General features: G+C 35.0%; 55 protein-coding genes (2 of these 55 running past the window's edge). 28 read left to right on the top strand and 27 right to left on the bottom strand.

Annotated elements, in window-relative coordinates:
- A protein-coding gene (locus NF27_RS06100; protein ID WP_039457067.1) for a hypothetical protein crosses the window boundary here: on the top strand, window positions 1-216 show its 3' portion. It extends 123 nt beyond the left edge of the window; the window shows 216 of its 339 coding nt (coding positions 124-339); its start codon lies off the left edge, out of view; its stop codon occupies window positions 214-216.
- A 47-nt stretch (window positions 217-263) separates the two neighbouring features.
- On the opposite strand, the gene NF27_RS06105 is transcribed toward NF27_RS06100, so the two are convergent.
- Entirely contained in the window at window positions 264-926 is a 663-nt protein-coding gene (locus NF27_RS06105) for a queuosine precursor transporter (RefSeq protein WP_053332634.1), read from the bottom strand.
- A gap of 141 nt (window positions 927-1067) precedes the next feature.
- Here NF27_RS06105 and NF27_RS06110 point away from each other — a divergent pair, with 141 nt between their 5' ends.
- Window positions 1068-2885, top strand: coding sequence for an ABC-F family ATP-binding cassette domain-containing protein (locus tag NF27_RS06110; RefSeq protein ID WP_039457069.1), 1818 nt, complete (start codon window positions 1068-1070; stop codon window positions 2883-2885).
- A 67-nt stretch (window positions 2886-2952) separates the two neighbouring features.
- Here NF27_RS06110 and NF27_RS06115 read toward each other — a convergent pair whose 3' ends face one another.
- The 5 genes from NF27_RS06115 to NF27_RS06135 all read right to left on the bottom strand — a co-directional run bounded on the left by NF27_RS06115 (window position 2953) and on the right by NF27_RS06135 (window position 6342).
- Entirely contained in the window at window positions 2953-3702 is a 750-nt protein-coding gene (locus NF27_RS06115; protein ID WP_039457071.1) for an SIMPL domain-containing protein, read from the bottom strand.
- Between the two features lie 2 nt (window positions 3703-3704).
- A complete protein-coding gene (locus tag NF27_RS06120) occupies window positions 3705-4439 on the bottom strand; it encodes a pseudouridine synthase (protein ID WP_053332635.1) in 735 nt (244 codons plus the stop codon).
- Window positions 4432-5145, bottom strand: coding sequence for a gamma-glutamyl-gamma-aminobutyrate hydrolase family protein (locus tag NF27_RS06125; RefSeq protein WP_039457073.1), 714 nt, complete (start codon window positions 5143-5145; stop codon window positions 4432-4434). The genes NF27_RS06120 and NF27_RS06125 overlap by 8 nt, the downstream gene beginning before the upstream one ends.
- On the bottom strand, window positions 5145-5786 hold the full coding sequence (locus NF27_RS06130) for a phosphoribosylanthranilate isomerase (RefSeq protein ID WP_039457074.1): 642 nt from the start codon (window positions 5784-5786) through the stop codon (window positions 5145-5147). The genes NF27_RS06125 and NF27_RS06130 overlap by 1 nt, the downstream gene beginning before the upstream one ends.
- A 133-nt stretch (window positions 5787-5919) precedes the next feature.
- A complete protein-coding gene (locus NF27_RS06135; RefSeq protein ID WP_038538054.1) occupies window positions 5920-6342 on the bottom strand; it encodes a Fur family transcriptional regulator in 423 nt (140 codons plus the stop codon).
- Between the two features lie 113 nt (window positions 6343-6455).
- Between NF27_RS06135 and NF27_RS06140 the strand changes: the two genes are divergently transcribed.
- The 3 genes from NF27_RS06140 to NF27_RS06150 all read left to right on the top strand — a co-directional run bounded on the left by NF27_RS06140 (window position 6456) and on the right by NF27_RS06150 (window position 10221).
- On the top strand, window positions 6456-7193 hold the full coding sequence (locus NF27_RS06140; RefSeq protein ID WP_039457077.1) for a hypothetical protein: 738 nt from the start codon (window positions 6456-6458) through the stop codon (window positions 7191-7193).
- A gap of 13 nt (window positions 7194-7206) precedes the next feature.
- A complete protein-coding gene (mnmC, locus tag NF27_RS06145) occupies window positions 7207-9096 on the top strand; it encodes a bifunctional tRNA (5-methylaminomethyl-2-thiouridine)(34)-methyltransferase MnmD/FAD-dependent 5-carboxymethylaminomethyl-2-thiouridine(34) oxidoreductase MnmC (protein ID WP_039457080.1) in 1890 nt (629 codons plus the stop codon).
- Window positions 9097-9279: 183 nt separating this feature from the next.
- Window positions 9280-10221 carry a hypothetical protein gene (locus tag NF27_RS06150; RefSeq protein WP_039457081.1) on the top strand — a complete coding sequence of 314 codons (942 nt, stop codon included), beginning with the start codon at window positions 9280-9282 and terminating at the stop codon, window positions 10219-10221.
- Between the two features lie 12 nt (window positions 10222-10233).
- Here NF27_RS06150 and NF27_RS06155 read toward each other — a convergent pair whose 3' ends face one another.
- From NF27_RS06155 to gatC, 3 genes are read right to left on the bottom strand one after another with little or no spacing between them, the layout of a single operon-like run.
- The gene (locus tag NF27_RS06155) at window positions 10234-11619 is read right to left on the bottom strand and encodes a nicotinate phosphoribosyltransferase (protein WP_039457084.1); all 1386 of its coding nucleotides are present in this window, start codon (window positions 11617-11619) and stop codon (window positions 10234-10236) included.
- Window positions 11612-12301, bottom strand: coding sequence for a response regulator transcription factor (locus tag NF27_RS06160; protein WP_039457087.1), 690 nt, complete (start codon window positions 12299-12301; stop codon window positions 11612-11614). The genes NF27_RS06155 and NF27_RS06160 overlap by 8 nt, the downstream gene beginning before the upstream one ends.
- Before the next feature lie 2 nt (window positions 12302-12303).
- On the bottom strand, window positions 12304-12591 hold the full coding sequence (gene gatC / locus NF27_RS06165) for an Asp-tRNA(Asn)/Glu-tRNA(Gln) amidotransferase subunit GatC (RefSeq protein WP_039457357.1): 288 nt from the start codon (window positions 12589-12591) through the stop codon (window positions 12304-12306).
- 63 nt (window positions 12592-12654) lie between these two features.
- Between gatC and ruvX the strand changes: the two genes are divergently transcribed.
- Window positions 12655-13131, top strand: a complete 477-nt coding sequence (ruvX, locus tag NF27_RS06170) for a Holliday junction resolvase RuvX (protein WP_039457089.1) — start codon at window positions 12655-12657, stop codon at window positions 13129-13131.
- 13 nt (window positions 13132-13144) lie between these two features.
- Here ruvX and NF27_RS06175 read toward each other — a convergent pair whose 3' ends face one another.
- The 6 genes from NF27_RS06175 to NF27_RS06195 all read right to left on the bottom strand — a co-directional run bounded on the left by NF27_RS06175 (window position 13145) and on the right by NF27_RS06195 (window position 18933).
- Window positions 13145-14548, bottom strand: coding sequence for a UDP-N-acetylmuramoyl-L-alanyl-D-glutamate--2,6-diaminopimelate ligase (locus tag NF27_RS06175; protein WP_053332636.1), 1404 nt, complete (start codon window positions 14546-14548; stop codon window positions 13145-13147).
- Entirely contained in the window at window positions 14545-16353 is a 1809-nt protein-coding gene (lepA, locus tag NF27_RS06180) for a translation elongation factor 4 (protein ID WP_039457092.1), read from the bottom strand. Before lepA ends, NF27_RS06175 begins: the two co-directional genes overlap by 4 nt.
- An 88-nt stretch (window positions 16354-16441) precedes the next feature.
- Window positions 16442-16822, bottom strand: a complete 381-nt coding sequence (locus tag NF27_RS06185) for a hypothetical protein (protein WP_039457094.1) — start codon at window positions 16820-16822, stop codon at window positions 16442-16444.
- Window positions 16776-16937 carry a hypothetical protein gene (locus tag NF27_RS12475; RefSeq protein WP_161791820.1) on the bottom strand — a complete coding sequence of 54 codons (162 nt, stop codon included), beginning with the start codon at window positions 16935-16937 and terminating at the stop codon, window positions 16776-16778. Before NF27_RS12475 ends, NF27_RS06185 begins: the two co-directional genes overlap by 47 nt.
- A 36-nt stretch (window positions 16938-16973) precedes the next feature.
- Complete coding sequence (locus tag NF27_RS06190; protein ID WP_039457096.1) at window positions 16974-18002, bottom strand: hypothetical protein; 1029 nt, start codon at window positions 18000-18002, stop codon at window positions 16974-16976.
- A 148-nt stretch (window positions 18003-18150) separates the two neighbouring features.
- A complete protein-coding gene (locus NF27_RS06195; RefSeq protein ID WP_152606859.1) occupies window positions 18151-18933 on the bottom strand; it encodes a hypothetical protein in 783 nt (260 codons plus the stop codon).
- Window positions 18934-19150: 217 nt separating this feature from the next.
- Between NF27_RS06195 and NF27_RS06200 the strand changes: the two genes are divergently transcribed.
- The 3 genes from NF27_RS06200 to NF27_RS13025 all read left to right on the top strand — a co-directional run bounded on the left by NF27_RS06200 (window position 19151) and on the right by NF27_RS13025 (window position 22914).
- Entirely contained in the window at window positions 19151-19780 is a 630-nt protein-coding gene (locus NF27_RS06200; protein WP_039457102.1) for a histidine phosphotransferase family protein, read from the top strand.
- A 162-nt stretch (window positions 19781-19942) separates the two neighbouring features.
- Entirely contained in the window at window positions 19943-22615 is a 2673-nt protein-coding gene (gene secA, locus NF27_RS06205; protein WP_039457105.1) for a preprotein translocase subunit SecA, read from the top strand.
- A gap of 146 nt (window positions 22616-22761) precedes the next feature.
- Window positions 22762-22914 (top strand): type II toxin-antitoxin system RelE family toxin, encoded by a 153-nt coding sequence (locus NF27_RS13025; protein WP_239647827.1) that lies wholly within the window; start codon window positions 22762-22764, stop codon window positions 22912-22914.
- 32 nt (window positions 22915-22946) lie between these two features.
- Here NF27_RS13025 and NF27_RS06215 read toward each other — a convergent pair whose 3' ends face one another.
- Window positions 22947-23918 (bottom strand): hypothetical protein, encoded by a 972-nt coding sequence (locus tag NF27_RS06215; protein WP_039457106.1) that lies wholly within the window; start codon window positions 23916-23918, stop codon window positions 22947-22949.
- A 191-nt stretch (window positions 23919-24109) separates the two neighbouring features.
- Here NF27_RS06215 and NF27_RS06220 point away from each other — a divergent pair, with 191 nt between their 5' ends.
- From NF27_RS06220 to NF27_RS06230, 3 genes are all read left to right on the top strand, one after another.
- A complete protein-coding gene (locus NF27_RS06220) occupies window positions 24110-26803 on the top strand; it encodes a PD-(D/E)XK nuclease family protein (RefSeq protein WP_039457109.1) in 2694 nt (897 codons plus the stop codon).
- A 6-nt stretch (window positions 26804-26809) separates the two neighbouring features.
- On the top strand, window positions 26810-27670 hold the full coding sequence (locus NF27_RS06225; RefSeq protein ID WP_039457112.1) for a DMT family transporter: 861 nt from the start codon (window positions 26810-26812) through the stop codon (window positions 27668-27670).
- Between the two features lie 144 nt (window positions 27671-27814).
- Window positions 27815-28783 carry a ribonucleotide-diphosphate reductase subunit beta gene (locus tag NF27_RS06230; protein WP_039457114.1) on the top strand — a complete coding sequence of 323 codons (969 nt, stop codon included), beginning with the start codon at window positions 27815-27817 and terminating at the stop codon, window positions 28781-28783.
- 53 nt (window positions 28784-28836) lie between these two features.
- Here the strand turns inward: NF27_RS06230 and NF27_RS06235 are convergent, their stop codons facing one another.
- The gene (locus NF27_RS06235; RefSeq protein ID WP_039457116.1) at window positions 28837-29898 is read right to left on the bottom strand and encodes a hypothetical protein; all 1062 of its coding nucleotides are present in this window, start codon (window positions 29896-29898) and stop codon (window positions 28837-28839) included.
- A 160-nt stretch (window positions 29899-30058) separates the two neighbouring features.
- On the opposite strand from NF27_RS06235, the gene NF27_RS06240 reads away from it, so the two are divergent.
- From NF27_RS06240 to NF27_RS06270, 7 genes are all read left to right on the top strand, one after another.
- Entirely contained in the window at window positions 30059-30832 is a 774-nt protein-coding gene (locus NF27_RS06240) for an ABC transporter permease (RefSeq protein WP_039457117.1), read from the top strand.
- On the top strand, window positions 30829-31491 hold the full coding sequence (locus NF27_RS06245; protein WP_039457119.1) for an ABC transporter ATP-binding protein: 663 nt from the start codon (window positions 30829-30831) through the stop codon (window positions 31489-31491). Before NF27_RS06240 ends, NF27_RS06245 begins: the two co-directional genes overlap by 4 nt.
- Window positions 31484-32590 (top strand): hypothetical protein, encoded by a 1107-nt coding sequence (locus NF27_RS06250; RefSeq protein ID WP_039457121.1) that lies wholly within the window; start codon window positions 31484-31486, stop codon window positions 32588-32590. The genes NF27_RS06245 and NF27_RS06250 overlap by 8 nt, the downstream gene beginning before the upstream one ends.
- An 8-nt stretch (window positions 32591-32598) precedes the next feature.
- On the top strand, window positions 32599-34626 hold the full coding sequence (locus NF27_RS06255; protein WP_039457122.1) for a capsular polysaccharide biosynthesis protein: 2028 nt from the start codon (window positions 32599-32601) through the stop codon (window positions 34624-34626).
- Entirely contained in the window at window positions 34623-35822 is a 1200-nt protein-coding gene (locus NF27_RS06260) for a capsule biosynthesis protein (RefSeq protein WP_039457125.1), read from the top strand. Before NF27_RS06255 ends, NF27_RS06260 begins: the two co-directional genes overlap by 4 nt.
- 76 nt (window positions 35823-35898) lie before the next feature.
- The gene (locus NF27_RS06265) at window positions 35899-36921 is read left to right on the top strand and encodes a hypothetical protein (protein ID WP_039457127.1); all 1023 of its coding nucleotides are present in this window, start codon (window positions 35899-35901) and stop codon (window positions 36919-36921) included.
- Window positions 36918-37613: a hypothetical protein gene (locus tag NF27_RS06270; protein WP_039457129.1), complete on the top strand. Its 696-nt coding sequence runs from the start codon at window positions 36918-36920 to the stop codon at window positions 37611-37613. Before NF27_RS06265 ends, NF27_RS06270 begins: the two co-directional genes overlap by 4 nt.
- Before the next feature lie 53 nt (window positions 37614-37666).
- Here the strand turns inward: NF27_RS06270 and NF27_RS06275 are convergent, their stop codons facing one another.
- A complete protein-coding gene (locus tag NF27_RS06275; protein ID WP_084212834.1) occupies window positions 37667-38458 on the bottom strand; it encodes an NAD kinase in 792 nt (263 codons plus the stop codon).
- Between the two features lie 89 nt (window positions 38459-38547).
- Here NF27_RS06275 and NF27_RS11230 point away from each other — a divergent pair, with 89 nt between their 5' ends.
- From NF27_RS11230 to miaA, 3 genes are read left to right on the top strand one after another with little or no spacing between them, the layout of a single operon-like run.
- Window positions 38548-39120: a Smr/MutS family protein gene (locus NF27_RS11230; RefSeq protein ID WP_053332637.1), complete on the top strand. Its 573-nt coding sequence runs from the start codon at window positions 38548-38550 to the stop codon at window positions 39118-39120.
- Entirely contained in the window at window positions 39071-39754 is a 684-nt protein-coding gene (locus NF27_RS06285; RefSeq protein ID WP_084212836.1) for a uroporphyrinogen-III synthase, read from the top strand. Before NF27_RS11230 ends, NF27_RS06285 begins: the two co-directional genes overlap by 50 nt.
- Window positions 39747-40619: a tRNA (adenosine(37)-N6)-dimethylallyltransferase MiaA gene (gene miaA, locus NF27_RS06290; RefSeq protein WP_053332638.1), complete on the top strand. Its 873-nt coding sequence runs from the start codon at window positions 39747-39749 to the stop codon at window positions 40617-40619. The genes NF27_RS06285 and miaA overlap by 8 nt, the downstream gene beginning before the upstream one ends.
- Window positions 40620-40622: 3 nt before the next feature.
- Here the strand turns inward: miaA and NF27_RS06295 are convergent, their stop codons facing one another.
- Window positions 40623-41138, bottom strand: coding sequence for a hypothetical protein (locus tag NF27_RS06295; protein WP_039457133.1), 516 nt, complete (start codon window positions 41136-41138; stop codon window positions 40623-40625).
- Between the two features lie 156 nt (window positions 41139-41294).
- Here NF27_RS06295 and tolQ point away from each other — a divergent pair, with 156 nt between their 5' ends.
- Genes tolQ through NF27_RS06310 form a run of 3 tightly spaced genes read left to right on the top strand, consistent with a single transcriptional unit; the run spans window position 41295 to window position 43369 of the window.
- The gene (tolQ, locus tag NF27_RS06300) at window positions 41295-42065 is read left to right on the top strand and encodes a protein TolQ (RefSeq protein ID WP_053332639.1); all 771 of its coding nucleotides are present in this window, start codon (window positions 41295-41297) and stop codon (window positions 42063-42065) included.
- Between the two features lies 1 nt (window position 42066).
- Window positions 42067-42498, top strand: a complete 432-nt coding sequence (gene tolR / locus NF27_RS06305) for a protein TolR (RefSeq protein ID WP_039457134.1) — start codon at window positions 42067-42069, stop codon at window positions 42496-42498.
- 16 nt (window positions 42499-42514) lie between these two features.
- Window positions 42515-43369, top strand: a complete 855-nt coding sequence (locus NF27_RS06310) for an energy transducer TonB (protein WP_039457136.1) — start codon at window positions 42515-42517, stop codon at window positions 43367-43369.
- A gap of 397 nt (window positions 43370-43766) precedes the next feature.
- Here the strand turns inward: NF27_RS06310 and NF27_RS06315 are convergent, their stop codons facing one another.
- The 4 genes from NF27_RS06315 to NF27_RS06330 all read right to left on the bottom strand — a co-directional run bounded on the left by NF27_RS06315 (window position 43767) and on the right by NF27_RS06330 (window position 51301).
- Entirely contained in the window at window positions 43767-44645 is an 879-nt protein-coding gene (locus NF27_RS06315) for a hypothetical protein (RefSeq protein WP_039457138.1), read from the bottom strand.
- A 210-nt stretch (window positions 44646-44855) separates the two neighbouring features.
- Window positions 44856-47699: an AsmA family protein gene (locus tag NF27_RS06320; protein WP_039457144.1), complete on the bottom strand. Its 2844-nt coding sequence runs from the start codon at window positions 47697-47699 to the stop codon at window positions 44856-44858.
- A gap of 257 nt (window positions 47700-47956) precedes the next feature.
- Entirely contained in the window at window positions 47957-49915 is a 1959-nt protein-coding gene (locus NF27_RS06325) for a hypothetical protein (protein WP_039457146.1), read from the bottom strand.
- Window positions 49916-50032: 117 nt separating this feature from the next.
- The gene (locus tag NF27_RS06330; RefSeq protein ID WP_053332640.1) at window positions 50033-51301 is read right to left on the bottom strand and encodes a bifunctional folylpolyglutamate synthase/dihydrofolate synthase; all 1269 of its coding nucleotides are present in this window, start codon (window positions 51299-51301) and stop codon (window positions 50033-50035) included.
- Window positions 51302-51392: 91 nt separating this feature from the next.
- Between NF27_RS06330 and kdsA the strand changes: the two genes are divergently transcribed.
- Entirely contained in the window at window positions 51393-52232 is an 840-nt protein-coding gene (gene kdsA / locus NF27_RS06335) for a 3-deoxy-8-phosphooctulonate synthase (protein ID WP_039457150.1), read from the top strand.
- A 2-nt stretch (window positions 52233-52234) separates the two neighbouring features.
- Window positions 52235-52714, top strand: a complete 480-nt coding sequence (smpB, locus tag NF27_RS06340; protein ID WP_039457152.1) for an SsrA-binding protein SmpB — start codon at window positions 52235-52237, stop codon at window positions 52712-52714.
- Window positions 52715-52784: 70 nt separating this feature from the next.
- Here smpB and NF27_RS06345 read toward each other — a convergent pair whose 3' ends face one another.
- Genes NF27_RS06345 through NF27_RS06360 form a run of 4 tightly spaced genes read right to left on the bottom strand, consistent with a single transcriptional unit; the run spans window position 52785 to window position 55787 of the window.
- Window positions 52785-53792 (bottom strand): class I SAM-dependent methyltransferase, encoded by a 1008-nt coding sequence (locus tag NF27_RS06345; protein ID WP_039457153.1) that lies wholly within the window; start codon window positions 53790-53792, stop codon window positions 52785-52787.
- Window positions 53779-54438, bottom strand: a complete 660-nt coding sequence (locus NF27_RS06350) for an HdaA/DnaA family protein (RefSeq protein ID WP_038538168.1) — start codon at window positions 54436-54438, stop codon at window positions 53779-53781. Before NF27_RS06350 ends, NF27_RS06345 begins: the two co-directional genes overlap by 14 nt.
- 9 nt (window positions 54439-54447) lie before the next feature.
- The gene (locus NF27_RS06355) at window positions 54448-55371 is read right to left on the bottom strand and encodes an AEC family transporter (protein WP_039457157.1); all 924 of its coding nucleotides are present in this window, start codon (window positions 55369-55371) and stop codon (window positions 54448-54450) included.
- Window positions 55371-55787 carry a flagellar assembly protein FliX gene (locus NF27_RS06360; protein ID WP_161791821.1) on the bottom strand — a complete coding sequence of 139 codons (417 nt, stop codon included), beginning with the start codon at window positions 55785-55787 and terminating at the stop codon, window positions 55371-55373. The genes NF27_RS06355 and NF27_RS06360 overlap by 1 nt, the downstream gene beginning before the upstream one ends.
- Before the next feature lie 102 nt (window positions 55788-55889).
- Here NF27_RS06360 and nuoG point away from each other — a divergent pair, with 102 nt between their 5' ends.
- Window positions 55890-57671 carry the 5' portion of an NADH-quinone oxidoreductase subunit NuoG gene (nuoG, locus tag NF27_RS06365; RefSeq protein ID WP_039457163.1) on the top strand. It continues 270 nt past the right edge of the window, so only the first 1782 of its 2052 coding nucleotides appear in the window; it begins with the start codon at window positions 55890-55892; the stop codon falls past the right edge of the window.

Below are 57671 nucleotides of genomic sequence, written 5' to 3' on the forward strand. Positions count from 1 at the left end.
TCAGATGTTGCTCGTTTTATTTCAATTGTAACCGGAACATTATATATAGGCGCAATGGTAGCTGAGCTTGCCATAAAGAAGGACTATATATATTTCTCACCTACTCAAACTACTATAGCACCTATAATAGGCATTTCCAATTCACAGGATTTTGACCCGGAAATTTTTGACTATTATAACCAAAGTTTAAGCAACCAAGGAACCGGCGATAGTTAAAAAAGTGATCCTGAAACCATTTGCTAAAGCTTATTTCACGTCCTTTTCTAAGAAAACCTTGCGGGATTAATACCTATATACTTAGCTCCTTTAACAAGGAAGTAAAATAAGGGATTGCTACATAGGGTGAAAAACAATTTATACATATAGCTGTTTACAATTAATATCAATGCCTGTTCTTTCGGCAGGACATCAAAAATAGCTAACAAGCTAATTACGAGAGTGGTATCAATCAGTAGCGAAATTGCAGTACTTAAATTACTCCTAAGCAACAAAAACTTTCCCCTCGAAAGCTTTTTAATCCGCATATAAAGAATAACATCCAATGATTGTGCAGCATAGCTTGCAATAATAGAGCTAATGAATGCAACATTAAATGAACCGAATATATGAGCAAATTCAGGATTACTGACTTTTGACCATACAGTTGCCTCTAATCGAGTAGCAATTATAACAATAAAAGCAACCATGATATTCATAATAACTGATAGCCTTACGCAAAACTTAGCTTTTTCAACCCCGTAAAACTCAGCTATTATATCGGCCACCATAAAGGTAAACGGGTATATTATAGCCCCGACGGATAATTCAAATGTGTAAAATGATAGAAGGGGTAAATAAACAAACTTTTGATAAATAAGATTACCGGTTGTTACCAATACGGAAAAAATTGCACATAAAGAAACATAAGTCTTTTCTCTAATATCCATATAAATGATTAATTACTTTTTGTGAATTGTGATTATATATTTATTTATATGCCTTGTATATATTGTGCATGTATTAATCTCTTATATTTAAAGTATTTTTATACTATATATTAAGCTATAAAAAATAAACATAACTAAGCCATGAAAACCCCTATTTTAAGTTTAAAGGAAGTAAGCCTGACTTTTGGTATTAAGCCTTTATTTGATCACCTATCCCTAAGCATTTATCCTGACGATCGCATTGCAGTCGTAGGACGTAACGGAGAGGGTAAATCCTCCCTACTTAAGGTGATAGCCGGATTATATGATTTAGACGGTGGAGAAAGGTGGGTTATGCCCGGTGTTGAGGTAGGTTATCTTCCTCAAGCTATTGATATTGAGGATCATAACTTAACCGTTTACGATTTCATATTAAGTGGAATTATGAAAGGGGAAATAGAAACCTCAAGTTATTTAATAGATATTATAATTGCTCCGTTAAAATTAGATCCGAATAACTTATTAAGCGAACTATCAGGGGGTTTACTTAGAAGAGCATTTCTTGCTAAGACATTAATCAGTAGCCCTAAAATACTGCTTCTCGATGAGCCGACCAATCACCTTGATATTGATACTATTGAGTGGCTTGAAGAGTATGTAAAAAGCTACCAAGGTGCTGTAGTCTGCATAAGCCATGATAAAGCTTTCCTAAAAAATATTTCAAATAAAACTTTTTGGCTTGATAGAGGAAAGCTGAAAGTTAATAACTTAGGATTTGAAAATTTTGAAAAATGGTCTTTGGAAGTTCTTGAACAAGAACAGCGAGAGCTAGAAAAAGCCGAGAAAAAGTTGGATGAAGAAGAATTGTGGAAAGTTCAGGGAATCTCGGCAAGGAGAAAGCGAAATCAAAAAAGATTAGCTGATTTATATACTTTAAGAGAAAAGACTCAGCAAGGTAAAGCCGCCCGTAAAATTTTGTTAAATAAAATTCATCTGGACCCGCTTACTCCAGTCCTTTCCTCAAAAATGGTTTGTGAGTTCAGAGACGTATATAAAACCTATGAAAATAAAAATATTTTAGAATCATTTTCCATGCGCATAATGCGTAATGATAAGATAGGTATTATCGGCTCAAACGGTACAGGTAAAACAACTTTTTTAAGACTATTAACGGGTGAAGAACAACCGGATAAAGGCTCGATTAAAATCGGAAAAACCGTTGAAGTAACATATTACGACCAAAAAAGAGTAGCTTTAAACCCTGATGACACTTTGTGGAAAACCTTATGTCCCGAAGGAGGGGAATATCTAAAAGTCGGCGAAAAATTTATGCATGTGGTCGCTTACTTAAAAAACTTCTTATTTGATCCGAAACAAGCGAGGGATAAGGTTGCAACCCTTTCGGGCGGACAAGCTAACCGGTTACTACTCGCTAAGGCATTAGCTAATCCGGGATCTTTGCTAATCTTAGATGAACCAACAAATGACCTCGATATGGATACATTAGAAATGATACAAGATGTTCTTACCGATTACCAAGGCACCTTAATTATTGTAAGCCATGATCGCGATTTCCTGGATAGTATTATCAACAAGACTATTTATTTTGAAGGTAACGGAGTGATTGAAGAATTCTTCGGCAGTTATACTGAACTTAGGAAAATAAAAGACGATCAAGCTAAAGCAAAGTCAAATAATAACTCAAAATCATCTCTTAAGTTAAAAGAAGAAACTAATAAAGATAAGGTACCTTCAGCTAAAAAGTTATCTTATAGCCTGCAAAGAGAATTGAGCCTTATGCCTGAAAAGGTACTGGAATTGGATCAACTAATAGAGCAATTGGAAATTATACTTTCCGAGCAGGATTTATACCAAACCGCACCGGATAAATTTGATGAAAAATCTAAACAACTGGAAGAAACCAGACAAAAACTTGAGGATACTTGGGCAAGATGGCAAGAACTGGAAAGCATGTTATAAGTTATAACATGCTTTCCTGCTTTGCTGATAAATGAATTTTATTTCGGCGCAAATTTATAATGCAGAATCAGTCTTCCAGATAATATTCAACGCTGGTTAGCACTCTTACCAACTTATCCGCAAAATAAGCATCATTAGTACCGTAAGACATATTATCCTGAGCTATTATAGTTTCTCGAGCGGAAATACTAAAGACTCCTTGAGAGGCACGCTTAATTTTACCGATTCTGCTTCCGGAATTAACGGCAAATTCTTCTGCGGCTTTTCTTGCTTCTTTAGTCGCATCTGCAAGCATTCCAGGCTTAATCTCATTTAGCTTGGTAAAGAAAAATTTAGGGCCGTTATATTTATATTCATCATAAGCAACGGTAATATTTTGCGCGATAATTTCTCCTATATTTTGACTTGCCTTTATTACTTCATCAATTTTTTTAGATTTCACTACAACTTCCGACTCCATAAAGTATCTGGGAGCCTTATTATTTTGATCATAATAACGCTGTGCAAGCTTATCGGATACCCTTATACTTTGGATTGCCACTTCATCTTCAGACAAATTATATTTTTTTAAAAAACTCTTTATTTTATTTATGTCATCATTAATTTTAGACTGTGCTGAAATTAAATTTTCATTAGCCGTATTAATCGGAATCACCCAAACCGAGCTATCAGCCTTAACTTTTTTCTCAGCAAGTCCCTTTACTTGTACAGTTCTATCCAGCATTTTTACATTACTGAAAGATTTAGCCATAATTGCAGCACTTCCGGTACTTCCTAAAAAGATTGAAAGAGCAAGTAGTGTAGATCCTAACTTCATATTTAATCCTCTTTAATGTTTAGTTGCTTTAATAATTTTTTAACTCTGCCTCCAGGAACTTCCCTTACTTCACTAGGGTTTAAATCGCCAAGTTCAAACTCATGATAGCTAACTCTGATAAGTCGGCTTACTTTAAGATCGAAATACTCGAAAGTTCTTCTTATTTCTCGATTTTTGCCTTCATTTAGAATAACAGTCACCCAAGTGTTAGTGGAAACTATTCTATCTACGGTAACTTTAATACTACCATATCTGATACCTTCAACAATAATTCCTGATTTTAACTTATCTATCATCTCATCAGTCACTCTACCATGCACTCGGCAACGATATTTTCTATCTAAATTAGAACTGGGAAGCTCCATTTCCCTTGCAAGCTCACCTGAATTAGTAAGTAGCAGTAGTCCTTCGCTATTTAGATCCAACCTTCCGACCGATATAACCCGAGGTAAACTCTTGGGTAATATCTCAAAAACAGTTTGTCTACCTTGGGAATCTCTGGTAGATGTGATAACTCCGGTCGGCTTATAAAATAGCCATAACCTTATCGGCTCTGCTGCTGAAATAATTTTACCCTGAACTTTAATTATATCCTGATCCGTTACATTTAAAGCCGGGCTTTGTATAACTTCAGAGTTCACTTCTACGCTACCCTGCTCTATCAGCCGCTCAGCTTCTCTTCTCGAGCACACTCCGCTTCGAGCAATAACTTTTGCAATTCTTTGTCCGCTATACATTGCATTCTCTTATAAAAGCATTAAATATTTTATAATCATCTTCAGTGGTTAAATATTCCGGATGCCATTGCACGCCTAAACAAAATTTATACTCACTATGTTCAATTGCTTCAATTACACGATCAGAAGCAAAAGCCGAAGCTATGGTATTATCTCCCGGCCTTTTGACTGCCTGATGATGAGTGCTGTTTACCATACTTTTATTACTTCCGATAATTTTATGAAGCAAGGTACCCGGCACTAACTCGATTTCATGGCTCGGTAAATGCTTAGGGCTCTTTTGCTCATGTTCAAGGCATTGCTCTACGGAATCAGGAATGTGTTGAATGAGAGAGCCGCCGAATATTACGTTTAACAGCTGTTCTCCTCCGCAAATTCCTAATATCGGTTTATTTTTAGCAAGCATGGCTCTCGTAATACTAAATTCAAAATCAGTTCTGTTATCTTTGGTTATAACTTTATCACTTATCACTCCTTCATTATAGAAGGATGGATCAATATCAAAATTACCACCTGTAATTATTAACCCGTCAATAATATCCGAATAGTTATCTTCAAATCCGACACCGTAAGGCAAAGCGATAGGAATGCCACCCGTCTCAATTACTGCTTTAATGTAATTTTCTCTTAGCGCATACCAAGGGTACGCTGAATATGATTTACTGGTTTCATGATCTAAAGTGATGCCGATTAATGGTTTTTTCATTAATAATTAGGGTTTCTTACACTCTTAATAAAATCTTCTATCATATTGGGGTCTTTTATTCCAGGAGAACTTTCAAGAGTTACCGAAGCATTTATCATAACGGCGCCTGAAACTCTTCGTGCATAATTGACGTTGTATTTATCTAAAGAGCCGGATAAGAACCAAGGTTTATCAATCTTTACTTTTTTTAAAAGCGACCAATCAAATTTATTTCCTGGCTTATCTATATATAAATTATTATCCGAGTACGATTCAAACAAATACATATCTGCAATTTCAGAGTATTTATTTATTACTTTTAAATCTTCTAATTTATTTACCCTTATAGTTTTTATGATCGGTAAACCGAAGCGGGATTTTATTTTTAATATATCATCTACCTCTTCATCCGAATGAAATTGAAGAATCTCAGGTTTATAATATTTTATAATATCTTCAATATTTGACTCATAAGTTGAAAGAACAGCAATTTTTTGAATTCTATTTGGGATTTCTTCGGTAATACTTTCCGCGAATTGTGGGGTAATATTTCTTGGAGAATACTTGTAAAAAACACAACTGATATAATCTACTTTATTCTTCACGGCAGCGTTAACTGCTTCTAAATTAGTTAACCCACATATTTTTATTTTTGGTACCATAAATCTATATAAGCCATAAGATATTTATATGCTAAAAAGCTAAAAGAAAAACCTTTTTTCTCATTTAATTGTAACTTACTAAGCTATCTAAATATTATATTAGAAAATTTGTTTAGTGTTGTCAAACCTAACTCTATTCTTTTTGTTTAATCGGAATACCGAATAGCTCAAGCCTATGCTCTACTATCTTATATCCAAGCTTTAATGCAATTTTTTCCTTTAGGATCTCAAGCTCTTCATCATAAAATTCAATAATTTTGCCACTTTGGATATCAATTAAATGGTGATGATGCTCTTTATCGTCTTCTTTAAACTCATACCGTGCCTTGCCTTCTCCAAGCTCCAATTTCTCAATGATTCTATATGATTCCAATAAATTTATCGTTCTATATACGGTCGCTAAGCTAATTTTCGGGTCAATTGCATTGGCTCTCATATATACTTCTTCTACATGAGGATGATCTTCCGAAGTTGCAATAACTTTCGCAATCACTCTTCTATGCTCAGTCATCTTCAAACCTCTTTCAAGGCAAATCTTCTCAATATCTAATGCCATCCGGATTTATCCAGTTGTTTAAATGAATAGTAAAATAAATATTGCAAAATGTAAATTCTAAGAAGTAATATGCGGCTAATAGTTTAAAATTATAATTTTATAAAGTTATCAATATGCCGGATGAAAAACAAAATAAAGTGAATATATTATGTATGAAGTGGGGAACCTTATATTCAGCGGATTATGTTAATAAACTATATAATATGGTTAAGCGTAATTTAACCTTACCCTTTGACTTCTACTGTTTTACGGAAGATGGGATAGGCATTTTACCTGAAATAAAAATTAAACCGCTGCCTGAAATCAGCATCCCGACTAAGAATCAAGTCTCTCCTTGGCGTAAACTAAGTATGCTCGCTTCCGATCTTGATGGTATAACTGGTAAAGCTTTGTTTTTAGATTTAGATAATATTATTATGGATAATATCGATTGTTTTTTCACCTATTCCGACAAGCTCTCTATAATTGAAAACTGGACTCAGAAAGGGCAAGGTATAGGTAACTCCTCGGTATATTATTTTGAAATCGGAAAATACGGCTATATCTTAGATAAATACAACCGAGACCCTGAAGCGGTAGTCAGCCGATATGATAATGAACAAATATTTGTTTCAAAGGAAATTGGTAAGGACTTAGTTTTCTGGCCTGAAGAATGGTGCAAAAGTTTTAAAAGGCACTGTATTGCCGGTCGTTTTATGAGGTTTTTTAAAGCTCCGATTATTCCTAAAGATGTTAAGATTATCGCTTTTCACGGGCATCCTCGCCCGCATGAAGCTTTAGAAGGCAGATGGCCTAAAAAGCTAATACCGTTCTTAAGAAAACCAAGCTGGCTTTCGGAATATTGGAGATAGTGTAATTTCATGTATGCCCATTGACTCGAAAGTTATCATTTCAAACAGTGGTTTGCCGGAATCCAAGCTGTTCGGGGATCTTTATTTTAGCCGTGAAGATGGGTTAGAAGAAACTAAATATGTATTTTTAAGTGGCAACCGCTTAGAAAAAATGTTTCAAGAACAGAAAATTTTTAAGATAGTTGAACTAGGTTTCGGCACCGGACTTAACTTTTTAGCTACCTTAAATTGTTGGAAACAGTATTATAGAGTTGGAAAAAAACTTAGCTATATAGGTATAGAAAGATTTCCACTCTCTTCTGAACAAATTTTTCAGGCACTTTCCCGGTGGCCGGAATTAGAACATAAATTATTACTTAAAAACTACCCTACTAAACACAGAGGTGTTTTTGAAATTAAAATGCTTGAATGGACAGTAGAGTTGACTCTCATATTTGATGATATAAACAATGCACTCAAGCATAACCTAAATTCTGTTGATGCTTGGTTTTTAGATGGGTTCGCGCCGAGTAAAAACCCTGATATGTGGAGCGAATTTATTTTTAAAAAAATGGCTGAATACTCAAGCGAATCAGCAACATTTGCAACTTTTACTGCAGCCTCTATGGTGAGAAAAGGCCTGGAAAAAGCAGGGTTTAATGTTTCTAAGCATAAAGGTTTCGGAAGAAAAAGAGATATGCTGGTCGGAAATATAAGAAGCAAACCTATTAATTACCCTAACCATTTGAGTAATATTATAACCGAAAAAAAAGCAATCGTAATTGGTGCCGGCATTGCAGGTGCTTCAGCTGCTTACTCATTGAATAAAAGGGGTTGGGAGGTAACAGTTTATGAAAAAGAGAATGATATTGCCCTCCGGGCTTCAGGTAATGATTGCGGCATTTTATATCCTAGAATAGAAGCTATTTGGAACAACATAACCGAGTTTTATTACCAAGCTTTTGAGCATTTACTCTACATTTTAAAACAAGATACTTTAAGTGAAATTTGCAGGTTTAATCAATGCGGACTACTTATTTTACCACAGAAGGAAGAGGAAATAGTTAGATTTAAAAAAATTGATCTTCATTCGAAAGAAAGTTATGTAAAGCTCATATCTTCCCTAGAGGCAAGTGAAATTTCCGGAGTAGAAATTAATAATCCTTGTTTATATCTGCCCCGAAGTGGTATACTCAGCATTCCTAAACTCTGCAAATTCATGCTTTCACAAGAAAGGATTCAAGTTAAAACAAATACTGAGATTACCGAGCTTAAGTTTGAGAATAACAGATGGCATATTTTTTCTCATGGTAGTTTAATAGATAGTGCTGAAACTCTTATCATCGCTAATTCTTATGCAGCGGAAACCCTACTTCCATTGCAATCAGCCCAAATACAAAAAATAAGAGGCCAAGTAACTTATTTGCCCGAGATGAAATCTGAGCTAAAAAGTGTGCTTTGTTACGGAGGATATATCACCCCCTCAAGGAATGGATACCACCACCTGGGAGCAACTTTTGACAAGCATTTTTTCTCATTAGAAACAAATCCCGAATCCTCATATAAAAATTTAGCACAATTGAATAAGTTTTTACCCGACTTCATTGATCAAGGTATAAATGCAGAAGAGCTGAAAGGCAGAGTGGGCATTCGGTGTTACAGTAAAGATAAGCTTCCCCTCATCGGTTTATGCCCTAATCCTGGCTTTTATAGTACTAATAATAATGGTCAGCATCCCTACCTTAAAGGATTGTATCTTTCAATTTGCCATGGTTCAAGGGGTGCTTTATCCGGAATTTTAGGTGGTGAAATTATTGCTTCACAAATAAACCAAGAACCGGCTAATCATACGATTACACAAGAAACTATTGATCTGATAAACCCTGCCAGGTTTTTACTAAGGGAACAAAGGAAATTACTTTAACACCATAATACAAAACTAAACTACATTTGGATAATTCTTTAGATATATAAAAACAATTAATATTTTTGTAATAAATTTATAAAACTTAGTCAAAGATCATTTTTTTATGTCAAGACCTAATTTGCACATTATCAATAAAACTATTATAATATTTGGAATATTATTAATAAAACAAGTAAAAGTATGCTACATAATTTTGATAACTATAACCAATATAATGTAATATCAAGTAGATATGAAATAAGGCTTATTTTTAGAAAGCTTGTAGACTTTAATTTTGTTAAAACATATATTTTTAAAAACTTGCCGGAAATTAAAGAAGCGGTAGCAATAGAAAATGATGACATCAACGCTATAGAAGCAATAACAGAGAAATTCTCAATTTTAATACATGCAGCAACATACAGTAACCCTGAAACAGTTAAATATTTAATAGAAAAAGGTGCCAATGTGAGCTATGAACGTCATATTAATCATGATGCACAACCTCATATAGCTATAATTGCATATACATTGCTTGCTGACTTTAAAACATTAGATACTTTAATTAGAGCCGGAGCTAACATAAATTTACATCACTTTAACACTCATATATTGCCTAAAAGCCGCCTTGAATTTAAAGAAAAGCTATATACTATCTTGAGAAATATATCAGATGAGTATAAAGAAAAGGTTACAAGTCGAATCATGGTAGAATTTGTCCTTACAGAGTGCTTAAATGTGAATATAAATGGCTTAATAAATGAAAGAAGTTTAAAAAATATTTTTACCACAATTTCTAATGAAGAAAATGACAGGATTGAGGACTTACGAATAAACTTACTGCGTCCTTTACATAATAATATAATTAATTCACGAGGGAGTTTATTAATAAGACTCAGCTTGTGTGTTAGCGCAGTTGCGGCTATTGCTGCACTGAGTTACTATGCCTCTCCTTTAGTCGCTATAGGAGTGGCAACCTGTTTAGCTGCATATACTACATATAAATATTTTTCATCTAATATAGCTTATAATTTTATAACAGATATTAATATTGTTAAGGAAAAAGTAAGCGAAAAAGCTCATAGTTTTGTTGAAGCTATAAAAGACAGTGGTGAAAAAGCCATTTCTTTTGTCAGATCATAGTTTACATATTAATTAGCTTTGCTTCTCTACCCTATTCCTTATTTCCTGAAATGATCTTTCATATAATATTTCACCATTTCTAAACACCTTATTAAGTAGGTTTTTATTCTCACCAAGCCGGCTTAAATTTATAGTAGAGAACTTATTTTCTTTATCTTGAATTAATGCAAGCCTACCTTTCTTTGATTTTTTAGAAAGATCGGTAATTGGATTTTTAGAAACCTCCGACCATTTTCCATTACAGCAAATAGCTGAAGCTTTCATTGCAAAAAGCATAGTATCCCTATTTAACTTTTGCAGTAAAGTTGCACCCATGCCGAAAGCAATATTATCTGCACTTTGCTTTTTGTTTTTCATTGCGGCTAATATAGCATCTATATTTTCTATAGAAACACCATCACCCTGAATAACCCTGAGATAATCGGGCAGCACCTTATAACCTTTGGAATTGGTATGATAACCAAACTTATCCATTAGCATCTCAATCGTATTGGTAACAACCGTAATCGGGTCTCCGCTATCCGGCCTGATTACTAATGTGCCGCCGTGATTCTTCACCTTATCGAAAAGTTGCTTGCCCCAAATATTTTCAATTGCATACCATATATCATATGAATCGGAAACCACAGCAACTAATTTTCCCCTTCCTCCACAAGTGTTTAAAATATGCTCATAAGCCTTACTTTCATTTTCTTTGCCATAAGCAATTATTGTCGAATGCTCAGCAGCAGGGATTGAGTAACCGGCCATCGGCTCATTATAATATTTCTTTGCACTTAAAATTCCCGAAATGGTATCAGAACCCTTAAAATTAACCAAATGCGCCATCCCGCCTATAGAAGCGGTTTCAAATGAGCTAGCTCCCCTTGCCCCGAAATCATGCAGCTTATATTCCAATCCCGCTAAGTTATCACAAGTTTCCGACATATATTTTTTAATAACCTGCTTACAGGTATATGAAATTGTGGCAACGGTAGTCGGATACCAAATCCCCCTTAGGAGCGCAGTTTCAATATAGGTAGTTAACCAAAAACATTTCGGATCAGTATTAATAACTTGCACTAAAACATTTTGCACGGGGATAATACTGCCTTCTTCCACTGCTTCAATTTCAATCGGAAGATATCCGTTATACTTATCTAATATATATTTCCATCCCTCTTTGTTAAACGGAAGCCCATGAACAGCAAGAAATTCCTCCGCTTCCTCAATATTTTCTTTATTGATCGGAGAAGTTAAATATTCTTTCAGGCAAGCCTGTAACCCGAAAAATATACTTTGCGGGAATATTCCACCCCTCGCTTCGATATAACAGGAAACATATTCAGTGTTAACCGGATACTGGAGGTAATGAGATGTCTTATATGAATCAGTATTAAGGATAAAATTTTTATTCATATTTTTCCTCCGTTTTTCCCCATAATACATAGCCTTGGTTGCGAATTGTCTGAAGGTACTGCGGGGTTTTATTAGTTCCTTCGATTTTAGCTCTAATTCTTGCTACTATAACATCTATTGTTCTTATATTAACATCTAAAAAGCATTCAATGATTTTATCACGGGTGACTATCTCTGCTGGTCTCTGAGCTAATATTTGCAATACTTTGGATTCATTAGTGGTAAGGTGTATATAATCACCGTTATTTTTTCTTAAATTGCTGCTTTCTATATCAAATGTATATTCACCGAATATACATCTACTACCTTGTTGCTTTCCTTCATTTCTTTTTAAAATATTTTGGATTCTAAGCAGTAATTCTTTCGGTTCGAAGGGTTTTGCTAGATAATCATCCGCTCCACTTTCCAGCCCATTTATTCTATCATCAACATTACCAAGCGCAGTTAGCATAATTACCGGGGTTTTCAGCTTATCTTTACTTCGCTTCAGAAACTCTAAGCCGGATTCCCCGGGCATTATGGTATCAAGTATTATTATATCAAAAATAAACTCGTCCAACTGTTCTTCACATTCTTTAATATCTTTTGCAGTCGATACTATATAACTATATTCCTTTAAAAACTTAGCAATTAAAAACCTAATTCTATCATCATCATCAACAACTAGGATATGTTTAAGCATTATTACTCAACTACTTTAGGAACGACAAAGCATCCATACTTGCTTGTCGGAGAATTTTTAAGCACAGCTTCCTGTATACCACCATCTGTAACCTCATCTTTCCTCCTCGGTAATTCCGCATTGATAACACTTCTTAGCGGCTCAATACCCTCAGTTTCCGCTTCATTTAATTGCTCAACCCAATTCAAAATACTATTCAACTCTTTTTCATAGCCGCTAGCCTCCTCATCAGTGATACGGATTCTCGCTAAGTGAGCAATTTTTTTAACAACAGAACTATCTATAGACATTGGCTTAGAAAATAAGTTAATATATATAAACTTTTTTATATCATTATCAGATTTTTTCAAGCAATGATTTTTGAGAACCATCAAAACTTTTTAAGCACTATAAAGCAGAATTCCTCACATTATAAACTTATGGCATTGGATGTGGGAGGTAAAAAAATCGGCCTTGCGACTTCTCATGTCAGTTTAAATGTTGTTACTCCTTATAAAGTAATATTACGTAAAAACTTAAAGGCAGATATAGCTTTATTGAAGCATGAGATTATGGAAAACAATATCCAAGGGTTAGTAATAGGGTTGCCTATATCTTCTAGCGGGGAGCATACAGAAAACACTCAAAAAATGGTTATTTTTGCCAATAAGCTTTCAGGAAGTGCTGATACCCCAATAACTTTTTATGATGAGCGATACAGCACGAAACTTGCCGATGTAATGCTAAGAGATTTAGATATGAATCGGAAGGAACGTAATCAAATCGACGATCAGATCTCCGCAAGTATAATTTTAGAAGATTTTCTAAAGTTAAATAATCAATATTTATAATTCCGGTAATTTACTATTCTTCTCTTGGTGCCTCGCTAATTTTCTTTACCTCTTCAAAGTCACTGAAGCGATATTTCACATCACCGATAATTTGATAGTCTTCATGGCCTTTACCGGCAACAATTAAGGTATCACCCTCTTTAAGGTTATAAATTGCAAGCCTAATCGCAGCTCTTCTTCCTTCAATTTCAAGTGCGCCTTGAGTTCCGCTTAGTACTTCTTTTCTAATCTGCTTAGCATCTTCATTTCTCGGGTTATCATCGGTAACTATAACTTGATCCGCTAAGCGAGATGCAATCTCACCCATAATCGGTCGCTTTGATTGATCACGATCTCCGCCGCAGCCGAATAGTATATGAAGTTTTCTTGAGGTAAACTTTCTTGCAGAGATCAGCACTTTTTCTAATGCATCAGGTTTATGAGCATAATCAATAAAGATTTGTGCACCTCTATATTCCCCGACCTTTTCAAGCCTCCCTACCGCAGGTAAAAGAGACGGAATAGCGGAGACAGCATCTTTAATATTTATATCGCTTGCAGCTATTAAACCAAGTGCACAAGCCAAATTATACTTTTGGAATTCAGCATTTAATGGAAACTTAGTTTCAAACTTCTCCCCAAATACAGCAATATTCAATGACTCATTGTTTTGAGAAAATGTAATGTCCGTATCTTTAGCTCCATAAGAGATAACCTGAATATTTCTCGCTCTGCAAATAGATAATAGACTATCGAACTCTTTAATGTCTTTATTCAACACAGCAATGGAACCAACAGGCAACAATTCTGAAAAAAGTCTAAGCTTAGCTGTGAGATATGCTTCCAGAGTTTTATGATAATCTAAGTGATCTTGAGTAAAATTGGTGAACCCGCCGGCTTTGAAGGCTACCCCATCTAATCTATATTGATCCAAGCCATGGCTTGAAACCTCGATTGCCGTGTGAGTTATATTTTCTCTGACTAAATCTTTGAGAACAGAATGCAGCTTTACAGGATCAGGCGAGGTCATGGTTCCTAATGAATCATACTCGAGTTCATTGGATATCACTCCTAAAGTACCTATACTTGCAGTTCTTATGCCTACATGTTCAGCCATTTGTCTATAGAACCCGACGGTAGAGGTTTTACCGCTCGTTCCCCCGACGCCGACTATATTTTTCGGCTGATGTAGATAAAATTTAGCAGCAATAATTGCTAATTCTTTTCTTGGGTTTTCAACAAAATGATAGGTTACCCCGGGCTTTTGGGTAATCTTTGAAGAAGAAGCAACAATAATTTGGGTAGCACCTTTTTCTATGGCTTCATCAATAAAATCTTCACCATTAAATTTCTCTCCCCGTATAGCCACATAAATATTTCCCTTTTCAACTATTCTTGAATCGAAAGCAATCCCGGTAGCTCTACTTAGGTCGGTCATTTTTCATCCCCAACCTTAAGTGCCGCAATAAATGCGGATTGCGGGATATCAACCCTACCGATTGACCTCATTTTCTTTTTACCTTCTTTCTGCTTATCTAAAAGTTTACGTTTCCTGGAAATATCTCCGCCGTAACATTTAGCGGTTACATCTTTTCTAAGCGCACTGATCGTTTCACGTGCAATAATTTTTCCACCGATTGTAGCTTGAATCGGGATGGTAAACATATGCTTCGGAATTAAATCTTTAAGCCTAATGCACATTTCTCTTCCTCTCTGCTCGGAGCGGGATTTATGAACGATTATTGAAAGCGCATCCACCGGCTCAGAGTTTACCAGAATAGTAAGCCGCACCAAATCACTCTTCATGTGGCAATCAAATTGCCAGTCGAAACTTGCATAGCCTTTTGAGCAGGATTTTAGCCTATCATAAAAATCATATACCACTTCATTAAGTGGTAGCCTATAAACTAACATAGCTCTGCTGCCCACATAAGTAAGATCGAGTTGCTCGCCTCGCTTCTCCGTACATAAACTTAACACCGAACCCAAGTACTCATCCGGCACCATAATGGTCGCTTTAATCCACGGCTCTTCCATGAATTCAATATGCGTCGGGTCAGGCATATCAGAAGGATTATGAACCTCGAGCACTTCGCCATTTCTAAGGTGAACTTTATATATTACACTCGGTGCAGTGGTAATAAGATCAAGGTTATATTCCCTCTCCAGCCGTTCTTGAATGACTTCCAAGTGAAGTAATCCTAAAAACCCGCATCTGAACCCGAAACCCAATACAGTTGAAGTCTCGGCTTCAAATTCAAAACTTGCATCATTAAGCCTTAGCTTAGCAAGGCTTTCTTTTAATACGTTAAAGTCACTTGCATCGGTCGGATAAAGGCCGCAAAACACTACCGATTGGGTTGGTTTAAATCCCGGTAATGCTTTATCGCAAGGGTTTTTATCATCGGTTAAAGTATCCCCGACCTTACAATCCGCCACCTGCCTGATTGAAGCGGTGATAAACCCGACTTCCCCCGCGGATAATGCATCAGCCATAACTTTTTTAGGGGTAAAAATACCAACGCTGTCAACGTTATAAGTTGCATTATTGGACATCATCTTGACCTTCATTCCTTTACGAATGGAGCCGTCTATTATACGCAAAAGAATAACTACTCCGAGATAAGCATCATACCAACTATCCACAAGCAATGCCTTAAGCGGCTTCTCCGCCTCGCCTTTAGGTGCCGGAAGCTGGTTAACTATTGCTTCTAATACTTCATCAATTCCGATACCAGTTTTAGCAGAAATATGTACTGTAGAAGAGGTATCAAGCCCAATTACTTCGGTAATTTGCTCTTTAACTCTTTCGGGGTCGGCTGCCGGTAAATCTATTTTATTTAATACCGGGATAATCTCATGATTATTTTCAATTGCTTGATAAACGTTTGCTAAGGTCTGCGCTTCTACTCCCTGACTTGCATCAACTACCAGGATTGAGCCTTCGCAGGCGGCAAGAGACCTACTTACCTCATAAGCAAAATCAACATGCCCCGGGGTATCAATTAAATTTAAAATATAAATTTTTCCATCTTTAGCTTTATAATTCAGCCTTACGGTTTGGGCTTTAATCGTAATACCCCTTTCCTGCTCAATATCCATTGAATCAAGCACTTGCTTAGTCATTTCCCGTTTTTCTAATCCCCCGCAAGTTTCAATCAACCTATCCGCCAGAGTAGATTTACCGTGGTCAATATGTGCAACAATTGAAAAATTTCTTATTAATAAAAGATCAGTAGCCATTTTTTACAAGTATCATTTTATATGGCATGAATGATACATGCATTCAATTTAAGCCTCAAGCTAAAAGATTTTAATATCTTAGCTTTCTTTACACACCATTTATAGCTGGCTCATTTTGAGTCCTTTCATTATTAATTTTCTGCCGCCAACTGAAAGGCTTATCATCGGATAACTCTACTGCCATCGGCACTTCTTCTTCTGCGTAATAATTATTTAGTTTTTCAATGCAAAAGTTATTATCATTACCATTTTCCATGTTTTCACCCGGCTCATAATTATTCTTCTCAAGCAAACTATAAATAATATTTCTATTATGCTCTATAATCTGATTTAACTCATGAATTTCTGATAAGCTTCCCTGATGAATTCCATGGAGCCGATTATATAATGCTTTATAAAAATTTTTCTTATTATTTAATTTTTTAAGTTCTTCGCTTTGTGCATAAATTATTTCCCATAATACTCGCACTTGGGGTTTCAAGCTTTTCTAATTTTTTACTGTTAAAAGCTTCTTGAGAATGATCGCTTGAAATTAGTGCATCTGAAGAGTTATAGCTTAGTGAATTATCTGGCTTCGCATACATAAAAACCTGCTTATTGCTATTAAATAAATATAACCTTTACTTTCCGCGGAAAGATGGGTTATCATTGGATATCATTCTTTCCTGCCAATATCCCGGTGCCCTCTCAATCGGCTGCGTGCTATACTCCGGCTGTGTTATAAGCGTACCCTCCTCAGGAGGTAGAGTCATAAATTGCTCAAGAGCTTTGAATGTAAATTGCTCAGTAGCAAACCTTGAATTTTCCGGGCTGGATTCAAAATTAAACAGATTAGCATGAGGTTGGCCGGATAGGGCTGTAGAAGTTTCGGTATATTCCGGTTGTCTAATAATTTGTTGCTTAAGAAGAGCATTTTCTTCTTTTATTTTTTCTAACTCATTTTGTTTTTCTTCCAGTTCCACTTGCTTTAATAAACAAAACTCCTCCCAGCGCCCGGCAATACTTATCGAACGGTCATTATTATTCTTTAATTCGGCCAAACTTTCTTCTAAGGCTGTTTTCTCTCTTTGTAATTCACTAAGCTTCTCATTTAAAGCTGCATACTCCTTTTGTACACCAAGAATTTCACTTCTAAAACCCCCCTCTCTTTTTTTTAAGTATTCAAGGCACTTAAATAAATTTTTATTATCTTCAGTCAAGCTCTCAACTTTCGCTCGCAAAACCCCATTTTCATCATTTAAACGAGTTTTTTCTTTCCACAAGCTACCGTTTTGACTTCGCCAATTACCTATCTCTTTTTGTAAATCTTTTTTATTTTGCTCTAGATTAGCAATTCTTTTTAATAATTTTTCTTCGTTTTTTCTTGCATTAGCTTCGTTTTCTATTGCTAACTTTTGTTCTCTTCTTATTTTTTCATCCAAAAAGCTCCCTAAGGAAGTATTACTACTACTTATGCTGCCTAAATCTCTTAGCCATTCGCTTAGAAAACCATTCCCACTCGCGTTATCTTGGTAAGGCGAATTTTGTTCCGGATTTTCTATCCTCCTTTTTTTACGTTCAGGCTGCGATGCGCTTGCAACCTCAGTGTGACGTGGCCTTATCGGAACATGGCTATACCCGTTTCCATTTGCATTCCCCCTATCCTGCATAGTGCTTCCCCCCTTTTAAGTTATACTCTTTGTGAAACTCAATCACTATACTATAAAGAGCTAATATAATTATCAAATACTTTTCTTTCTCTATTCTTCAATTAAATTTATTGACTAATTACGTGGTATATACCAATAGCTTTTAAATTTAAAAGTATCTACTCGGGCTTTCCCTACCGGAGACAAAATTCTGCCAAAACCCTTGGCTTATCTCAGGTGGTCCTGAGAATCGGAATTGATCAGCCTGTTCGTTAATGCTTTCCTCAGCTTCAGAGTCTTTATGTAAGTTCTCCGGGTTAATAGTAATTAAATGAGTAGGAGCTTGTTGCTCTGAATAAATTTGCATTAAACTTTCATCTTCAAGTATAAAGCTTGGTTGATGATAAACTTCCTCTAAACTAGCTATTTTAGCTTTTAAACTACCAACCTCTTGGATTAGAAGAATATTGGAGTCTGCTAACCCGGTATTTTCTTCCTTTAATCGGCAGTTTAATTCTTTCGTGGTTTTAACTACTTCCTTCGCTTCATTAACTACTTCTTGCGCACATTTAATCATCTCTTTCATATTATAAATTTCGCCCAACAAAAACTTATTTTGATTTTGCAAATATTCATTTTTTTTATTAAGATCCTTAATAGCTTTTTTTTCTGCTTTTTGTTCTTTTTCTGATAATTCAGCAATTATTTGCACTTTATATAAACTAAGAAAGGGACTTAAAATATTATAAATTTCCTCCATTGCACAATGTGATTTAATTTTTGGATCAGCATTACATGGATTATCTGAAACTATTTGCGTACCATACCCGGCTTGTTTTCCCTCTATTTTCAGATATGCTTGCCTTAACACTTCCATCTCGGCACTTGTAAGATGTTTACTTCCAAATTTAGAAATACTTCCCTGTTTATCTGCTCTTCCCTTTTCATGCATAGCACTTCCCCCTTTGACTATACTTAATTTATAAAGATCTAATATCATATTATAAAGGGGTAAAATAATTTACAAATATTTTTCTGTTCCTGGATTTCAATTATATTTATTAATTAATTAAAGTCATACTAAAATTCAGAATTGAACTTTCAATTTAAATGTGGATTAATATTATTTAATCAGAAATATAATTATTAACGGATAAACAATTTTGATCATGAGTAAAATGCTGGATTTTTCCGAACTTCTTATCACCAAATTTTGCCATGATATTTCCGGGCAAATTAGCGCTATCGATAATGGACTTGAGTTTTTAAAGGATGGCCATGAAGAAATAAAAAACAAAGCAATGGAGTTGGTTTCTTCATCAAGCGCAGAGTTGGTAACCAGAATGAATTTTTACAGGTATGCCTATGGCAGTCTCAAACGCAACGGAGAAGCGGATATTGAGCAGCTAAGCAAGCTTATACAAAAACATTATATGAATTCTAAAATAAAAATAAATTGGCAATATAACACTGATATCTGTTTAAGGGGAATAACTAACCGAGCCTGCAAACTGCTTATTAACCTCGTAATAATCGCCTCAACTTACCTTATTCACGGCGGTGAAACGGAAATTAAAATTGAAAAAGGTTCGATCGGCAAACTACTTAGAATCACAGGAAGGGGTAGAGATATAAAAGTTAATTCCGAGCATAAATCAATTTTAACCGAGCACAATGAATCAGAGCCGACTATATTTAATATACAGGTTTTCCTAACCCGAAAACTTGCTGACGAACTAAACGCTCAACTTCAAATGGATTACAGCAACAACCATATTACTTTTTATGCGGAGCTTTAATCGGTAGAAAAAATTAAGACCTATATATGTGTTATTGCTTAATGTTTAACTTAGCTAATAATCATAGCTATCAAATAAAATAAGCTAAGTTGACTTGCTATTTTACTGTTTCGCATGTAAAAAACTTAAATAGTTAATTTATGGTTTGAATGGATATTACAAATGTTTTCTTATTTTGCTAAAAAATTGTTCGGTAGCTCAAATGATAGGTTTGTTAAATCCTTATATCCTGTTGTTGCCAAAATTAACTCACTTGAATCTATATTTGAAAAGCTTTCAAATGATGAACTGAAAGCTAAAACTTTTGAATTTAAAGAACAGCTGAAAGCCGGGCGAACTTTAGATGATTTATTGCCGGAAGCATTTGCAGCAGTAAGAGAAGCTTCCAAGCGCACACAAGGAAAGAGACATTTTGACGTGCAGTTAATCGGCGGCATAGTATTAAATAACGGTATGATTGCGGAAATGAAGACCGGTGAAGGTAAAACATTGGTTTCAACCCTCCCCGCTTACCTGAACGCACTAACCGGTAAAGGTGTCCATATTATAACCGTTAATGACTACCTTGTTGAGCGTGATTCAAAATCAATGGGAGAAATTTATAACTTCTTAGGCTTAAGCGTCGGAAGCATTACTAACTCAATTCCGGACTGGGTGAGAAAAAAAGCTTATGAAGCTGATATAACTTACGGAACTAATAATGAATTCGGGTTTGATTATCTCCGCGATAATTTGAAGTTGGATCTTGAAGAAATGGTTCAAAGGCCGTTTAACTATGCAATCGTTGATGAGGTGGACAGCATTCTTATAGATGAATCAAGGACACCACTCATAATTTCCGGACCTACTGAGGATAACTCGGATCTTTACTATAAAATCAATAAACTCATCCCCCTTCTAGGGGAAGGAGACTATGAAACCGATGAGAAAGGAAAGAATTGCGCACTGAGCGATAAAGGCCATGAGACGATTGAGCAATTATTGAAAGACCATAAGATAATCAGCAAAGATGCTGAGCTGTATAACATAGAAAACATGGGGATTGTTCACCATGTTAATCAAGGATTAAGAGCTCATAAAATCTTCCAAAAAGATGTCGATTACATCATCAAAGATAATAAAGTAATGATCATCGATGAATTTACAGGAAGAGTTTTAGACGGCAGAAGATATTCGGAAGGGCTTCATCAGGCATTAGAAGCTAAAGAAAACGTACAGATTCAAAATGAAAACCAAACCTTAGCCTCAATAACTTTTCAAAATTACTTCAGAATGTATCCTAAGCTCGCGGGCATGACAGGAACTGCTATGACTGAAGCAAACGAATTTATTGATATTTATAAGTTACCGGTATTCAGCATTCCGACCCATCTTGAAGTAAAGCGTAAAGATGAGGAAGATGTTATATACAAAAGCATGAGAGAAAAATATGATGCGATTATAGAAGAAATAGAAGCAAGTCATAAACATGGGCAGCCTATACTGGTCGGAACGGTAAGTATTGAGAAATCTGAATACCTTTCATCATTACTTAAAAAAAGAAAAATTAAACATAACGTACTTAATGCAAGGCAACATGCTAAGGAAGCCGAAATCATAGCACAAGCCGGAAGACCGGGGAGTGTTACCATTGCAACCAACATGGCAGGTCGTGGAACTGATATCATGCTTGGCGGAAACCCTGATATGTTAATTAACGAAGAGCTTAAGAAAAATCCTAATAAAGATATTAATATCATAAAGGAAGAAGTTTTAGCTACAATTGCCTCTGATAAGGAAAAGGTACTTGCGGCCGGAGGATTATACGTTTTAGGAACCGAAAGGCATGAATCAAGAAGGATTGATGACCAATTGAGAGGTCGTTCGGGAAGACAGGGAGATCCAGGAAAAACTAAATTTTATCTTTCGCTTGAAGATGATTTGATGCGTATATTCGGCTCGGAAAAAATCAGCAGCATGCTAACTAAGCTTGGCCTTAAAGAAGGTGAAGCAATTATTCACCCGTGGATAAGTCGCTCGATTGAAAAGGCTCAACAGAGGGTAGAAGCCAGAAACTATGAAATACGTAAAAACCTATTAAAATTCGATGATGTTATGAGCGAGCAGCGCTCGGTAATTTACGAGCAGCGCTTGGATTTAATGAAGTCGGAAAAATTATCCTCTTTTGTAAAAGAGCTGATCGTGGAAATAAACGGCTCATTGGTTGAAAAATTTATTCCTAAAAAATCTATCTCGGAAGAATGGGATTTAGACTCATTTGAAAAAGAGGTGTTTAGAATTTACGGCCTGCATTTGAGTATTAAAGATTTTGCCTCTCGTGAAGGTGTGGCAAACGAAGAAATTTTAGATTTCCTGGAAGAGCAGGTATTTAGCGCTTATCAGGATAAAGTGAATAAGTATGGTCAAGAGTCGATGCAATATGCTCAAAAGCATATAATGTTGGTTACACTCGATCACTTATGGAAGGATCACCTGCATATGCTTGATCATTTACGTACCGGGATTAATTTAAGAGCTTACGGGCAAAAAGATCCGCTTAATGAATATAAAATAGAAGCATTTAAATTATTCCAAACTATGCTTGATGATTATAATATACTAATCGTACAAAGAATTTTCCAATTACATATTCAGGATGCTTCCGAGCTCGAGCAGCATAGCAGTGAAGCAAAAATGATCGAATCTAGAAACGCCCCTAGCATTGAGCAAAGCCGTGATTTTTCAGGAGAAAGAGATCCGAGCAATCCGGAAACCTGGGGTAAAGTTTCACGTAATGAGCCCTGCCCTTGCGGTTCGGGTAAGAAATATAAACAATGCCATGGTGCAATTACTTAAAGAGATAACTAAAAATTTATATCTATGCAGAAGCGTGGAAGTAAAATATCAAATATGTTACCAGAAAGAAGTAGCCCGAAAACATATTCCCAACCTTTTCACCTTCTGCTAAAGCACTTATTAAGCAGGCAATTGAAGAACGATTAATGGTAGACCCGATCGGCTTCAGTAAACCTTTACATTATAAGATAGGCGGTTACGTAAGTGATTACCGAATAGTTTATCGCATTAAATATAAAACAACCACAGTTGTAATAGTTGCCATAAAACACCGCAAGGAGGTTTATGAGGGTAACTGAATAAACTTCCTCAAAATTTTATTTTATTCGAATTATCCACGTCCACCTTTATCTTGTTCAGGTGGCTTACCTTTCTCATCTATCACTTTTGCTGTATGAGAACCTTTTATTTTATCATCTTTTTTAGCCAGCTCAACTTTCCCGTCGTTTCTTGCTTCTCGAAGCATTTCATCAAATTTTTGGGCATCCTGAGGTCTGGAATTTTTTTGAAATTTGTCAGCATCTTTATTCGTAGAGTTTTCAGGATCTTTTCTATCTTGCCCCATTACATCTCTTTTAACATCTCCTGCTACGCTTATTGTGTCCTTTAAAACTGTGTTCCCGGCTGCAAGCGCACCTGCTCCTACAATCTTTCCGCCTTCTTTAATATCACCAACTGCCATTTTTCTAAACCCTTGTGCAGCTCCTTCGGTCATTTGTGTAAATGATTGTACTGCTCCTCCTAAAAGCCTTAAGCCTTGAGTAAGAAGAGGTATCTTAACTTCATTTCCGATATCCTTAACTTCAGTCCCTAATTGCTTTATCGGCGCAGTTACGTTCATAACAAATTCTCCGCCCACTCTTGTTAAAGCAGCTCCAGCAATTTTATATGAATCCAGTTCATTTGGTCGTAGTATAGTCCTTCCTGCCGCACCGCTTAATATACATGTTTCATGCACAAGATGCCCGGCCGCCTCGGTGGAAGCGGCTCCTATACCAAACAGCCCGCCTACGGCTTTTAGAGCAGTCGAAGCGGCAATAGCCACTCCCCATAATGATTTCCTACTAAAAGACGGTGATTCGGTAAAGTTTTTTCTGGTATATTTTAAAGGCATTGATGCCCATTCATTTATCTTTTGCATTCCTGTGCTAGCCGCGCTACATACTGTATTTAAAGCAGCGCCTAAATTATTAAACCCAGTATAGACTGCATTCCCTGCTTTCTGCATAATGGTATTATTAGGATTATCCTCCAGCTCATATTTCTTTTTAAGTTCACCAAAACTCGGTTTTTGATCAGCCATTTTATTCACTGTATTATTTATTCCTATTTTTTAATAATATTATATATAAGTTAATAAATAGTTAATTACTTGTATTTATTTTTTTTATTCTTATTTAGAAAGACACAGGTTATTTATTAATACTTAAAAGCTTGATAAAGATAAAAAAATGGTAATACTACGAAACCAGAGCTTTAAAGCAAAGTTATAATATGCAAGCAGCAGCAAAAATTACGGGCTTTCCTTTTTCGGAAGATGTTTTAGGTTATTTAGCTAAAGATATCAGCACTAAGTTTAATGATATTTATATAGCAAATAAAGTTGTTGTTGTTCTTCCCAGCCGAAGGGCGGTAAGGAATTTAAAATCTAAATTATTAAGCTTAAGTCGCGATAAAATTTGTTTCCTTCCTCAAATTATCACTTTTTCGGATATACCTAATAACCTGATATTATTTAATTCTATCTGTGATAGCTTAGACATGAGGCTACCTGAAATAATAGATAGCTTTTCACTGGATCTAATAGTTTTAGAAATTATTGAAGAAATAAAAAGCTTATATCCAAGCTTTAAAACCTTCCAAGATAAGAAAATCTCAAGTTATATAAAAAAATTTTTTATCAAATTTTTCACCTATAACCAATGTGCATCTTCAGTAGTAATTGATAACCCGGATTATGAAATATTTAATTATTTACTTGATGCCTTCAATCAAAAGCTGAAATCAATAAATAAGGTAACTGAACAGCAATTAAGAAATGAAGCGATCATTAGACTAAAAAACGCCTGGAATACGCAAAAAGCCGGGAGTTATATTTATTCGGTTCTTCCCACTTCTAATACACCTTATATATTTGATTTTTTAAAACTGGTTGTTGCAAGAAAAAATGCTGAAATTATAATTAGCGGCTTAGAGCACCCGATCGATCTTATAGAGTGGGAAAGCACTACTGAAAAACATGCTAACTTCTTTATCAAAAACTTTGTGAGCTATATAGGTTTAAATATTGGTCAAGTTAATTGCTTACCCATGTCTCAAGTTGCTACTAATGATTATAAAATTATAGAAGCAAAAAATGAGATAGAAGAAGGTAGGCAAATAGCCTTAGCTATAGTAGACCATATAAATTCTAATATTCATAACATCGGGATAGTGACGGAGAACCGTGTAGTTGCAAAGCTTATTAAAGAAAATCTTAAAAGATATAACCTTGAAATAAATGATACGGTAGCAAGAAACTTAATTGACCTTAATGAAGTTAAGTTTTTCTTACTTATTTTTGAGCTTGCTACTAGTAATAGCTTAGATAAAGTTGCCCTACTTAGCTTTCTTAAACACCCTCTTACTAATTTAACCATAAATGAAGTAGAGGAATTTGAAATTAATTATTTTAGAATTCCTAAAATTTATAACTCGCTTTTTGAAGTGCTAAATCAAATAGAGAACAGTGAGCAATATATAGGAATTACACAAGCTATAAAAGCCGTATTGGAATTCAAACCTAAAATATTATCCGGCAAAAATTTTTATAGCTTTTTTTCCGAGCACTTGAGGTACTTTAACGCACTAGTGAGTGAAGAGATAAGGAATAGCTTACCTAGCTTGGACTATCTTACTGATTTAAAAATGGAATTAAAGCCTTTAACATATGCTCATAAACCAATTAAAATCAGACGTTATAAAGAGCTATTAATAAAAATATTAAGCGAACAATCTTATCGGGATGAGGAATTCATTGAAGAAGTACAAATCTTGACTCCACTTGAGGCGAGACTGCAATCATTTGATCTTGTTATCATCCCGAGTCTTAATGAGGGAAATTTTCCTGATATAACGCGCGATTGGCCACTCATCGATTCCTCTCTAGCCGCACAGTTTAATTTCCCTAATTATCAGGAGCCTTTAGGCTTTGGAGCTCATGACTTTAAAAGCTTGATTAGTAATAAGAGAATTATATTATCGCGCTCACAATATTCCCAAGGCAAGGAAACTACGGAATCCAGGTTCTTATCCCAACTTAAAGTTGCCACCTCAATTGAACAGGTTAATTATAACTCTACCGAAGACTTGGAAATATTTGAATATACGCCATCTCCGAGGGCTAACCCTAAGCCGCCTCTTTCTGCAAGGCCTAAAAAATTTTCCGTAAGCTCCGTTGAGCGGTTGATATATAATCCGTATGTTTATTATGCAAAATATATTTTAAGCCTTACCCCTTTGGATGAGCTGGATGTAACTTCAATAAAGCGAGATTTCGGTATTCATTTACATAAAGCACTTTCTGAAATTTTTGAACAAACCTTTCCTCTTTCCGCCGAAGAATTTACTAATGACCTACTAAATAAATTTAAAGCCTATGCTGAAAAAAGCGTTTTAAATGATAGTAACACTTTGCAATTTTGGCTTAAGCGTGTTGAGCGGATTGCTCCTTGGCTATATGACTATGAGAAAGATGTTTTACCTAATCTGAAAGGAAGCCTTACTGAAAAAAGAAAAGAGGTTAATTTAAATATAGCAAATACGACTATCTTAATTTCAGCTATTTTTGATAGGGTGATGTTATATAAAGACGGTGGGATCAAAATCATAGATTATAAAACCGGCTACACTCCATCGCAAAAAGAAGTAGACAAAGGCTTATCTCCCCAATTTCCGATTGAAAACCTGATATTGAGAGAAGTAATGAATACCGACAACATATCTCAGGAGTATATTGAACTACGGGGCAAAAAAGACATAGCAAACAGCAAACCGATAACGGTTGATAGCAAAGTCAGTAGAACAGAACTTATTAAGTTAATCACTATGTTTTTAGATCCTAATCAAGGATATTTTACAAGTATTGACTTAGAAAAGAACCAAAGGTTTAAAGAATATCACCATTTGATTAGCTTAAATCTAGAGTAAATAAATATGCAAAACAGATATTACCTAGGAGTTAGTTTTAAACTTCTTAATTTGCTGATTTTTACCACTATCTCCTTAGGGCTGCTCGCGAAAAGCAAAACGTTGAATCCGATTGAAGAATTTTTTATTATTTGCCTTTCCGGCACCTTATTTCTATTACCTTGGGTAGTATTCACCAAAGCAAAGCACCTTAGGGTAAAAAACTATTGGGGCTATATCTTAAGAGCTTTATTTAGCATTATAGGTATGGTTGCCTGGATTGAATCCTTAAAAAGTCTTGGTGCTAATGAAGCAACCTTAATAGCTTATCTTAATCCATTATTTACCTTAGTCCTTGCCTCTCTCCTAGGAGAAGAAAAACTCAAACAAACTGCGCTCTTAGCTGTAGTATTATGCATTCTAATCGTGATTTACACCCTAAAAATTGAAGCTGATAAATTTAATATGTGGGGTATATTCATCGGGTTTTGTTCAGCTTTAGCTTGGTCGTTTTATGAAATAATTTGTAAAAAACAATCTTATTCCGAACATTTTCTAACTCAAGCTTTTTATACCCTTTTATTCGGAATGCTTATAATGATTCCTTATGTGATAAGTAACAACACATTTAGCAAAGTTATTGAACTTGAGATAATAGGAATGTTGGGTATTCTAAGGGTGCTCAACATAATCTGCTTATTTTTAGCTTATAAATTTGCCCCTATTAATATTTTAGCACCGTTCGGTTATTTTAGATTAGTATTTATGGCAGTAGGCAGCTTCCTCGTCTTCCATAACACCCCTGCCCTAAGCGTTATATTTGCGGCAATTATAATAATTGCTATTAATATTTATATTTTTAATATACAAAAATTAAGAACAAAATAAACATAAAAAACCTTTATAGTTCTAGTTATTTTTATATTATCTTACAAATGAAAAACACAAAATATATGGGTTGATTTATAGTTTTTAACTATATATAGTGTAATTATAATTAATAACCATAAATACTAATTTAGGGAATTTTATATGTCTTTATTAGATGCAGCTCCAATATTTAAGCCTTTTTCTTATCCTTGGGCATATGATGCTTGGAAGGTACAGCAACAAATCCACTGGTTACCTGAAGAAGTGCCGATGGCAGATGATGTTAAAGATTGGAAAAAGAACCTTACCGAGAGTGAAAGGCATTTACTTACCCAAATTTTCAGATTTTTCACCCAAGCAGATATTGAAGTGAATAACTGCTATATGAAGCATTATGCAAAAGTGTTTAAGCCGACTGAAGTACAAATGATGCTTGCCGCATTCTCTAACATGGAAACTATTCATATTGATGCTTATTCTCACCTCCTGGATACTTTAGGGATGCCTGAGGTAGAATATCAAGCCTTTATGAAATATAAAGAGCTTAAGGATAAGTATGACTATATGCAGCAGTTTAATTCCGACTCTAAGGAAGATATTGCAAAAACTCTAGCAGTATTTGGAGCTTTCACTGAAGGATTGCAGTTGTTTGCCTCGTTTGCAATGCTGCTTAATTTCCAAAGATTCGGGAAAATGAAGGGTATGGGTCAGATTGTAGCATGGAGTGTCAGAGATGAAACTTTGCATACTAATTATATAATTCGTTTATTCAGAACATTTATTAGTGAAAACCAGGAAGTCTATACAGAAAGCTTTAAGCAGTTTTTAGTAGATGCATGTCAGACTATTGTTTCTCATGAAGATGCATTTATTGACCTTGCGTTTGAATTTGACGGTGCCGTGCAAGGTTTAACCGCAAGTGACGTTAAGCGCTATATCAGATATATTGCAGACCGCAGGATTACTCAATTAGGTTTAAATCCGGTTTATCATATAGAACGTAATCCGCTTCCATGGCTGGATGAAATACTGAATGCTCCGGAACATACTAACTTCTTTGAAAACAGGGTTACCGAATATGCGAGAGCTGCCACTAAGGGAACTTGGGATGAAGCCTTTTCAGCAGCATAGGTCTCTTTGATTATATAAGCTTTTTGAGATAATATTTTTAGGAAGCTTATTGTTTATTTAATGCTTGGTTGGATCATTTGAGCAGATTCTTTATAACTTTCGGGCGTTTTATCTTTTGATGTATTATCTTTTACATATTCTTTATTTTCATAAACTTGCTTAATTTCACTTTTTGCTTTTTTACTTATCTCTATTTCAGGAGACCCAGTATTAGCAAAAGTTTGAAATGTTTTACTTAACAATACATCAATAGGTCTAAAAACAGCTGATAATAAAGTTCCTACTGCTATTTTCTCAATAAGTGAGTCAACATGTAAATTAGTACCTAGAGTGTTGTTGATATCGACTTCAGCAGTTTTAGTAGCTCCTTTTAAAGAGCTTTTTATAATATCTTGAAAATTTATATAATCATTTTTATTCATAAATTCGGAAAAAATAAGACTGATACTCACCGTTAACAATGTCCCTACCCTGGCAGGAAGCTCAAGCACATTAAGAAAAACCGCCCCCAGCGTACTTCTAACCGCTGCATTTATTACGGATTGAAAAAGATCTTCCGCATTAGAAATAGATTTACGGCCTAAGTTCCTTTCCAGTTCTTCTTTTCCTATCGTAGAGTTTTCAATAGCATATTCTAATCTTCTTATTTGAGTAAAAACTGCAGCTGAAATGATTGCAGCAGGAATTATAAGGATTGCTACAGGGATTGCCGCTAAAGGAGAAGCAGCAAATAATGACATAACCGCAGCAGAGATAATAGTCATACAAATCATGCTCATTACCGCTTCACCAATGGTAGTAATCATTTGCGCATAAAATTTACCTTCATCGCCGTAAAGATTTACAATATGGTTAGCAAGTGTAGTTGCACCGTAAGAAACTCCCATCGCCCCGATAATCGCGGCAGTTGCAGGCAGAGATAAAAAGCTTAGAGAAAAAAAACCTAAAAACAAAGCATTGTAATATATAGGCCTCTCATCCATTTTATTAACACTGCTACTGATTACATAACTGCAATAATTATAAGTTGAACAAACCCAGCTCTTTGTACCTTTGATCACCTCATAAGGCTGATATAATATTGAAGTAACTCTAGCTAAGGGATATTCTTTCAAATTTAACCTTTAAAATAATCAAAACTTCATATTTTAAATTATAAATATAAATAATTAATAAATGGTTAATTGGTGTTTTATTTATAAAAATACTAACTGTTGTTTTATTCCACTTTTATGTTAAATATTTGTTAGTCAATTATTTATTAAAAGCATGAGTTTGCTTAAAGGTTTTTTAGTACAGTGCGACGTTATTAAAGCGTTAGTTTTAAGAGAGGCACGTACCAGGTTCGGAAACAACTGTTTAGGGTTTCTTTGGGCTTTTATCGAGCCTATAATTTGTATTATTACCTTCTATGGGGTTTTTTATTTTTTAAACCGCTCAACATTCTATGGTTCGAATATAATAAGCTTCATAACCACCGGGTTAATTCCTTTTATGTTATTTAGGCAAATAACCATTGCAGCAATGAATGCCATTGATGCAAACAAAGCCCTTCTATTTTATCCGCAAGTTAAGCTTTTAGATTTAATCATTGCGCGGAGCCTTCTTGAGATCGGCACGATAGTTAGCGTCTTTATTGTGCTTATGCTTTTAAATTGCATATATATAAATAACTTTCAAATTGATAATCCGTTAAATGTTTTAATGGCTCTCTTTACTACCGGCTTTTTTGCAATGAGTTGCGGCTTAATATTTTCCGGACTAAGTATTTATAGTGATACGGTAAAGCGGGTAGTACCCCCTGTTATCAGAGTATTATTTTATATCTCAGGTATATTTTTCAGCATCTCCTCTCTCTCTAATAATTTGAAATCAATACTTTTAATCAATCCTATTTTACATCTGGTTGAGATGCTGAGAAGCGGTTGGTTTATCACCTATGAAAGCAATGAATATAGTTGCCGATATGTGCTTTATATTTCGATATATCTGACTTTTATCGGTTTAGCTTTATTAAATTTTTCTAAGAATAAGCTTGAGCTCACATGATTAAATTAGAAAATATTAGTAAGTCTTATCATACTAAGCATGGTACTAAAATTTTATTTAAGAACCTATTTTTAGATATGCCTCTTCGACAAAACATTGCAATATTAGGCAAAAACGGCGTAGGTAAATCTACATTGCTCAGAATAATAGCTGGTATTGAAGAACCCAACTCAGGCAACATTATAAGAGATGCACGTATATCATGGCCTATAGGCTTTTCAGGCGGCTTTAACGGATCATTAAGCGGAGAGGAAAACTGCTTTTTTGTTTCCCGCATATATGGAGAAGAGATTAAAAGGGTAGCTGAATTTGTTAAAATTTTCTCAGAGCTTGAAGATTATTTTTATATGCCCTTTAAAACTTATTCAGCCGGCATGAAAGCAAGACTCGCTTTCGGGTTGAGTATGGCCTTGGAATTTGATATTTATTTAGTTGATGAAATTACTGCCGTAGGAGATGCTGCATTTCAGAAAAAATGCCGTGATGCTTTTGCGGAAAGAAGAAAGAGATCAAATGTAATTATGGTTTCACATAACTTTGATATTTTAAAAGAATATTGTTCGCTGGTTGCAATTTTAGAAAGCGGAAAAATTACCTTATATGACAACATTGACAAAGCTATAGAAATTTATAAAAAGAGTTTAAATCAAAATGAGTAAGGCAAAAACAATAAAATCGATAATACTAAAAACCGACCAAAGAAGATTAGCGAGGGGAAAAGCTACGCTAATTAAACTCGGGGTTTTTGTACTATTACCTACCTTAACAGCATTTATTTATTATATGTTTATTGCAAGTAACTTTTATGAATCCGAGGCGCAGTTCAAGGTACATACGGGAAGCGGGAAAGCATTAAACAATGATTTGACTGCCGAAGCCTATATTCTTTCAAGAGAGGCGCTTACCAGGTTAGAAAATGATTTTAATTTTATAGCTTCCTATCAATCTAAAAAAGTTGATTTTTTTAATAGAATACCTGAGCATGCCAATTTTGAAGATGCTTATCAGTATTATTTAAAACTGGTTAAAATTTCATTTGACCAAACTTCAGGCATAGCCACCTTAAAAATCAAGGCTCCTACTCCGTATAAAGCTAAAATTTATGCGGATGCATTGCTTAAATATTCAGATGATATAATTCTTAAACTTGCGGATAAATTCCGAAATGAGCAGCTGACTTTTGCTAAGCAGGAATTAAATAATGCGGAAAGTAGGCTGGCAGTCGCCAGAAGCTCTCTTTTGAAGCTTGAAGATTCTGACCACACCCCCCTTAACTCTCAAACTATATCTAATCTTATTCCGGTAAAGATCAGCTTAGAAAAAGAACTGGCACAAACTAAAATTAAATACAATAAGCTTAAAGCTAACCTTAAAACCACTTCTCCTCAGCTGGTCGCCTTACAACATAAAATTAATTACTTAATTTCAAGCATAGAGCAAGAGAATAAGAAAATTGCAGATGCGAAGACTAATAGAGAAAACCCTCCTACACAAAGTTTCTTATTAGAGCAAATTTTAGCTGAAAGAGATTTTGCCGAAGAATCTTATAGGTCTGCTATAAACTTTCTGGAGAACTCAAGGAACGAACTTTTAAGGCAATATCATTATCTTGCAATAATTGTTCCGCCCAACATGCCCTTCTCAGCTATATATCCTAATGTTTTTACCGGCACGCTTACAGTTTTTTCATTAACCCTTGCTTTATTTGGGATATTTAGCTTATTAATAGCAATAATTAGAGAGCATGTAAGGATTTAATTTAAGTAATGAACATCGGCACAACTTCCAAGGGCATATATAACATTCCTCATCTAAAATACTTTTTCCCTCAAGAAGTAAACCTTTTTCTCATTAACCGTTTTAGTCAAACAAGGGCTGATATGGTAGTCGGCTGGGGCAATAAGCCTAGTTCAGTAAATGCAAAAAAATATGCTGTAAAATATAAAGTACCCTATACAAGTTTAGAAGATGGGTTTATCAGGTCACTGGCACCGGCAAAAATTTGCCCCTCTCCCCTTTCAATTATATTTGATGATATCGGCATTTATTATGATGCTTCCAAGCCTTCACAACTAGAAAACTTCATAGCAGCTAATGAAGTTACCGGTTATGATTTAGAGCGTGCTAAAAACTTAATCAGAATAATAAAGCAACATAAAATCAGTAAATATAATCATGCACCGGAAAATTTATCTATTCTTAAAAAGGTAGAAAATTATGTTTTAGTGATTGACCAAACTTATAATGATTTATCGGTTTCAGGTAGTTTAAGTAGTGCAATTACTTTTCAAAATATGTTGGAAGCGGCATTTGATGAAAACCCCGGCACAACTGTTTTAGTTAAAACCCATCCTGAGGTTGTAGCCGGATATAAAAAGGGATACCTCACGGAATTGGCGAAGCAATACCAATGCCAAATTATTTCCGAGGCTATAAACCCTTGGAGCTTACTCTCTTATGCACAAAAAGTTTATACCGTTTCCAGCCAAATGGGTTTTGAAGCCTTAATGGCCGAAAAAACAGTTCGTTGCTTCGGACTACCCTTTTATGCCGGTTGGGGCTTAAGCATAGATGAACAAACTACAAGCAGGAGAAATCAAAAACGGAACTTATATGAGATTTTTATTGCTGCATATTTAAAATATTCCATTTATCTCAACCCTTTTACTTTACAAAAATGCGAGTTGGAAGAAATCCTGCCTATAATTTCTCTATGGAAAGATATCAACCGACAAAATATAGATATAAAAGCTTGCACTCACATATCTAAATGGAAACAAAAAAGTGTAACAAATTTTTTAAAAAGCACTGAAGCTAAGCCTAGGTACTACTCTTCTATAAAGAAAGCTGTAGCGGACAGCAAAACAAATGAGGTTTCAGCTTGGGCTTCTAAGCTCAAGCCGGAGGAAATATTAAACTTTAGAAAACAAGGAGTTAGACTAAACCAAATTGAAGACGGTTTTTTAAGATCAGTCGGCTTAGGAGCAAACCTTATAACCCCTCAATCAATCGTGATAGATAAGAGGGGAATATATTATGATCACCACTCTCCTTCCGACTTAGAATGCATTATTCAAAACACCGATTTTTCTGATGAAATAATTTTACGAGCGAAAAATATTATTAAATCACTAAATGAGCTGGAGATCACCAAATACAATGTTGGTTTCAAAAATACTAAGCCTCTTACTTTACCACCTGATAAGTTAAAAATTTTGGTGGTTGGCCAGGTGGAAAATGATGCCTCAATAAAACTCGGTACAGTAGATATAAAAACTAATCTTGATTTGTTAAAAACGGTCAGAGAAAAAAACCCCCTTTCCTTTATTATATATAAACCGCATCCTGATTGTGTCGCCGGGCAAAGACGAGGCATGATCAGCAATAATACTACAATTCAATATGCTGATTTAATACTTGATGATATTTCAATCATTAAGCTTATTGACGAATGTGATGAAGTGCATACTCTTACCTCTCTTACCGGTTTTGAGGCACTGATCAGAGGAAAGCGTGTAAACTGCTACGGCCTTCCCTTTTACTCCGGGTGGGGCTTAACTAATGATTTATATAAATGCTTAAGAAGAAACCGGCAGGTGACTATTGAGGAATTGGTAGCAGGAACTCTGATTATTTATCCCAGATATTTAGATCCTAAAACAAATCTATGGTGCTCGGTAGAGGTGATTATAGATAGGCTAAATGAAATGAAACAAAAGGGTGTTACATTATCCAAACTAACGCAATTGCGTACACTTTTCGGAAAGCTTAAAAGAATGAGGATATCGGTATGAGAAAGGTACGGAAATTTCTTTTTCTTCAAGGCCCTCACGGCTCATTTTTTAAGCGTCTAGCTCAGGAATTGCAAAAAGAGGGGCATAAAACAATAAGGGTAAATTTTAACGGCGGCGATTGGATAGATTACCCCAAAGGAATAGCTTACAAACATTCTATGAAAATGTGGCCGGAATGGTTATACAACTTTACTCTTCATAATGAAATAACCGATATAGTTTTATATGGAGATTGTCGCCCCCTACATCGTCTGGCTATTTTACGCTTAAAAGGAAGCAATATAAAAATTAATGTATTTGAAGAAGGGTATATTCGCCCCCATTGGATAACTTATGAGCTTGATGGGGTTAATGGTTATTCTCAAATTCAAGAACAGATAAATAAAATAATTGAAGATAGAAGAAATGATCAGCCTTTCGTTGATTCATTTATTCCAATAAAATACAACATGCGTTATATGATGAGATATTGCATACGCTATTATTTGTTTAAATGGTTAGGCGTATTATTTTTTCCTCGTTACAAAAACCATCGTCCAGTTAATTCATTGTATGAAGCAATCATGTGGATTAAGCGCTTTTTTATTTTGAAACTAAAAAGGCGATTTGTGCTTAAGAAAGCTCGCTACCTTACTCAATCAAATACTAAATACTATTTATTTTTAATGCAGCTTTATACAGACTATCAAATCCGTGAGCATAGTCCTTATACTTCAATGAAGCATACTCTGATAGAAACTATTTACTCATTTGCAAAATTTGCGCCCACCTATACTAAATTGGTCATAAAAAATCATCCGCTCGATAGTGGGCAGAAAAATTACGGCAAACTAATAAAAAATATTTGTAATGAGCTAGGCATCAGCGGAAGAATTATATATTTAGACGGCGGCAATCTTCCTGCGTTATTAGAGGGCTCACTTGCCGTAGTTACGGTGAACAGCACGGCAGGCCTACAGGCAATCCATCATAAAAAGCCGTTAAAAGTGCTTGGCACTGCAATTTATAATAGTGAAGAACTTGTCAATAACGCTACCCTTGATGAGTTTTGGAATAATTATAAAAAACCTAATCAACAAGCTTACACAAGGTTTAAAAATTATCTTATGCGAAAAAACCAAATTAACGGTAGCTTCTATGATCCCGAGGGGGTTAACCAATTATTGCAACAAATAGTTAAAAAGCTTTGTAATTAATTGTTATTATAATAAAAGTTTCATATTCTCTTCCTTTACCTTATAATTCTCAAAGATTATAAGCTAGAATATATAAATGCATATTATCAGAAGCAATCCTTTTTGGAGTGAAGATAACGTAATGAACATGCTTTTGCGCCATGATAATTGGAATAATGCCACCCATACCCCGCTTAACTTAAGCTATAAAGTTAATGTACCTCATATAGGACAGCCTATAAAAACGTATAGTGATCTGGAAGCTTTAATGCATATTATGTCGGATATATTTGGTATAGAGATAAGAAGCACGGGGCCTTTGGGTGAGTATGACATCGAGACTAAACAAGGCACATTTTTGACCAGTAATGATTGGAAATACTTTGATATTATAAAAAAAGTAAAAGATAATTCCGCTTACGACACACCTAAGAGTAGTATTAAACTAGCTGAACTCGGAATAACTAAAGACCAAATTAACAGTGCTTTTGAAGGTGTTAAATTTGCGTCCGATATAGATATTGGAAAGTTTTCTTTCATACATGAAAGAATTGAAGCAGCTAAAAATTCAGAGCCTATAGACTCTTATAAATCTTTTTTAAATTCATCACAAGAGTTTGACACCAGTCTTAAAGTTATAAAGTATGTGGTGAGCAATTTATTTAAATTGTGGAAAAGGTATGCGGATATAAATATCCAACCTACTAATAATAACGGGAAAATTAAAATTGATGTAAGACTTTTAAAATCCGAAGACGAGAATAATTATTTCACGGTTTATTCCGGTCCTCAGTATGAGTATACAGAATGGAATAACGGTAAAACCACTTATTTTAGAGGTGAACTAAGCCTAAGCATCAAAGGTCCTGACCTTTCTACTCATTCCATCAGCATGAACGATTTACCTGCCGATGCATTTATTGAATTGCACCACGGCATTGCACATGCATTTCTGGATCACCCGGTTGATAATTTCTGGATCACCCGGTTGATAGCTTGTTATTTAACGGCGGCAGGAAGGATTTTAAATACGGCGGCTGGGAAGATATTGTTATTTCATCATTCACTTATAATCCGTTTAGTCTATGCATGTCTGTGCTCGGTGATATACCATGTATGAAAAATCCTCACTTGGTAAGACCTATAGACAGCTCTCTTATAAAAGAAAACCGGGAGGATTATATTGAAGCGGGTGACGGAAAGAATTTAATTTATTTAAAAGGAAAAGAATTACACCCGATCACCCCGATGCCGCTTGATATAAAAGCAATGCAATATCTTTATACCCCTAATTGCAAAAATTCCGAACAGGAAATTACATATAAATTTGACGGCAACGGCAGTGAATCAATCTTCGGTTTTAAAATCCCGCCGCAAGCAATTTTCACACTTTGGGATTGCAGCAAAAAAAGCATAATAGATGCTTCAAGCGCTAAAGATACTATTAAAATAGATTTAGAACCCGGTGCCGGGCATTTTAACAGCATAGGCAGCGAAACTTTCTTAATCGGTTATGACACATATATTAAAACCGTGCATATGGGAATGAGCGGCGGAACCATCCATACTTCCCTCAGCGGAGGACATAACATATTTTTATATGGTTTAAATAATCAAGTATATCTGGAAAGCTCATATAATAACATTATCCTTCCAAATGAAGAAAGTAATGTATCAATACATAATTTTTTTCAACACTTTACTAATTCACTATATGCTGATAACGGCTCTATATGCGAGGTTATTAATTTAAGTAATATTACCGAAGAGCATGTTTTAACCTTCAGTAACCATACTATCGAATTTATCTAAACAATATGATCGGAACAGTATTTGTTGTAATAGACTAAAAAAGTTAGCAGAGATTATTCACTACTAAACTGTTCCTTCATCACTCTTTCTTCAAACATATTCTGTTTATCAAACAAAATCTTAAGCACCTTATCTTTCCTTTCAGTTATTTCTACCGATCTCACATTTCTAACTTCGGTAGAATCCGCAACCGCGCTCACCGGGCGTTTATCCGCCTCCAATACTTCAAGCCGTACCCGGCTTTTATGAGATAAAAGCGCACCTCTCCACCTTCTCGGCCTAAAAGGACAAATCGGAGTAAGCGCTAAAATATTGGCGTCAAGAGGAATGATCGGTCCATATGCAGCAAAGTTATAAGCACTACTTCCGGCAGGTGTCGCGATTAAAACACCATCAGCAACTAAGCAATCCAGCCTAACTTCGTCGTTTACAAAGATTCTGATCTTTGCAGCTTGGTTAGTTTCCCTGAGCAGCGATACCTCATTAACTGCAAGCGCTGCATGTATTTCACCTTCTAACGTTTCTGCTCTCATCTCTAAAGGATAGAGCCTTGTTTCCACTGCTTTGTCAATATGATCTAATAAGTCCTCAAATACATAATCATTCATCAAAAAGCCGACCGAACCTCTATTCATCCCGTAAATTGGAGTGCTGTGATCCATATATCTATGCAGCGCCTTAAGCATCATGCCGTCACCTCCGATAGTGATCACTAAATCACACTCCTGAGGAGAGACGCTCATAGCATCAATAAAATCATATTTTTTCATGATTTCCTTATAGGCATTTAGCGCTACGATGGAATTAAGATCAGCCATTACTCCGATGCGTTTATATTTACTCATTATATATTGTTTAAAAACCTTGCAATAAGATGTTGTTTAAAAGCTTATTTACCATAAAATGTAAATGCAGGAAACAGTATTAAATAATAATGGCAAACGAAGTAGATGATTTCAAGCTCTGGTTTAGTATGGTTAAGGATGTAAAAAAACTTAATACCAAAGCTAAAGTAGCAACTGAACTGAAGCCTTTTCCTAAACTTGACCCTTACAAGGCTAAATCCTTGCCTCAAATCTTTGCTCCGAAAAATAGTAAGAATTTAATGGATTTAGAGATTAATAATAGCGCCGGAATTGATTATTCAACCAACAGAAAAATTGAGAAAGGTGAATATGCTATAGATGGAACCCTCGATCTTCACGGCAAAACTCAAGAACAGGCTTTTGTTACTTTAATCGGATTTATTGAAGAGGCATATCATGCTCAAAAACGATTATTATTAGTTATAGTCGGTAAGGGTAAACAATCGGAGAACAATCAGGGGTTGCTAAAAGGTTTAGTTCCGCATTGGGTTAACCACCCGAGTCTCAGGCATTTGATAATCGGCATTAAGACCGCAGCTCCTAAGCATGGGGGAGACGGTGCAATTTATATATTATTAAAAAGAATAAGAAATGATTCTAATTACAAGACCAAAAGCGCAAGCAAGGCCAACAAAGCTTAAGCTTAAAAATATGGGTTATAAAGTTATTTGTTATCCTCAACTTAAAATTGAGTTTAATCAAAATATTACTCTACCCGAAGTTGATTTATATAACGGCTTAATTGTTACTAGCCAAAACACCGCTCAAGCTATAAAAGATTACGCTCAACTAAAAGATATTCATGTTCACGTAGTCGGAGAGAAAACCGCTGAAGTTTTAAAAAATTACGGGTTTAAGAATATAGCATCTATCAGCAATGATCATATCGAGTTAATCAGTAAAATTAAAGAAGAGTTGTCGCATTTATCAAAACTTCTTTATCTGCATGGAGACCATGTAGCCGGTGATATAAAAAGAAAGCTAAGGCAAAATTATATTTTTGATAACCTAATAGTTTATAAATCAGTAGAAATCCCTATGTCAAAAAAAATACTTTGCTTTTTAAGAAATAAAATCAGTATGGTACTTTTTTACTCTCCGCGCACTGCCGCCCTATTTGCAAAGAACACCGTTGCTCTAAATTTTTTAAATATAAGCGCGATATGTATTAGCCAAAACACGGCAGATGAGTTATCTTCTCTATACTTTAAAGAGATAAAAATAGCTAAGCTACCGAACGAGAATTCAATGCTGGAATATATTATAAATGAATAAAAAGATATTAGTTATCTGCGGTGCTACCGCTTCCGGCAAATCCGCATATGCAATTGAGCAGGCACTAAAAAGAAATGGTATAATTTTAAATGCCGACTCTATGCAAATATATAAATATATTCCTATACTTACCGCCCAACCGAGCAAAAAAGATTTGAGCATTGTGCCGCATGAATTATATGGCGGGGTTGAAATTGACGCAGAATTTTCGGTAGGCAAATGGCTAAGCCTAGTAGTACCTAGAATAAAAGAAATATTAACAATAGGAAAAACACCGATTTTAGTCGGCGGCACCGGTTTATATCTAAAGTCCCTAATCGAAGGATTTGCAGTTATTCCACAAATCTCTTCGGAAACCAAAGAATACATAGCTGATATCAGAGCTAAACACACAAATTCAGAGCTTCATGCAATGCTTGAGACTAGGGATATTACCTTATACAATAGGCTAAAAACCAATGACACGAAAAGAATATTGCGTGGGCTTGAAGTTTACCATGAAACCAAAAAACCCCTTTCGGAATGGCAAATAAGTAACCATACCTCTTTCTTTAATAGAAGTTTATTTTCCATAACCCTAATTAACCCTGAACGTCAAGTTATATATAATAACTGCAACCGAAGATTTATTAAAATGCTGGAAAACGGTGCGATTGAAGAGGTTAAATTCATTATGGAAAATTATCCTGATATTAGATACCCTGAAGCAATCGGTCTTAAAGAAATTATATCATACCTCAAAAATGAATGCACGTTAAAGGAGGCAACTGTTAAAGCACAGCAGTTAACCAGAAATTATGCAAAGCGCCAGCTAACTTGGCTTAAACATCAGATGAAGTATGATACTATGATAGAAAGTACCTGATTATCACAACTCGGTAAACAGGCTAGTAAACTCAGAGTTGATTTCCTCAATAGTTGTATTATCATTTGTGCAAAACTTCTCCAGCAGTACAGCATATTCTTTCTGAAATGAAGGTTTACCGGCATAAGCAAATTCCGCATTACGGTACTGATCCAAGTCAATACCCATTTCAATAATACCGAATTTCTTTAAATTCTCATTTATTATTTTCGTTTCTTTATTAAGTATTTCATTGTTAGCATTGTCATAAAACTTTAAGGCCTGAGATTGCAAATCAAATTCATATATTACGTTTTCATCCCCAGCTATTTTAACTGCGAGCTTAAAAAGAAATTCATCTATATTATTTATATATTTCTCAACCAGCTCACCTTCCGGTGTAGTTTTTTCATTACAAGGGTTTTTTAGCTTAACTTTATGATTAGCGTATTCGGTTATATTATTTTTACTTAATGCTTTTATTGCACCGTAAAAATTAGGTGCCTGTTCTTTAAATTGCTCGTATGAAACTAAAGTCATCCCTTGCCTATGCGCTATATAACTATTTAAAACTTATGGTAATGTGTGTAATAATTCTTTGTCAAATATTTTAAAATATAGCTGATTCTAAAAACCCCTTGCCTACATGCTGAAGTGTGTTAAATTTCTTGTATAATATTACTCTATGGAATTTTAATGCCTGCAATTTTCACCCTCATTACCGCTGCACCCGTAGATCGTGTCATATCTTCGGTAGATAAGGTTGCTAATCAAACCGTACATGCTGCTCCAAAATTTTCATTTTTAGGGCTTTTTTTTCAAGCTGATTTTGTTGTTCAAACAGTAATGGTGCTATTGTTACTCGCTTCAGTGTGGAGCTGGGCTATTATTTTTAATAAAACAATCTCATTAAAAGCTATTAAATTTAGGATGAACCGTTTTGAAAATGAGTTTTGGTCGGGTGCATCTTTGGATAAACTTTTCAGGCAAGTTAAAAATAAGCAGGATCACCCGCTTGCTATTATATTTTCAGCTGCTATTGATGAATGGAATACCAGAAACGCTAAGAACATCGGTTCTGATTCAAGCCTAAGAGCTAGCGCCAAAGAAAGGATACATCAGGCGATGCAAGTTGCCGCCAACAAAGCTTTAGATAATATTGAAAAAAACTTAAACTTCCTAGCTACAGTCGGCTCAAGTGCACCGTTTATCGGCCTGTTCGGCACCGTGTGGGGGATCATGGTAAGCTTCCAATCAATTGCAGTTTCAAAGAATACCAGCTTAGCAGTTGTTGCCCCCGGAATTGCCGAAGCATTGCTTGCAACCGCTTTAGGGCTCGCTGCCGCTATACCAGCGGTAATTTTTTATAATAAATTTGCTTCGGAAGTAAACAGAATTTCAAACAAGGTTGATGCTTTCTCAATGGAATTAAGCTCAATGATTTCAAGAGAATTGGATAATCAATAATATGGCTGCAAATCTTTTCCGAAACACCTCAACCCGTACAAGGCGCGTGCTAAACAGCGAGATAAACGTTACGCCTTTCGTTGATGTTATGCTGGTACTGCTGGTGATATTTATGGTTACTTCACCAATGCTTGTCGCAGGAGTAAACGTTGACCTTCCGAAAACTAAATCTTCCCCGCTTTCCGGCCAGGATGAGCCACTTGCAATCACAATTGATAAGAAGGGAAACATTTATTTACAAGAAAATAAAATAAATATTGAGGAGCTGCCTAAGAAATTGGAAGCAGTGCTCGGTGAAAAAAAGGATACCAGAATATTTGTGCGTGGAGATCAAAGTGCAAATTATGGTAAGGTAGTGGTAGTTTTCAGTTCATTAAAAGAAGCCGGGTTTAATAACGTTGCGCTTGTAACCCAAGCACACTCCACCCCTTAGAAGAGAGTATTTTTAGATGGACAAGGGTTTAGTAGCTTCAGTAGTATTTCATATTGCAATACTATGTTTATTTATATTTGTCCTGCCTTTTAGCTACCATAAAGCCGATCTCGATTATGCAATTGTGGTTGATATGGTAGATATCTCTGAAATCACCAATATTAAAGTCAATAACTCTCAAAAAAATAAGCCTAAAGAAGTTGAACAAACAAGAAATATCCCGAAAGCCAAACAGGAAAAAAAGATAGAAAAGGTTGAGCCTGAAGCAAAAGAGGAGCCTGTAAAGAAAGCTGAAGATGCAAAGGCTGAAACTTTACCTGAAAAGAAAAAACTGCCTGAAAAGCTTAAGAAAGAAGATCAAAAAAAACTTGAGAAGGAAAAAAAGAAGAGAGACGAGCAAAAGAAGAAGCATGATGATGATCTTTTTGCAAAATCAATATTAAATACTTTGGAGGAGTCTTCCGAAGCTGAAAAAGAAGATAAAAAGAAGCCCGATAAGAAGGAGACTAAAACAAAACCTTTAAAAGGTGAAACAAATAAAGAATATAATTCATCACTCCCCCTCTCGCTTAGCGAGAAAGATTTTATTCGTTCACAAGTTGAAAAGCACTGGAATACAACAGCTTTCAGCGGTGCTGATAGTTTAGGTATGCAAGTAACTCTCCATATTAAACTTGATAGGGAAGGAAACGTAGTTGAAGTTAGACCGGTTAAAAAACTTTTTAATAATAATCCTAAATATGAAGCTTTTGTTGAAAGCACAATAAGAGCTGTAAAAATGGCTTCCCCAATTCAAAATTTACCTATTGAAAAGTTTAAAACCTGGGAAGAGATGAAATATAACTTCGATTCTAGCGGAATGATTTATTAATCTTCTCCTCTGCCTCAAAGAGAGCTTAAACCCCCTTGGCACACTTAGAAACCATTGAAAACTAAAGAAGTGAGATAATATTATAAAGATATTAATATTGAATCAAAGTTCCATAGCTTAAGTTAGGATAATTCCAGTACTTATAAGCTACGGCCGATTAAGTTGAATATCCTACATATAGAGATCATAGTTGAACTATAAAAAATTAACTAAGTAGTTTGCGTATAAATGACTATGTCATTTAAAAGCGTACGCGCCATAAATGGCGGCTAAGACGCCTGCTTCTTACTATTCTTATTATCTGATTTCTCAGTTGTAGGCTATATAGTCATATTAAGCTTAACTTATTATATATTTTTATAAATTAAACAGGGTTAAAGAGATCATATAAAGCTGCTTAAGAAACAGCTGAAAGATCAGTTTCAACAGGTATAAAATAATGTACTTTGCTCAACTCTTCATTACCGTTTATAAATTCATTTACCTCAATTGTATCATTCGGACATTCATCATATATCCCGATAGTAGATTGGCTATCAATGCGGATTGTTTCAAGATTCTCATTAGTCGCAACTTCTAACCATTTTTCCTGTGCAATTTTATCCAGGCATAATTTTTTATCTTTAAAATCAAGATAATTAACTTGAATATATCCATCATACTCATCACTTTGAGAGAGAATTTGAACACCGGGATGGACTTTAAGCTTCGGAGATTCTTCCTGTTCCACTGTAGAATTTGCAGAAGAAGTACTATTTTTATATTTGGAAGCTATTATTTCTAAATTGTCTGAATTAAAAATATTTTTAAAAAGAAAATTTACTATGCCATCTGTAAACCCGCTCCAATCGTCAAGATAGCTCGTGTCTACTATTTTAGAGGCAATTAATCCGACATCTATTGCATAGGAAAATTGTTTTTGTATGCCTAACTTATGAACTAAATGAATTTGTAAAGCGAGTTCAGTAATTGGAAGAACTACTTTCCCGATAACTGATAATGCACCAAGCTGAACAAAATGTAAAATAGTAGGTTTTAGTTCATCCATAGTTATTTCATCTTCTTTGGTTTTTAGCTGATCATAATCATAAAACATATTCGTCATCGGATATAAAGAACCTAAGGTTGCAGCATTCTTTAATAACGATAAAAATTCCAGTGCTATAAAACTTTTTACCGGCGCAGAGCCGGGTATATTACGGGAAGAAAATGCGATTAATGAATTTATGGCGGTATCAGTTAAGAAGCTGGTCGTAATATCTGAATACTTATTCATATAGTTACCTTTAAAAATAATTAAAATTAAGAATATGATATGGCTTGCAATTAAAAAGTTGTTTCATATTAATTATAGAGGAACATGTGCTAATCTTTTGTTAAGATAGGGTGGTGTTGTTATGAGATATTAGCCCATAGAGCCATGTATATAGCATTAGCCGTTCTTCAAATTAAAAATTTTAATTTGCAAGTAATTAACTATAACAGCTTATTTTAAGCGTTTCCTTAAGACGGATTCTTTATCCAATTGGTTATATTCCTCTGCTGCATCGGCGGCTATATTACCGATTGACCTGGAACGTATATTTACATATTCGGTTAACTTTGCAAGATCTCTTGTGGTTGTAAGGTTGGACATCGCCCCCTTACTTGTAAATTGGAACTCAATAGGAGTGGGTCTATTTATCGGTATAAATGAGAATCTCACAATACTATTTATTACATTATTATATATATCATATTTAGCAGCAAATGCGCCCCCTACCCGATTGTTCTCAAGCGTGAAGTCCTCAAAACTTGCTATACCGTTATTTATTTTTATTCTGCCTTTCACCTTATCAAATAAGCTTTCTCCGTATTTAGCATAATAATCAAGTCGTTTTAATTTATCATTAATAGGAGTGGCAAGTTCAGGGATATTTACCAACTGCCCAACATCAAAACCCTTAATCCCCACCTTTTTAGCTAATAATTCAACACTGCCTTGCATATTGGATACTAAAGAAGGCATGTTCATTCCGCTACTGCTTACGGAGCCACTTGCGCTTAAATATCCTGACATATTGTTTACTCCGGTAAAACTTTCCATAAGTTTCCCGGGGTTAACATTATATAATGCAAGAGAAAAGCTAACGCTTGGCACAGGAGATAAAACTGCAACATTACCTCTAATGCTCGCTTGGCCGTCAAAAACTTTTGCATTCAGCTTATCAATTATGATAAGGCCATTATTTAACGTGCTTAAAAACTCAACATCACTTGCATTAAATTTGTCATTAATAAATTTGCTTGCTTTCAGTTCTATGCTTCCTTCATGGTTATTAGCACTAAAGAAATTAAATCCGCTAACTATTGCATCCTCTTCTTTTTTATCACTAAAAGTGCTTCTGCTTTCTTTTTCCTGATTTCGGAAATGAAGCACTAAGGTCTCTCGTAGTGAAGCTTGAGAAGGCAAAACATAATTTAAAAATTTAGTATCTAAAGAGTCAAAATTAAAATTTAGATTTATAGTCGGTTTAAATGACGGCAAAGATAAATTTATTCTTCCGTCAAAATCTGCAAATTCAGACTTTGCAGCAATTTTGTTTAAAGCAAGTAGATTAGGAGATATCCCAAGTGAAAAATCAAAATTATTATATTTATATTTATTTAAAGTAAACTCATCCACGGTAATATCAAAATTTACATTCCCGCTAAATTTTCTAAGCCATTTATAATCATCCGTATTTTTAGAATAAACATCACCGGTTTTATCATAATCACTAATGTAAAATTTCGTGACTAGGTCTCTTAGCATTTTATCGAGGTTAAAATAATCACCATCTACTTTATTAAATCTTAGCCCTGTATAAAGGCTAACTTTTTCCTTATCACCATTACGCGCGCTTAAAGAACCCACGAAAAGTAAATTATCTAAAGCTGCCTTTATATCCACCAATTTAAAATTATTAGGAATCAATTCAGCTTGAGATTTAATAATAAACTTTTTGAAGGAATATAATTTATCATTATTCTTATCAATGTTTAACCAACCTAAAAATTTTGGAAAATCATTAGAAACAAATTCCAGATCACCGATAAATTTTGGCCGAATTGTGTTGTTAGTTATTATTCCTTTCAAGTTCAACCCACTACTACCAGGAAGCTTAAACTCAAAAGTATTAAGAGATATATCGCCTGCGAAGGAATCAAAATCAAATATTAAATTTGATATAAACTCCGAATTCACAGTTAAAGAATTGATTTTAAGGTTAAAGAAAAGGTCAATAGTATTAAAAATCTCAGTATTAAAATAGCTCAACAAACCATAAACCATTTCTTGTAGCTTGACTGAAGTTGCAGTATCCTTATTTTCCCACAAGGCAAAATTATCTAAATTAATATTATCCGCGGTAACATTTATATTAGATTCAATATTCGGGTAAAACTCCGTCTTAGAATTTATAATAATATTTTTAATATTATTTGAATTTATAGTTAGTTTTTTAATATTAAGATATTTTTTACTCGCTTCAACCTCGCCTGTTATACTTAAATTTTCTTTACTTAAAAGAGTTTTTATATATTGAGAACTTGAAAAATGTTGGCTAAATTTCTCTACATCAGTAACTTTAGCAGTAATATTCCCGGCAAGTTTGGGTTCTGAAATTAAATTTTCTAATTTACCTGCAAAGCTTATTTCTCCGGTTTTATCATATAATCTTACCATTGCTTGATCAGAAGAACCTTGAGCATCAACAGCATCAAAAGTTGCTGTAAAGTTTAGCGGTTTATGATTGATCTCAAAATTACTCTCAAGTTTAATATTTTTAGAGAACCAACCATCCTTGCTAAGTTTTAAGTTCAACCTCTCTAACACTCCTTTTTCCACCTTATCTTTTGTAGAACTTAAAACATCAATTGATGAATTTGTTATAATAAAACTATTTAAACCTAACTTTTCGTTTAATTTATTTTCTTTAAAATTTTCTAAAATATTAGTTAAATTAAATTCCCCGTTATTTAAGTGCAGCTTTTTAAATTTAGCTTGTTCTAAAGAATTCGGCAGGGATAACATACCTAAATATAAATTCGCTTTTGAAACTTTAGCGAGTAAATCGTCCTGATTAGTAGCAATCTCTACTTTTTCCAGCTCAATGTGGGGAAGCGGGAATAATCTATATCTTATATCCCCATTAATTTTTACTTTTAGATTAAATTGTTCTTTAGAAATTTTTTCAACTACTTCTTTATATTGATTGAAAGCAATAAAATAGGTAGCAAACTCTAAAACTCCTAACACAATAAATATGATAAGCAAAAACTTAATAATTTTACTTGCTAAAGTTTTCAAGATTAACCCCTGGAACGTTGAAATAGTTATTTATACTATTATCTAATATTAAAGCTGCTCAAGAGAATGGTCAACAAAAAACCCTTTTCTACTTATTATAGTTATAGTTCAAAAAAAGCTCTTTTTAAATAAGCTTAAGAATAATAGTTGATTTTATAAAACTACTGCTAACCGGCACAGTCATAAAACATATAGCCTGAATAGCTTTCAATATCATACATCTCCTTCAGCACTATAGGATAGGTAACTGTTTTATATTATTTACCTGCATGCCTATAATTTTCAATTTCAATTCGCTCACACCAATTTCTATTATCATTCTCCCCGGGAAGGTTATATTTTATTGCATCAATTAATGGGCGTTCATAAATATTATTTAACAGTTTACTTTTACCAGGATTTCTTGCTGCTACTATGGAATTTAACGGCGCTTTGCTGATATCTTTTGCTAATTCGTTTGCCAAAGAGGCGGAAATATTTAGCTTATCTTCGGCGTTAAACTCAAATTTTTGGTCTTTGTTAAATTTTTCAATAAGCACACTGCCCAAGGCAGAGTAAGTAATTGCAAGGACTTTAGCTTGGTTTTTTTCATCTAATTTTATACTATGGTCATTTTCTAATGCTTTGAAAGTTTCACTTAATATTTCTTGAATTTGCTTAACTTGGACAGTAATTAAATATTTACTCTCAGCATTCTTAATAATAAGACGCCTAGCATATAAACTTTTAATCACATCTTCTAAACGCTCGGCAATCTCCCTTTCATTAGTCTCAATATTTCTTATGTTAGTATATAAATTATAAAACACATAAGAAGTTAATAATGAGCCGCAAGCAAGTAAATATCTAAATACTATTGAATAATTATTATCAAAAGCTAAAGGATTATAGATTGCAAAGCTGGCTGATGCTGAGCAGAAAATTTTATATATACATTGCGCAACTGTGCCACTATTTAAGTATTTGTGATACAATCCTTGACGAAGTGAAAAGTTTATAGACTGAGAACCAGGCTTAAAATCTTCTAAAAATTTATCATATATTTTACTTTTATTTTTATAGAATTTTTGCGGTACCTTGTAAAATTCTTCCTCATTGCCCCGGCTCTTTGCAGTTACTTCACTAAGCTCTCCCTCCTCATAATCATCCTCGGAGAAATCTATGTTATAGCTTGGTTCTTCGCTTGCCTCATATTTGTGATCCGATAATTCTTCTGCATGTCGTCTCCACTTCTCGCTTATTTCCTCTTCAGCATCTTCTGCGTCGGAATAGCTGCTAATTCCGGACTCCCTTTTTTCACTACTACCTCTTAATTTTTCTTTCGATGATTCCTTCTCTTTACCTTTAGTTTCATGATATTCTTTTGAATTTTCGATAGGGTTTTCATATAATTGATGGGCTTGGTTATCTTTAGTCATAACCTCATCAATAATAATTAAAAAATTTTCAATACTCGGTGTTAACTTCAGCTGTGCATGATTCGGTTTATGTGCGCGAACTAGATTAGATACATAAGATCTTTTATTTATGGTAGAAGCGATGATCTCCGCAAATTCCTTAGCTATTCGGTCACAGTGGTCGTTATCAAAAGCTAATAAGCTTGGATTACCCTGATTTAATAAATATTTATTAAATGCAATCAACATGTTTAAAGTGTATTCAGTAACTCTAAAATCATTCAAGCAATTTATATTCTTTACTCCTTTTAGAATTAAAGCTTTTTCCAATGCTTTTGCAATAGTATCCCCTACTAGCTTATATGGTCGCTTAACTTGGTTTTCTATATCTCTTTCTTCAGTAGCCGAGTATTTATCAAATTCTTGGAAGGTCTGTTTGAACTCGGAATATAGCTTTTTATTTTTTCTACAGTTTACATCGATCGCATATGTATATTGATATATACTATGGCTTAAGGAAGTCGACACGGTAAAAATTAAGTTATTAAGCGCTTGGATCCCTTTATCATATCTCTCATCATCCTCGTCAGTAAAAAGTATAATCCCTTGATTGCCGAATATCTTGGAGAATGATATCGCAGAAATAAATATGCTGATTACTTGTAATGGAATGCTCTGCCAAGAAAAAGTGCCTACCTTTTTAATTAACCTATTTTGCATCCAACTTTTTATGTCATTTAATCCTTTATTTTCCTCACCTGATGTCCCGACCTCTTGAGTAAAATAAGAATTCACAATATCTTTCCATTTGTGCTGCACGGTTTCCTCCCTTTACCTCTTTTTATAAGCTTGTATTTTGCAGGTAAATACGCTCCATCAATATCATATTATGCAGTTTAAAATAATTGCAACAAATTAATTTAGAAAAAATGATTGTTATTCGGAATTGGCTAAAAGCACATCACCGGCAAGATATAAAGAGCCGCAAACTAAAATTCTTGCAGGAGCAGAAGAAGTATTAAGGCAATAAGTAACAGCATCTTTTAACGACTCTGCGGCAAACGAGGAGAATCCTAATTTCTCCGCAGCTGCCGCGATTCTCTCCGGCTTCTCGGCAAGCGGTTCAGATTTTACCTCCACCCCGACTACGCATTCCACTTTATCCTTAAAATGCATTAAAAATGATTCTACATCTCTATTTCTCGTCCGCCCGTTAATTAAGTAAATTGGTTTATCCTTCCACTTTTCCATCATTAACGAAAGCATTTCGGCTCCTCCGTTGTTATGAGCTCCGTCTACCCATAATTCCCAATCTTGAGGCAACATTTTAGCTAATACGCCACTTGTTATATTTTGCAGACGTGCCGGCCATTTAGTTTTAGTGAGCCCATTGATAATGTTTTTGTAAGTAATATCAAACCCTTCCAGATATTGTAAGGCTGCAATTACAGTGCTTGCATTGATTATTTGGTGGTAGCCCTCTAAAGCAGGAAGAGGGAAGTCATACTCTCCGTCTTCATCAATAAAACTAAAGTGGTCTTTCTCCCCTTTAAAGTTCCAGTGCTCACCACAAGCAAACAGCAGGGCATTTAATGCTTCACACCTGTTTTTTATTACCCTATAAGCTTCGTTCGACTGCCAACTGACTATGCAAGGACGATTATTTTTTATAATACCTGCCTTTTCATAAGCTATCTTAGCAATCGTATCACCCAAATATTCCAGATGATCATCAGAAATCGGAGTAATTAAGCTAAGTAGCGGGTTATCAATCACATTAGTAGCATCAAGCCTTCCTCCCATCCCGGTTTCGAGTAGCACAATATCAGCTGAAACTTTTGCAAAAGCTAAAAAAGCAGCAGCCGTGGTACCTTCAAAAAATGTTACCCCTAAATCTCCGGCAGCAATTCTGGTTTCTTCCATTATTTGATATAAATATTCATCGCTGATCTCCTCACCTGCAATAGTTATCCTTTCATTGAACCTAACTAAATGAGGGGAAATATATCTATGCACTTTATAGCCCGCATCTTCTAAAATCGCTTTGAGGTAAGCAATGGTAGAACCTTTACCGTTCGTACCTGCTACATGAACAACAGGAGGAAGATGTTTATGAGGATTACCAAGCTTGTTTAAAAGCTCTCTCACCCTTTCTAAACCTAAGTCTATCGGCTTTTTACCGTAAGGTATCGGCCAATGCGGCATTTTAACCATATAATTTTAAGATAAAAATGATTGTTTCTCATATAAATGCTAGTTATATTATAGGACAAAGTAAGTAGCTATAGAAAACTTTATGCAGCAAAAAAGAATTAAGTTAGGGAATTTTGAAATAGGGAATGATCTTCCGTTTACATTAATTGCCGGCCCTTGCCAAATGGAATCAAGGGATCATGCGATGAAAACTGCAGAGGAAATTTGCAGTATTGGAAAAAGATTAAATATTAACGTGATATATAAAACTTCTTTTGATAAAGCTAATCGCACTTCACTCAGCGCTCAAAGAGGTATAGGATTAGAAAAAGCTTTACCGATATTTGCCGAAATAAAAGACACTTTTGGCTGCCCGGTTATAACTGACGTTCACTCCGAGTTTCAATGCGAGATCCTTTCTCAAGTTATTGACGTACTGCAAATTCCGGCTTTTCTATGCAGACAAACGGATTTATTAATCGCAGCTGGAAACACCGGAAAAGTTATTAACGTTAAAAAAGGGCAGTTTTTGGCTCCTTGGGATATGAAGAACGTTGCAGATAAGATAGCTTCCACGGGCAATGAAAACATTATGCTTTGCGAACGCGGGGCAAGCTTTGGTTATAATAGGTTGGTAAGTGATATGCGTGCACTTCCTATAATGGCAACTACCGGCCACCCGGTTATATTTGATGCCACTCATTCCATACAAGAACCCGGAGGAGCAGGCGCACAAAGCGGCGGACAAAGAGAATTCGTAAAAGTTTTAGCAAGAGCTGCGGTTGCAGTTGGAGTCGCCGGAGTATTCCTAGAAACCCATCCTGATCCTGATAATGCGCCCAGTGACGGGATGTGTATGATTCACTTGCATAAACTTGAGGCAATTCTTAAAGAGCTAATTCAATTTGATAATATTGCAAAACAATATCCGTCCGATTACTGATTATGAGCGAATTTGATAAAAATATCAGGAAAATGATTACTGAGAACCGAAGGGCTTATCATGAATATTTTATCGAAGAGCTTTATGAAGCGGGAATAGTTTTAACCGGCAGTGAAGCTAAATCTTTAAGATGTGGTAAAGCAAGTATTGTTGAGTGCCATATTTCCGAAGAAAAGGGTGAGCTGTTTATCCACGGTTCATATATTCCGGAATATGATAAAGCGAAGTTATATAATCACTACCCGAGAAGGCCGAGAAAGCTATTGCTCCATTCCCGCGAAATAAAAAAATTAACCGGGCTCATTCAGCGAAAAGGGTATACGGTGGTACCGCTCAAATTTTATTTCAATCTTAAAAATAAAGCAAAATTGTTAATTGCAGCTGTAAAGGGCAAGAAACTCCATGATAAAAGGGAAACCATCAAACAAAGAGAATGGGACAGACAAAAAGCCAGGGTTTTGAAAGATAGCGGTAATATTTAAGACTCATTATATTAATTAAAAAAAACAAAATTGTCATCATACATATTATAAAAACTAAATTTCTGATCAATTAAGAATATAATTCTAAAACCTTGAATAATTCTCCCATCTGCTCTTTATCAACTAATCTACCTAATTCGGATTGTATTTTCTTTTTGTCCGCTCCGTTTTTTATTAGCTGCTCTGCGCGGAACTCAATCCCGCACTTTCTTAGAAATTCCCCTTGAGTGCTAAATAGACACTGTAATTCTTCTCTTTTGAATATATTTATAAGTGAGCTAAAATCCACATGAGATGTTAAATCCGAGTTACCAATATTATGAAAAATATCAAGGTAAGCATTATCTTTCATTGCTTGTAATGTGCTTATAAAAGGTGGATTTAGATAACCGTAATCAATTATTAACGCCGCCCCTCCATAATCTTTTAAACAAGTAGTGATTTTATTTGCATATGATTCTCTTACTGGTGAAACTTCTATAATATCCTCTGCTTTGCATTCAATATCCAACTGAATTTCTGCTCCTAAAGGCATTAATATGAATTCATTTTCTTTTAAAGTAACATATATTTCTCTGAAACCATGTCTGACTTTAATAAACTGCTTTATAGGCAAGGCATCAAAAAATTCGTTATTAATAATTATATTATAGCAAGGTTCAAGATTCTCTATATCCTTAAGCCATATAAAATTATAATTATGTCGGGAGAGCTTTTGTCGTTGAATTGATTTTAAGCTTTCGCTGGTTTCTACCATATAAATTTTTTGTATATCCTCACCGAACTCTCCAATGTGCTTAGTACCTCGCAGTAAGTCATCCATAAGAGTTCCTCTGCCCCCGCCGATTTCAACTAGATTAAATTTAGGCTTACCTAAATTAATCCACGCATTAACACACCATATCCCGATTATTTCTCCGAACATCTGACTTATCTCGGGCGCGGTAATAAAATCGCCTTTTTTACCAAAGGGGTCACGCGTATTATAATAATAAGAAATGCATAAGCTCATAAATTGATCAAGCGGAATACCTTGATTCGAATGAATCAGACTCCTTATTCTCTCATTCGGATTCATCGGCTAAGTTCTCCGGCATATATTTTTCTAAAACTTTTTTAACCAGAGGAGCAGTAATTTCTCGCTTTTGCTCTAGAGAAAGCTTATCAATATTTTCAACCAATCTTTTTATATATTCAAAGCTTCGTTCGGTACGAGTAAAAATATACTCCATTACATCTGAGGAAACAATTAGCTGCCGATCAGAAAAATGCCTCATCAATAAAGCTCTTAAAAGCCCATCATCCGGCCTCTTTATAATCACTTTAGCGGTTGCGTTAATTCTCGACTGCAAATCTTTTAAATTATACCTGGGCAAAAACTCTGCCGTTATAAGCAATCTTATTGAATGCTCCTTAGCAAGATTAATTTTATGAAACAGCTGATTTTCATCTCCAAATTGCTCAATATCTTCTAATATCCAAGCTTTAGCTTTAAGATTAAGCTCTTCATCATCATAACTTATAAATTCACCCCCTGCTTCTTTAGCAAATATTTTAGCTAAATGGCTTTTTCCCCCTCCTTCAGAACCTAGTATAAGCATTCTATATTCAGGCCATGTCTGAAAACTTTTTATAGCCTTATAAGCTTCAAGGTTACAGTAAGAGATAATAAAATTCTCTTCAGTAAATTCTTTTTCATGAATAAATTTAAAGGTAAATTGCATAATCCACCGTCAAATCAACCAAGTGACCATTGCAGGAACATACACCATACCTAAAACCGTTCCGGCCAGCACTGCCGCTGCCGCTTGCTCAGGATGGCACTTATTAAGGGTAGCGAAAACAACCGTATTCGCAGCAGGCGGAACTATAGAGAGCAATATCATAATTTTATATATAAACTCATTGCCTTCAAATATATGCATAACATTTTGATCTAAAGTAATTATCGATAACACAATCATTGGAGCTGCTAAAAATTTTGCCGAAAGAAAACAGGCTAAAAATTTATAATCAATTTTATAAGCCTCAAGGTTAGCAAGCGCAAGCCCGATAATCATCATCCCTAAAACTATATAAGCCCCTCTCAAATGTTGCGCAAAATGACTTACCTCACTAGGCAACTTAAATCCGAGATAATTTAAAGTTAACCCGAGTATAAAAGCATAAATCATAGGTAACCTCATCACCTTATGTAAAGCTTGTTTCTTAGTATACGTTCCTCTGGTAATAATATATGCACCAACCGTATAATCATATAAAGAAAACCCGATATTTCCAAGCATATAAATTCCGACCTGATGCTCATCGAAAAGCATTAATGCTAGAGGAAAACCGAAATATCCGGTATTTCCCGTGCCTGCTGCAAAAGCAATTAAGTTCGCTTTACCGTCCTTCCAAAGTTTACCTGCAAAATATAAATAGATAAAACAAAGAGAAACACAAAGAATCAAACAAATTAGGGGGAGAAACAAATAACAAGGTTGAATTTTAACATTTAGCGCTACGTTAAAAAATACGAGAGGTACAATAAAATAAAATAATATGGAAGCTATAGATTGCCTATCAATCTTAAATAACCTTCCACCGAAATATCCCATTATTATATAAATATACAACGGCCAGATTTTAAGGCAAAAGCTTAAAAAAATCTGCATTAGTTATTACTCTCATACTTCGCAAGCTCAACATGCGCTCGAAGCTCTATCTCATCCAGTAAAGCTTCCAACTCTTTATCCTCAGTTTTAACTCTTTCAAAACTCAATTTAGCTTTAATCTCTTCTAATTTATCTTTGCTGATATTACCGCTTAACAAGCTATCTTTAAATTCTTTAAGCTTAGCAAGTATATCTTCGCCACGAGCAAAGTTTTGCTGCCTGCTTATATCAGGAAGATTAGCTTCCTGTAAAAAAAATAAGCTCGAGACTGCAGTAGTATTTGCGGCTCTCGCCACTTCCTCTTTTTCATCTGCTTCCGAAGCTAAAAGTGTTGAAAATCCTGAGCTTAAGCTAACTTTTTTCTTCTTCTTAAGTTCAGAAGTTTCCTTCGGTTTATTAATTTTAAAAACTTCCATAATACTTTTACAACACAAGCTTTTATTGTTAACATTTATATAGAACATTTTAATCGCTTATGCTACAAACAAAACATTAGAATAACCAAAAATAAGTGAGATATGCCTAAGCTAACTATTGACGGCAAAGAAATTGTTGTTGAGGAAGGAACCACCGTAATTCAAGCATGCGAAACACTGGGGATTGAAATACCGAGGTTTTGTTACCATGAAAGGCTTGCAATTGCCGGTAATTGCAGGATGTGTTTGGTTGAGATGGAAAAATCTCCGAAACCTGTTGCAAGTTGTGCACAGCCTGCACTTGAAGGTATGGTGATTAAAACCGATACTCCAATGGTTAAAAAAGCTCGTGAAGGAGTAATGGAATTCTTACTTATCAACCACCCGCTCGATTGTCCGATTTGTGATCAAGGCGGCGAGTGCGATCTTCAAGACCAGGCATTTTTTTACGGGAGGGGTAAAAACCGTTATACCGAAGAGAAGAGAGCAGTAAAAGATAAATATATGGGACCTCTGGTTGCAACACATATGACCAGATGTATTCACTGCACACGGTGCGTTAGGTTTTTGGAAGATGTCGCCGGCACTCCGGAACTGGGCGCAATCGGTAGAGGCGAAGAAATGGAAGTAACCACTTATATTGAAAAATCCTTAAGTTCAGAGTTATCGGGAAATATAATCGACCTTTGCCCGGTTGGAGCGTTGACCTCTAAACCTTATGCCTTTAAAGCAAGGAATTGGGAACTTAAAAAAACTGAGACCATAGATGTTTTAGATGCAGTCGGTTCAAATATTAGGGCAGATAGTCGCGGCCGTGAAATAATGCGTATACTTCCAAGAATTAATGATGATATAAATGAAGAATGGATTTCAGATAAAACCAGGTTTTCTTATGACGGATTAAAGTATCAACGCCTTGATACCCCTATGGTAAAGAAAGGAGATTTATTGGAAGCCGTTTCATGGGAAGAAGCTTTAAGCACTTTAGCAGATAAAATAACAAAATCTTCCGCTGAAAAGATCGGGGCTATTGCCGGGGACTTAACTGATGTTGAAACCATGTTAGTTACTAAAGAGATGCTGCAAAAACTCGGCAGCGCTAATTTTGATTGCAGGCAAGACGGTAGCCAAGTTGATAATAAATATAGATCGCTTTACACATTTAATACCACAATAGCGGGGATAGAGCAAGCTGACATTTGTTTAATCATCGGCTCAAACCCAAGGCATGAAGCAGCTATTCTTAATGCACGAATCAGAAAAGCACATCTATATAACAATTTAAAAGTCGCAGTTATCGGTGAAAAAGTTGATTTAACTTATCCTTATAGATACTTAGGAAATAATGCATGGATATTAAAGCAAATTGCCGATGGGGATCACCCTTATTGCAGCATACTGAATAGTGCAAAAAATCCGATGATAATAATCGGTTCGCAAGTGTTATGCAGAGATGATTTCGAAGCTACGCTTTATCAAGTTAAACGCATCGTTAATGAATATAAAGTAATAAGAGATGATTGGAACGGCTTTAATGTGTTGCAAAGAGCGGCATCTCGAGTCGGCGGACTTGATATCGGCTTCATTCCTGGCAAAAGCGGCAAATCCGTTAACCGAATGGTTACGGAAAAAATGGATGTTTTATTTCTCCTGGGAGCTGACGAAATAAATTTTTCTAAACTTCATCTTGATACTTTTGTAGTTTATATTGGTCATCACGGAGATAAAGGAGCTCATAGAGCTGATATTATTCTACCGGGTGCGACCTATACTGAAAAAGAGGCCACTTATGTTAACCTTGAAGGTAGGCCTCAGCGAACTAATCTGGTTGTTTACCCCCCCAATGAAGCGAAAGAGGACTGGGTAATTATAAGCGATATTATC

It is taken from the genome of Candidatus Jidaibacter acanthamoeba, assembly GCF_000815465.1.
Taxonomy (GTDB): domain Bacteria; phylum Pseudomonadota; class Alphaproteobacteria; order Rickettsiales; family Midichloriaceae; genus Jidaibacter; species Jidaibacter acanthamoebae.

Coding starts and splice junctions, on each gene's coding strand:
- NF27_RS06105 (WP_053332634.1), bottom strand. CDS start 926: ATGGATATTAGAGAAAAGACTTATGTTTCTTTATGTGCAATTTTTTCC.
- NF27_RS06110 (WP_039457069.1), top strand. CDS start 1,068: ATGAAAACCCCTATTTTAAGTTTAAAGGAAGTAAGCCTGACTTTTGGT.
- NF27_RS06115 (WP_039457071.1), bottom strand. CDS start 3,702: ATGAAGTTAGGATCTACACTACTTGCTCTTTCAATCTTTTTAGGAAGT.
- NF27_RS06120 (WP_053332635.1), bottom strand. CDS start 4,439: ATGTATAGCGGACAAAGAATTGCAAAAGTTATTGCTCGAAGCGGAGTG.
- NF27_RS06125 (WP_039457073.1), bottom strand. CDS start 5,145: ATGAAAAAACCATTAATCGGCATCACTTTAGATCATGAAACCAGTAAA.
- NF27_RS06130 (WP_039457074.1), bottom strand. CDS start 5,786: ATGGTACCAAAAATAAAAATATGTGGGTTAACTAATTTAGAAGCAGTT.
- NF27_RS06135 (WP_038538054.1), bottom strand. CDS start 6,342: ATGGCATTAGATATTGAGAAGATTTGCCTTGAAAGAGGTTTGAAGATG.
- NF27_RS06140 (WP_039457077.1), top strand. CDS start 6,456: ATGCCGGATGAAAAACAAAATAAAGTGAATATATTATGTATGAAGTGG.
- mnmC (WP_039457080.1), top strand. CDS start 7,207: ATGCCCATTGACTCGAAAGTTATCATTTCAAACAGTGGTTTGCCGGAA.
- NF27_RS06150 (WP_039457081.1), top strand. CDS start 9,280: ATGCTACATAATTTTGATAACTATAACCAATATAATGTAATATCAAGT.
- NF27_RS06155 (WP_039457084.1), bottom strand. CDS start 11,619: ATGAATAAAAATTTTATCCTTAATACTGATTCATATAAGACATCTCAT.
- NF27_RS06160 (WP_039457087.1), bottom strand. CDS start 12,301: ATGCTTAAACATATCCTAGTTGTTGATGATGATGATAGAATTAGGTTT.
- gatC (WP_039457357.1), bottom strand. CDS start 12,591: ATGTCTATAGATAGTTCTGTTGTTAAAAAAATTGCTCACTTAGCGAGA.
- ruvX (WP_039457089.1), top strand. CDS start 12,655: ATGATTTTTGAGAACCATCAAAACTTTTTAAGCACTATAAAGCAGAAT.
- NF27_RS06175 (WP_053332636.1), bottom strand. CDS start 14,548: ATGACCGACCTAAGTAGAGCTACCGGGATTGCTTTCGATTCAAGAATA.
- lepA (WP_039457092.1), bottom strand. CDS start 16,353: ATGGCTACTGATCTTTTATTAATAAGAAATTTTTCAATTGTTGCACAT.
- NF27_RS12475 (WP_161791820.1), bottom strand. CDS start 16,937: ATGTATGCGAAGCCAGATAATTCACTAAGCTATAACTCTTCAGATGCA.
- NF27_RS06190 (WP_039457096.1), bottom strand. CDS start 18,002: ATGCAGGATAGGGGGAATGCAAATGGAAACGGGTATAGCCATGTTCCG.
- NF27_RS06195 (WP_152606859.1), bottom strand. CDS start 18,933: ATGCATGAAAAGGGAAGAGCAGATAAACAGGGAAGTATTTCTAAATTT.
- NF27_RS06200 (WP_039457102.1), top strand. CDS start 19,151: ATGAGTAAAATGCTGGATTTTTCCGAACTTCTTATCACCAAATTTTGC.
- secA (WP_039457105.1), top strand. CDS start 19,943: ATGTTTTCTTATTTTGCTAAAAAATTGTTCGGTAGCTCAAATGATAGG.
- NF27_RS13025 (WP_239647827.1), top strand. CDS start 22,762: ATGGTAGACCCGATCGGCTTCAGTAAACCTTTACATTATAAGATAGGC.
- NF27_RS06215 (WP_039457106.1), bottom strand. CDS start 23,918: ATGGCTGATCAAAAACCGAGTTTTGGTGAACTTAAAAAGAAATATGAG.
- NF27_RS06220 (WP_039457109.1), top strand. CDS start 24,110: ATGCAAGCAGCAGCAAAAATTACGGGCTTTCCTTTTTCGGAAGATGTT.
- NF27_RS06225 (WP_039457112.1), top strand. CDS start 26,810: ATGCAAAACAGATATTACCTAGGAGTTAGTTTTAAACTTCTTAATTTG.
- NF27_RS06230 (WP_039457114.1), top strand. CDS start 27,815: ATGTCTTTATTAGATGCAGCTCCAATATTTAAGCCTTTTTCTTATCCT.
- NF27_RS06245 (WP_039457119.1), top strand. CDS start 30,829: ATGATTAAATTAGAAAATATTAGTAAGTCTTATCATACTAAGCATGGT.
- NF27_RS06250 (WP_039457121.1), top strand. CDS start 31,484: ATGAGTAAGGCAAAAACAATAAAATCGATAATACTAAAAACCGACCAA.
- NF27_RS06255 (WP_039457122.1), top strand. CDS start 32,599: ATGAACATCGGCACAACTTCCAAGGGCATATATAACATTCCTCATCTA.
- NF27_RS06260 (WP_039457125.1), top strand. CDS start 34,623: ATGAGAAAGGTACGGAAATTTCTTTTTCTTCAAGGCCCTCACGGCTCA.
- NF27_RS06265 (WP_039457127.1), top strand. CDS start 35,899: ATGCATATTATCAGAAGCAATCCTTTTTGGAGTGAAGATAACGTAATG.
- NF27_RS06270 (WP_039457129.1), top strand. CDS start 36,918: ATGAAAAATCCTCACTTGGTAAGACCTATAGACAGCTCTCTTATAAAA.
- NF27_RS06275 (WP_084212834.1), bottom strand. CDS start 38,458: ATGAGTAAATATAAACGCATCGGAGTAATGGCTGATCTTAATTCCATC.
- NF27_RS11230 (WP_053332637.1), top strand. CDS start 38,548: ATGGCAAACGAAGTAGATGATTTCAAGCTCTGGTTTAGTATGGTTAAG.
- NF27_RS06285 (WP_084212836.1), top strand. CDS start 39,071: ATGATTCTAATTACAAGACCAAAAGCGCAAGCAAGGCCAACAAAGCTT.
- miaA (WP_053332638.1), top strand. CDS start 39,747: ATGAATAAAAAGATATTAGTTATCTGCGGTGCTACCGCTTCCGGCAAA.
- NF27_RS06295 (WP_039457133.1), bottom strand. CDS start 41,138: ATGACTTTAGTTTCATACGAGCAATTTAAAGAACAGGCACCTAATTTT.
- tolQ (WP_053332639.1), top strand. CDS start 41,295: ATGCCTGCAATTTTCACCCTCATTACCGCTGCACCCGTAGATCGTGTC.
- tolR (WP_039457134.1), top strand. CDS start 42,067: ATGGCTGCAAATCTTTTCCGAAACACCTCAACCCGTACAAGGCGCGTG.
- NF27_RS06310 (WP_039457136.1), top strand. CDS start 42,515: ATGGACAAGGGTTTAGTAGCTTCAGTAGTATTTCATATTGCAATACTA.
- NF27_RS06315 (WP_039457138.1), bottom strand. CDS start 44,645: ATGAATAAGTATTCAGATATTACGACCAGCTTCTTAACTGATACCGCC.
- NF27_RS06330 (WP_053332640.1), bottom strand. CDS start 51,301: ATGCCGCATTGGCCGATACCTTACGGTAAAAAGCCGATAGACTTAGGT.
- kdsA (WP_039457150.1), top strand. CDS start 51,393: ATGCAGCAAAAAAGAATTAAGTTAGGGAATTTTGAAATAGGGAATGAT.
- smpB (WP_039457152.1), top strand. CDS start 52,235: ATGAGCGAATTTGATAAAAATATCAGGAAAATGATTACTGAGAACCGA.
- NF27_RS06345 (WP_039457153.1), bottom strand. CDS start 53,792: ATGAATCCGAATGAGAGAATAAGGAGTCTGATTCATTCGAATCAAGGT.
- NF27_RS06350 (WP_038538168.1), bottom strand. CDS start 54,438: ATGCAATTTACCTTTAAATTTATTCATGAAAAAGAATTTACTGAAGAG.
- NF27_RS06355 (WP_039457157.1), bottom strand. CDS start 55,371: ATGCAGATTTTTTTAAGCTTTTGCCTTAAAATCTGGCCGTTGTATATT.
- NF27_RS06360 (WP_161791821.1), bottom strand. CDS start 55,787: ATGGAAGTTTTTAAAATTAATAAACCGAAGGAAACTTCTGAACTTAAG.